This is a genomic window from Labrys miyagiensis (assembly GCF_030160835.1).
Classification (GTDB): Bacteria; Pseudomonadota; Alphaproteobacteria; order Rhizobiales; family Labraceae; genus Labrys; species Labrys miyagiensis.
Genome location: NZ_BSPC01000014.1, coordinates 113,627 through 161,168, shown reverse-complemented (window position 1 = coordinate 161,168; position 47,542 = coordinate 113,627). Strand labels below are relative to the sequence as shown.

Here is a 47,542-nt window from a genome sequence, read left to right as displayed (position 1 = left end):
CCCTCACGCTCATGCCAACCTCAGATCACCAGGGAGGTTGACACAGGGTGTCTCTTGGAAACACCGCGGGCAAAAAATAAGGGCGCATATCGCTGGATTTGCGCCCCATTTTGCTTGCGAATGCGTTTCAAGAGCGGACGAGGACGTCCGCGCTCCCAGCTACCAGTTCACCCACACCCCGCCCTTCTTCGACGACTTCACCGCCGCCTCGATGAAGGCCATGCCGGCGATGCCGTCGTCGATGCCGGGGAAGGTCACGGCCGGGTCGAGCTTCGCGCCGGTGCGGGCCGCCTTAATTGCCCGCGCGATCTCGGTGTAGATGTTGGCGAAGCCCTCCAGATAGCCTTCGGGATGGCCCGGCGGCACGCGCGTCACGCGGGCAGCCGCCTCGCCCACCGCGCCAGAACCGCGGGTGAGGATGCGGGTCGGCTCGCCATGCGGCGTGAAATAGAGGTAGTTCGGGTTGTCCTGGCGCCAGTGGAAGCCGGCCTTGGAGCCATAGACGCGCAGCATCAGGCCGTTCTCGTTGCCCGGCGCCACCTGGCTCGCCCACAAGGCGCCTCGCGCGCCGTTGGCATAGCGCAGCAGCACCTGGACATTGTCGTCCAGGGCGCGGCCGGGCACGAAGGTGGTGAGCTCAGCCAGGAGCTGGGACACTTCCAGCCCACCGACGAACTGCGCCAGGTTGAAGGCATGCGTGCCGATATCGCCGATCGAGCCGCCGGCGCCGGAACGCTTGGGGTCGGTGCGCCAGTCGGCCTGTTTCTGGCCTGTCTGCTCGATATTGGTGGTGAGCCAGTCCTGTGGATATTCCACCTGGATCAGGCGGATTTCGCCGAGATTCCCCGCCTTCACCATCTCACGGGCCGCGCGGATCAGGGGATAGCCGGTGTAGTTGTGCGTCACCGCGAAGATGACACCCTTCTCCTCGGCGAGCTTCTTCAGCTTCAGCGCATCCTTCAGCGTCGTCGTTACCGGCTTGTCGCAGATGACATGGATGCCGGCCTTGATGAAGGCCTCGGCCGCAGGCGCGTGCATGTGGTTGGGGGTGACGATGGCGACCGCCTCGATGCCGTCCTTCCGGCGCTTTTCCTTCTGCGCCATGGTGGCGAAATCGGGATAGATGCGGGCAGGGTCGAGCCCGAGAGCCTCGCCCGAGCGCTGCGCCTTCTCAGGGGTCGAGGACAGGGCGCCGGCCACGAAGACGTAATCGTCATCCATGCGGGCGGCGAGCCGGTGCACGGCGCCGATGAACGCGCCCTCCCCGCCGCCGACCATGCCATAGCGCACACGCCCGCCTGCCTTGCTATCCGAACGGCCTTCGATCGCCATCTGAACGTTTCCTCTTTTCGTTTGCACCGGCCTCGACTGGCCGAATGAAAATCAACCCTTTTTTTGAAGGTTGGCGCAGCCCCTCACCTCTATCCTCTCCCCGTAAACGGGGCGAGGGGGCTTCGAAGGCGAGCTTCGTCTTCAGAACAGTTCATCTCGCTCGACGGTTGGGTGAGATGAGTCGCCAGAGAATAAATCACGGCAATTGTGCCCCCTCGCCCCGTTTACGGGGAGAGGATAGAGGTGAGGGGCGGCACGACCTCTGCAAAAATCGCTCACTGGCAGCCCAACGTCTTCCAATTACCTCAGCCCCAACAATTTGCGCACCGCCTTGCGGTCCGTACTGCCGCCGGCGAAATCGTCGAAGGCCTTTTCCGTCACCCGGATGATGTGGCTCTGGATGAAGGGCGCACCCTCGGCGGCGCCGTCCTCGGGATGCTTGAGGCAGCATTCCCATTCGAGCACCGCCCAGGAATCATAATCATACTGGGCGAGCTTGGAGAAGATGCCGGAGAAGTCGACCTGCCCGTCGCCGAGCGAACGGAAGCGGCCCGCCCTCTCCGTCCAGGAGGCATAGCCCGAATAGACGCCCTGGCGGCCGGTGGGATTGAACTCGGCATCCTTCACATGGAAGGCCTTGATGCGCTCGTGATAGATGTCGATGAAGGCGAGATAATCGAGCTGCTGCAGCACGAAATGCGAGGGATCGTAATTGATGTTGGCCCGCTTGTGGCCCTTCAGGCGATCGACGAACAGTTCGAATGTGGCGCCATCGAACAGGTCCTCGCCGGGGTGGATCTCGTAGCAGACATCGACGCCGACAGCGTCATAGGTGTCGAGAATCGGCTTCCAGCGCTTGGCGAGCTCCCCGAAGGCCTCCTCGACCAAGCCGGCCGGGCGCTGCGGCCAGGGATAGGTGAAGGGCCAGGCGAGCGCACCGGAGAAGGTGACATGGGCATCGAGGCCGAGATGGCGCGAGGCAGTGGCGGCGTCTTTGAGCTGCTGCACCGCCCAGGCCTGCCTCTCCTTCGGCTTGCCGTGGACTTCCACAGGCGCGAAAGCATCGAAGGCTGAGTCGTAGGCTGGATGCACGGCGACGAGCTGGCCCTGCAGATGGGTCGACAATTCGGTGATGGCGAGGCCGTGCTTCCTGGCGATGCCGGCGACCTCGTCGCAATAGGTCTTGGATTCGGCGGCCTTCCTCAGGTTGAACAGGCGCCCGTCCCAGGTCGGGATCTGCACGCCCTTGTAGCCGAGCGAGGCGGCCCAGGCGCAGATGGAATCGAATGAATTGAAGGGGGCCGCGTCGCCCGCAAACTGGGCGAGAAAAATCGCCGGTCCCTTGATCGTGGCCGCCATTGCCGCGTCTCCTGCCATGAAAATATGCGGGCCCGTTTTTCGGCCCGTTGCTTGGATCATCCCACCATGGCAAATCGCGCGAGGCTTCGCAACGCGCCTGACGTACGTACACCAAGCAAAAGTCTTCCCGGGATGCAGGCATCTCAGCCATACCCATCTTGATGGTCGTGGCGGCAGCCTGCTCTTCCTTTCCAGCAAACGAACCGTTTCCAAGAACAGGCAGGGATGCCTGCGATTGTGCCTGACGAAAAAAGGCCGGGCATTGGCGCCCGGCCCCCTTCCCAACATAAAAACGCAATACGCTTTGAAATTCCGTGTTCAGGCCGTCGCCTGGCCCGGGCCGAGGACGACCACACGGCCACCCAGCGGCACCCGCTGGTAGAGGTCGATCACGTCCTGGACGATCATGCGGATGCAGCCCGAGGAAGCATTGTGCCCGATGCTGTAGGGCTCGTTCGTGCCATGGATACGGAAGAGCGTATCCTTGTTGCCCTGCCACAGATACATGGCGCGACCGGTGATCGGATTGCGTGGGCCACCCCGCATGCCGATGCCGCTCTGTAGCTTGCTGAGGGTCGGACGCAGGTCCGGACGGCGGGCGATCATTTCCGCCGGCGGATACCAATCCGGCCAGACGCGCTTGAAATGTACTTCGGCGGTGCCCGACCAGCCGAAGCCCTGCTTGCCGACACCGACGCCGTAACGCATGGCCCGGCCACCACCCATGACGTAATAGAGATAATGCTCCTTGGCATCGACGATGACGGTGCCTGCCGGCTGCTCGGTCGAATACTCGACCTCGGCGCGCAGGAAGGCCGCGCCGACGCGCTTGGTATCGACGGCCGGCACCACGAACTCGCCGTCAGTCGTCTGTCCGTAGATCGCCTTGTAGTCGTATGTGCCATCCGGATTGAGCGGCTGGTCCGGCTGCGAGATCGCATCGGTCGGCCGGCCATCCGAAGGCATCGCCGGCAGTGTTGCCGGGTCGCTCGAAGCGACCACGACGGGCTTGATCGAGGCGGAATCGGTTATGCAGCTTGCAAGGCTCAAACCAAGGCCGGTCATGGATGCGCCCATCAGAAAGGCGCGGCGGGAAAGAGGCGACATTACATATCCTACAGGGATCGGGAGAACCGAGACATACAATAAGCAAGACCAGCCTGTTCGGCTGTTGTTTTGCTGCAACGTTTCACATTTCTTTGCATCGCGGTTTCGTGAAAGCATAGCCGTTAACCTTACTTTCATATGCCGCTTGGCGTGACACGAGCGATAAAGGAATGAAGCCCGGACCGACCCTGTCCGAAAGATGAAGGTGCAAAGCTGACATATGGCTCTCCTGCCTCAGCGGCAGCAGCCAGCTTTTGCCCATCGGGCGCAAAGGGCCGCGCCGCAAAAGGCTTGACCGCCTCCGCGCCCGCCGTCACAAGGCGCGCATGGCTCCTCCTCTGCTTTTCCTGCGCGACATCCACCTCACCTTCGGCGGCACGCCCACGCTCGAAGGCGCTGATATCTCGATCGCGCCCGGCGAGCGGCTCTGCCTGGTGGGCCGCAACGGCTCGGGCAAATCGACGCTCCTCAAGATCGCCGCAGGCCTGATCGAGGCCGACAAGGGCGAACGCTTCGTCCATCCCGGTGCCACCGTGCGTTATCTGCCGCAAGAGCCCGATCTCACCGGTTTTGCAACCACGCTCGCCTATGTCGAAGCAGGCCTCGGCCCCGGCGACGAGCCCTATCGCGCCGCCTATCTCCTCAACGAGCTCGGCCTGACGGGCGACGAGCATCCGGCCAATCTTTCGGGCGGCGAAGCCCGCCGCGCCGCGCTTGCCCGGGTGCTGGCGCCGGAGCCCGACATCCTGCTGCTGGACGAGCCGACCAACCATCTCGACCTGCCGGCCATCGAATGGCTGGAAAAGGAGATCGGTTCGCTGCGCTCCGCCCTGGTGCTGATCAGCCATGACAGGCGCTTCCTCGAAAACCTCTCGCGCGCAACAGTCTGGCTCGATCGCGGCATGACGCGCCGCATGGATCGCGGCTTTGCCTTCTTCGAGGAATGGCGCGACCAGATGCTGGAGGAGGAAGAACGCGACCGCCAGAAGCTCGACCGCAAGATCGTCGCCGAGGAGCACTGGGTGCGCTATGGCGTGACAGCGCGGCGCAAGCGCAATGTCCGCCGCATGGCCAATCTCGCCGCCCTGCGCCAGGAGCGACGCGACGCCCGCCGCGTCACCGGCACGGTCAGGATGACGCTCACCGACGGCGAGGAGAGCGGCAAGCTCGTCATCGAGGCCGTCGGCGTCAACAAGGACTGGGGCGGCCCACCGATCGTCAAGGATTTCTCGATCCGCGTCGCCCGCGGCGACCGGATCGGCATCGTTGGACCGAACGGCGCCGGCAAGACCACGCTGCTCAACCTGCTCACCGGCGTCATCCCGCCCGACAGCGGCAGGGTGAAGCTCGGCGCCAGCCTCGAGATGGTGACGCTCGACCAGCGCCGCGAAAGCCTCGATCCCGAGACCACGCTCTCCGACACGCTGACGGGCGGCGGTTCGGACTATGTCGAGGTCGGTGGCGAGCGCAAGCACGTGGTCGGCTATATGCGCGACTTCCTGTTCTCGCCCGAACAGGCCCGCACGCCCGTCTCGGTGCTTTCGGGCGGCGAACGCGGCCGCCTGATGCTGGCGCGCGCCCTCGCCAAGCCCTCCAACCTGCTGGTGCTGGACGAACCCACTAACGATCTCGACCTCGAAACCCTCGACCTCCTGCAGGAGATGATCGGCGATTACCAGGGCACGGCGATCGTCATCAGCCATGATCGCGACTTCCTCGACCGTGTCGCCACCTCCATCCTGATGAGCGAGGGCGACGGGCGCTGGACCGAATATGCCGGCGGCTATTCCGACATGGTGGCCCAGCGCGGCGCCGGCGTCGCCCGCAAGATGGCGGAGAAGGCCGAAGCGCCGAAGGAGAGCACGCCCCTCCCCGCCGCCGTGCCGGAGCGTTCAGTCAGGCGCAAGCTCTCCTTCAAGGAAAAGCATGCGCTGGAAACCCTGCCGCGCAAGATCGACGACCTTGCCGCCAAGGCCGCCGCCTTGCATGAGCGCCTGGCCGATCCCTCCCTGTTCGCCAAGGATTCCAAGAAGTTCGGCCAACTCAGTCACGATCTGGCGAAGGTCGAGTCCGACAAGACCAAGGCGGAGGAGGAATGGCTGGCCCTGGAGATGCTGAGGGAAGAACTCGAGGGGTGATATTGGTCAAGGCAACGACACGCGTCATCAATGTGATGCTCGTCCTTGCTAAATATACGAAATTACGTATAATTGATCATGCCTGTTAAGCCTCTGACGTTCCTCGGTGATAGCCGCAAGACTATTCAGGGTTTTCCAACTCCCATGAAGCGGCAGGCGGGCGTTCAACTGTTCGAGCTACAACGAGGCCGGGAGCCCGCTGACTGGAAGCCGATGGCAACGGTGGGCAGTGGCGTCAACGAGATCCGTCTCAGGGACGAAAACGGCATCGCCCGGATCTTCTATGTCGCCAAATTCGAAGAGGCGATCTATGTCCTGCACGCTTTCGAGAAGAAGACCCAAAAGACCGATAGCCGGGACATCGACATAGCAAAACGACGCTACAAGGTCCTGATCGAGGAGAGAGGGCGATGAAGAGCGAGACGTTCAGCAATGTATGGGAAGCCCTCGGCGAAACCGAGGAGGCCGCGAACCTGCACGCCCGTGCCGAATTGATGCTCGCGCTCAAGGAGCAGTTCGAGAAGAATGGCTGGACCCAGAAGGAGGCTGCTGCGAAGCTCGGCGTCTCTCAGCCGCGCATTTCCGAACTCTCGCATGGCAAGATTGATCTCTTCAGCCTCGATCAGCTCGTGAATTATCTTTCCAAGCTTGGTCTACGCGTCGACATGCATATCGAGAAGGCTGCATAAGCAGTCGTCACGCAGCCTCGACCTGTCATTCTTCACTGACGTGCCGGTGCTAAAAGCTGCCGGTACTGTATGGTGCAGTGTCTTTGTTGTCGCCCCAAGACGGGTCCCATGCCAATTTGCATTCCCCTTTCCTGAGCCCTCCATGATCATTACCCATCGTCTCTGCCCCGACAACAAGGACAGGCTCCTGCCCCATCTCCTGCAGCCGGGCGAGACGCTGGCGGGTGGTGTCCTGTGGATCGACCTCTACGAGCCGACCAAGGAGGAGGATCAGCAGGTCGAGAAACTGCTCGGCATCTCCATTCCCACCCATGAGGACATGGACGATATCGAGCCCTCCGAGCTCCTGTGGACGGAGAACGGCACGCGCTACATGACCATGCGGCTGCTGATCAAGAACGACATCAGCGACCCGGAGATTTCGGCGGTGACCTTCATCCTGGCCGGCCAGGTCCTGGTGACGGTGCGCTACTGCGATCCCCGGGCCTTCTCGAAATTCGTCGGCCATGCCACCAAGCCCGGCGGCTGCGGCGGCACGGCCGAGGCCATCATGGCCGGCCTGATCGATGCCATCATCGAGCGCTGCGCCGAGCTCCTGCAGAATACGGGCGACCGCCTCGATGCGCTCTCGCGCGATGTCTTCAAGGAGACTGTGAAGCAGGGGGATCGCAACACCGCGCTGCAGCGCACCCTGCGCGGCCTCGGCCGCCATGGTGACGTCATCTCCAAATTGCGCGAGAGCCTGGTGTCGATCGAGCGCGTGCTGCTCTCCTTCTCGGCGGGGCTGAAGGCCGCCCATATCCCCAGCGAATTGCGCGAGGAGGTGAAGGCGACCCTGCGCGACCTGCAGTCGCTCGAGGAACATGCCAGCTTCCAGTCCAACAAGATCCAGTTCCTGCTCGACGCCACGCTCGGCCTGGTCAATCTGGAACAGAACAACATCATCAAGCTGTTTTCGGTGATGGCGGTGATCTTCATGCCGCCGACCCTGGTTGCCTCGGTCTACGGCATGAATTTCGAGCGCATGCCCGAACTCAAATGGGAGTATGGCTACCCGATGGCGCTCGCCTTGATGGTGATCGTTGCCGTTGCGCCCTATTTTATCTTCCGCTGGAAGAACTGGCTGTGAGGGCTGGGAGGTAGTTGGGTCGTGGGATCACAGGCTTCTCGCCCATAGGCGCTGACTTATAACGGGGGAAGGCGCAGGACTCGCTCGCGACTTCGGGGAGTGTTCCCAACCTGTCCGAATGGGGCGCCTTGGTGTGCCGGTCTTCAGACCGGCATCTTCCTTGCCGCCAAGGTCGAGGACATGCCGGTCTGAAGACCGGCACACCGATTTCGGCCTGCGTCCTGGACGGCGGAGACAGACTCGAAGCCCATCGATGTTTCGGTCGCCTCTCCCTGTTCGGCCAGCGTATCGTTTCCAAGAGAGCAGACGCCTGCACTCCAGGGGATGGCCCACTCTTTCATCTCCCCTTGAGTTTGCCGGCATACCGTTCGAAGATGCGCGACATAGTCGGCGGTATGATTGGAAGCATTTGCGCATGTCGGAAACGTCCAGCTCGGGAGGCATTCGATCGGCATGAGCCAAGCCTCGACGAGCGCCACCGATGCCCCCTCCGACGACCAGCCTTTCGTTGCGCACAGCCTGGGCTACCGCCTGTTTCGCTCCTGCGCGACCTTCGTCTCTTCGGTGGTGCTGAGCCTGCTCGGCCTCAGCCTCGTTACCTTCTGCATCGGCCGCTTCATCCCCACCGATCCCGTGCTCGCCGTGGTCGGCGACCATGCCCCGCGCGATATCTATGACCGGACGCGCCTCGCCATGGGTCTCGACAAGCCCATCCCCGAGCAGTTTCTCATCTATCTCAACAAGGTGCTGCATGGCGATCTCGGCACCTCGGTGATCACCTCGAACCCGGTGCTGTCGGACCTCCTGCATTTCTTCCCGGCCACCATCGAGCTTTCGACCGTCGCCACACTGATCGGCGTGACGCTCGGCGTGCCGGCGGGCGTGATCGCCGGCGCCACGCGCGGGCGCTGGCCCGATCACATCGTGCGCATCGTCGGCCTGTTCGGCTACTCCATGCCGGTGTTCTGGCTCGGCCTGGTGGGGCTCGCGCTGTTCTACGGCAAGCTCGGCTGGGTCGCCGGCCCTGGGCGCATCGATGTCGCCTTCGAGGGGATCGTCGAACCCCTCACCGGCTTCGTGCTCATCGACAGCGCGCTGGCCGGCGAATGGGATACCTTCTGGAGCGCAGCCCAGCATCTCGTCCTGCCCGGCGCCATCCTCGGCTATCTCTCGCTCGCCTATATCGCACGCATGACACGCAGCTTCATGATCTCCCAGATCAGCCAGGAATATGTCACGGTGGCGCAGGTGAAGGGCCGTTCCTATTGGGGCGCGGTCTGGCGACACGCCTTTCCCAACATCCTCGTACCGCTGATCACCGTAATCGGCCTCAGCTATGCCACGCTGCTGGAGGGCGCGGTGCTCACCGAAACGGTGTTCGCCTGGCCGGGCCTCGGCCTCTACATCACGCAATCGCTGTTCAATGCCGACATGAATGCGGTGCTTGGCGGCACGCTCGTGGTCGGCACCATGTTCATCGCCGTCAACCTGACCTGCGACTTCCTCTACAAGCTGGTCGATCCGCGCTTGAGGGGAACATGAGCAACCTCACCGCGAACGATACTCGGCTGGGCTGGCATGCCTGGCTCACTGCCGAATCGCCGTCCTCGCCGCTGCAGGCGCGGCTGGGGGGTACCTGGCGCGTGATCGCGGCGCTTCTGCGCAATCCGCTCGCCTGCACCGGCCTCATCGTCGTCGTACTGCTGATCCTGATGGCGCTGTTCGCCCCGCTGATCGCCTGGGGTATCTCGCCGATCAAGCAAGACCTGGCCGGACGTCTCGCTCCGCCCGGCGCCGCGCATTGGTTCGGCACGGATGAACTGGGCCGCGATATCTTCGCACGCACCGTCTATGGCGCGCGGGTGACGTTGACCATCGTGGCGCTGGTTGCCGTCATCGTCGTGCCCCTCGGCCTGCTGGTCGGCACCGTCTCGGGCTTCCTCGGCGGCATCACCGATATCGTCCTCATGCGCATCACCGACATCTTCCTCGCCTTTCCAAGCCTGGTGCTGGCGCTCGCCTTCGCGGCGGCGCTCGGGCCGGGCATCGTGAATGCGGTGATCGCCATCTCGCTGACGGCCTGGCCGCCCTATGCGCGTCTCGCGCGGGCGGAGACCGCATCGATCGCCCGCTCCGACTTCATCGCCGCCATCAAGCTGCAGGGTGGCTCGACCGCCCGCATCCTGCTGCGCCATGTCGTGCCGCTCTGCCTCTCCTCGGTGATCGTCCGCCTCACCCTCGACATGGCCGGTATCATCATCATCGCCGCCGGGCTTGGCTTCCTCGGTCTCGGCGCGCAGCCGCCCATCGCCGAATGGGGCGCCATGGTTGCCTCCGGCCGCAGCCTGGTGCTCGACCAATGGTGGGTGGCGACCATTCCGGGCCTCGCCATCTTCGTCGTCAGCCTCGGCTTCAACCTGCTGGGTGACGGGCTGCGCGACGTCTTCGATCCCAGGAGTGGCGGATGACCGGCACGGCGGACGAGCCCCTTCTCGAGGTCCGGAACCTGTCGGTGAGCTTTCCCGCGCGTGGCCGCATCATCCAGGCCGTGCGGAGCGTCGACTTCACGCTCGGGCGGGAACGGCTCGGCATCGTCGGCGAATCCGGTTCGGGCAAATCGACCACCGGCCGTGCCCTCCTCGGCCTGCTCGGTCCGCCCGCCAGCGTCACCGCTGACCGCATCGCCCTGCAGGGCAAGGATCTGCGCACCCTCTCGCGCCGCGAATGGCGCGACATCCGCGGCAGCCGCATGGCGATGATTATGCAGGACCCGAAATATTCGCTCAACCCGATCATGCGGGTCGGCCACCAGATCGCCGAGGCCTATCGCCTGCACCGCCGCGCCTCGGCCGCCGAAGCGCGACGCCGCGCGCTCGCCATGCTGGAGGCGGTGCAGATCCGCGATCCCGAACGTGTGCTCGACTTCTATCCCCACCAGCTTTCGGGCGGCATGGGCCAGCGCGTGATGATCGCCATGATGCTGGTGGCCGAGCCCGAAATCCTCATTGCGGATGAAGCGACCTCCGCCCTCGACGTCAGCGTGCAGAACAGCGTCCTCGCCATCCTCGACCGCCTGGTGGCCGAACGCGGCATGGGCCTCATCTTCATCAGCCACAACCTCGCCGTCGTCTCCAGCTTCTGCGACCGGGTGCTGGTGATGTATGGCGGCAAGGTGATGGAGACGCTCGACGCCCGGAACCTTGGCGCCGCCAAACATCCCTATACGCAAGCCCTGCTCGCCTCGGTGCCGGATCTTGCCCATCCCCGGCCGCAGTTGAGCGTGGTCCGGCGCGACCCGGCGTGGCTGGCATGACCGTGAGAGCGCCCATGATCGACATAAGAGGCCTGTCGGTGACCTTCCGCGTCGCCGGCGGCCTGACGACGGCGGTCCGCGACGTCTCCTTCTCGGTGGCGGCCGGCGAGAGCTTCGGCATCGTCGGTGAATCCGGCTCGGGCAAATCGACGGTGCTGCGCGCCATAGCCGGCCTGGTCGAAGCCTCGGCCGGCAGCATTGCCATCGAGGGAAGGATGCTCACCGCGAGGCGCAGCCCGGGCGACCGGCGCATGCAGCAGCTCGTCTTCCAGGACCCCTATGCCTCGCTGCATCCGCGCCAGACCGTGGACCGGCAGCTGCGCGAGCCGCTGGAGATCCAGGGCTTGGACCGGCCGGAGCAGCGCGTCACCGAGGCACTCGCGGCCGTCGATCTTTCGCCGCAATACCGCTATCGCTTTCCGCACCAGCTCTCCGGCGGCCAGCGCCAGCGCGTGGCCATCGCCCGCGCCCTCATCCTGGCACCGGCCATCCTGCTGCTGGACGAGCCGACTTCCGCCCTCGACGTCTCCGTGCAGGCCGAGATCCTCAACCTGCTGGCGCGGCTGCGCGCCGAGCGGGGCCTCACCTCCATCTTGGTAAGCCACGACCTCGCCGTCGTCGCGCATCTCTGCGCCCGGGTCGGCGTCATGCGCGGGGGTCGGCTCCTCGAAATCCTCGATGTCGAGAGCCTGCGCAAGGGCGAGGCCAGGGAGGCCTATACGCTCGACCTGATCGCCATGAGCCAGGGGTATCGGAGAACCAGCGCGGCCTGACACGGAGGTGCGCCGAACGCGGAGGGGCGATCACCGATCGCCCTCTTCCTTGTCGACCAGGGCAGCGTCTCCAAAGAATGTCGATCAGTGATCGACACTCCCATCCTACTCCTTGCATTCCGCTCCGAAACGCACTGTGATGCTGGAGTTTGTCTGACAAGAACACCCTCCGCAGGAGAACCGAGCATGCTGCACTTCAGACCGAGACTTGCCATCGCTGTCATGACCACGATGCTGCTGGCATCGACGTCGGCCTTCGCGGCTACGCCGGCCAACACGCTGGTGATGGCCAAGAATATCGACGACATGATCAGCCTCGATCCGGCCGAGGCCTATGAGTTGTCGGGCATCGAGGTCGACGCCAACATCTATGATCGCATCGTGCGCATCGACGCCAAGGACCCGACCAAGATCGATCCCGGTGTCGCCGAAAGCTGGACGGTGAGCGAGGACGGCAAGACCTTCACCTTCAAGATCCGCGCGGGCATGAAATTCGCCTCGGGCGATCCGATCACGGCCGATGACGCCGCCTTCTCGCTCCAGCGCGTCATCAAGCTCGACAAGACCCCGGCCTTCCTGATCTCGCAGCTCGGCTGGACCAAGGACAATGTTGATCAGATGGTGAAGGTGGTCGATCCCTCCACGCTGCAGATCACCATCGCGCCGCCCTTCTCGCCCTCGCTGGTCCTTTCCCTGCTCTCCTCCATCGTCGGCTCGGTGGTCGAGAAGCAGACCGTGATGCAGCACGACCAGGGCGGGGATCTCGGCAATGCCTGGCTGAAGGCCCATTCGGCCGGCTCAGGCTCCTTCTCCCTGCGCTCCTGGCAGGCCAACGAAAGCGTCGTGCTCGATGCCAATCCGAACTATCGCGAGGGCGAGCCGAAGCTGAAACGCGTCGTCATCCGCCATGTGCCGGAGCCCGCTTCCCAGCGCCTGATGATCGAGAAGGGCGATGCCGATATCGCGCGCGACCTCTCGCCCGACCAGATCGCCGGTCTTGCCGGCAACAAGGATGTCGCCGTCTCGGTATCGCCCCAGGCAACGCTGCATTATGTCGGCCTGAACGTCGCCCACAAGCCGCTGGACGACGTGCGCGTACGCCAGGCGCTGCATTACCTCGTCGACTATGACGGCATGGTCAACTCGTTCCTGAAGGGCCAGGACCAGGTGCACCAGACTTTCTGGCCCTCGGGTTTCTGGGCCGCGCTCGACGAGAAGGAATACAAGTTCGACCCCGCCAAGGCGAAGGAACTGCTGACGGCCGCCGGCTATCCCAACGGCCTCGAACTCACGCTCGATGCCGCCAATTCCTCGCCCTATATCAACATCGCCCAGTCGATCCAGGCGAGCATGGCGCAAGGCGGCGTCAAGGTGACGATCATCCCGGCCGAGCAGAAGACCCTGCTCACCAAATATCGCGCCCGCCAGCACCAGATGCTGCTGGTCTATTGGGGCCCGGACTATATGGACCCCCACACCAATGCCGACAGCTTCGCCCGCAACACCGACAATTCCGACAATCCCGCCACCAAGCCGCTGGCCTGGCGCAATTCCTGGCTGATTCCCGATATCAGCAAGATGACGGAAGCGGCAGTAGAAGAACGCGACCTTGCCAAGCGCGAGCAGGACTACAAGGACCTGCAGAAGAAGGTGATGGACGAGGGTCCGTTCGTCATCATGTTCCAGGAGATCAAGCAGACCGCCGAGCGCGGCAATGTGAAGGGCTTCCTGCTCGGCCCCGCGTCGGACGTGGTTCTGTATGGGGAAACGACGAAGTGATGGTGGGCTGAGGGCCGCGCCCGATGACAGCGTCGGGCGCGGCCGGCCTGCACCTGCCTGGGCTCGCAGACCTCCCTGCCTGCTCGTTCGCCCAGGTCGCCGGCCGAATTCGGTGTGCCGGTCTTCAGACCGGCATGCCCTGGACCTCGGTGGCAAGATGCCGGTCTGAAGACCGGCACACCAAGTGACGCCTCTCTGCGTAAACGATGCGTTTCCAAGAGCAGGCAAGGATGCCTGCTATCCCGGGCAAGTCCTGCGATCCCAGGACCGCCCTATCCCTTGGCCAGCGCGACCCGGCCCCTTGCCGTCAGGCAGTAGCCGATAGCGCGGTAGCCGGCCTTGACGATGGCGATGGAATCCATCTGGGCCGGCAGGTCCGAGCGCCGGAGCTCGCTGCCATCCGGCAGGCGGTAGACGGCCTCGCACCAGCCGAACTTGCGGCACATATGTCCGGCCTGGCCGCTGATCGACGGGCGCAGCTCGCCCGCCTCCAGCGCGCTCAGATAGGCCTTTTCGCGTGGCGTGGGATCGCGCTCCGGCCGGGGCATGAAGTTCATGTCTGTCCTCACTCCGCCGCGGCGGCGGTCCCCCTGCCGGTGTGTCCCTGATAAACCTCGTGCACCGGCTTCCCTTCCGTCGGTTCGTCCTTCGGCCCGACCAGCGGACCGAAGATGAAGGAGACCCCGCGGGTGATGTCGTCCATCACCGAGTAGAAGGACGGCACAAAGACCAGCGACAGCAGCGTCGAGACGATCAGGCCGCCGATCACCGCGATGGCCATGGGGGCGCGGAACTCTCCGCCGTCGCCATGGCCGAGAGCGGTCGGGAACATGCCCGCCACCATGGCAATGGTGGTCATCACGATGGGCCGGGCGCGCTTTCGCCCGGCATCGATGATCGCGTCATGTCTGTGCATGCCGTGCTTGACGCTCTCGACGGCAAAGTCCACCAGCATGATGGCATTCTTCGTCACGATACCCATCAGCATCAGGATGCCGATGACCACCGGCATCGAGATCGAATGATGGGTCGCCAAGAGCGCCAGCACCACGCCGAGCAGCGAGAGCGGCAGCGACATCAGGATGGTGATCGGGTGGAAAACGCTGCCGAGCAGCAGCACCAGCACGCCCGCCACCATCAGGAGGCCCGCACCCATCGCCATGGCGAAGCCGGAGAAGACCTCTTCCATGATCTCGGCATCGCCCGTCGAGGCGAATTTCACCGAGGCCGGCAGGTTCCTGGCTTCCGGCAGCGCCTTGGCCTTCTCCAGCGCCTCGCCGATTTCGAGGCCGGGCCGGAGGTCGGCGCCGATCTTCACCTGGCGCGCACGGTCGTAGCGATCGATCGAGGACGGGCCCTGGCCGAATTTGACGTCGGCCACCGCCGAGAGCGGCACGGTGCCGCCAGTGCTGGTCGTGAGGTTCAAGGCCTCGATCAAGCTAAGGCTGGCGCGCGAGGCCTCGGTCAGCTGCACGCGGATCGGGATCAGGCGATCGCCCGCATTGAATTTGGCAAGGTTGGCGTCGATATCGCCGATCGTCGCCACGCGTACGGCCTCCGAGATCTGCTCGGTGGTGATGCCGTAGCGCGCGGCATCGTCGGTGCGCGGGATGATGCGCACCTCCGGCCGGTCGAGACCGGTGGAGGCCGCCACATTGTTGAAGCCTTCGACATGGCGCATGGCGCCTTCGAGCTTGGCGACGGACTCCTCCAGCTCCACCGGATTGGTGCCCTGCAAGGCGAGATTGACGTCACGGTCGCCGCGGTCGTTCACGCGCCAGGCGCGAACATCCGCAATGCCGGCGATCAGGGTGGTGATGTCGTTCTGGATCTCGGACTGATGGCGGACCCGGTCGGCCTTGTTGGAGAGCTCGACATAGAGCGCGGCCTTGCGCAGCTCGAGCTGGCCCGTCGGCGAGGAGCCGCCGATGACGAAGACGCGCTGCACCTCGGGGATCTTGCGTATCGCCGTGGCGAGCTCGTCGGTCTTGGCCTGCGTATCCTCGAGCTTGGCCCCCGGCGGGACCTCGGCGGCATAGACGATGCGGCCCGTATCATCCGGCGGGATGAAGCCCTGGGGCAGGTAGCCCATCAGGTGCAGCGAGAAGAAGAACAGGCCAAAACCGGCGGCGATCGTCAGATAGGGCGACCACCAGCGCGCCAGCGTGAACCCCAGGAAGCGCGTATAGGCGCGCATGATGAAGCCGTCGCGCGGCTCGACATGGTGATGGGGCCGGAGGAAATAGGCCGTCATCATCGGCGTTATCAACCGCGCCACCAGGAGCGAGAAGAACACCGCCGCAGCCACCACCAGCCCGAACTGCTTGAAATACTGGCCAGCGATACCGCCCATGAAGCTCACCGGCGTGAAGATGGCGATGATCGTCAGGGTGATCGCCATCACGGCGAGGCCGATTTCATCAGCCGCCTCGATCGAGGCGCGGTAGGGCGATTTGCCCATCTTCATATGCCGGACGATGTTCTCGATCTCGACGATGGCGTCGTCGACCAGGATGCCCGTCACCAGCGTGATGGCCAGCAGGCTGACCAGGTTGAGCGAGAAGCCCATGGCGCTCATCGCCCAGAAGGTCGGGATGGCCGAGAGCGGCAGCGCCACGGCGGCGATGAGGGTAGCGCGCCAGTCGCGCAGGAAGATCAGCACCACGATGACGGCGAGGATGGCGCCCTCGATCAGGGTCTGCATCGCCGATTTGAAATTGCCGTAGGTGTTCTTCACGCCGTCGTCGACCAGCGTGTAGGCGACGTCGGGATGAGCCGCATGCAGTTGGACGAGCTTTTTGGCCACGGCATCGGCGACGACGGTGTCGCTGGCGCCCTTGGCGCGGAACACCGAGAAGGCCACGATCGGCACATGCCCGTCGACACGCGCGAAGGATTTCTGGTCCGCATAGGCATCGGTGACGTCGGCGATCTCGTTGAGGCGCATTTGCCGCCCACCGGGCAGCATGATCTTGGTGTCCTTGAGTTCATCGATGGTGTGGGCACCGGCGAGCGTGCGGATCGACTGCTCCTGGTTGCCGACATCGCCCTTGCCGCCGGACAGGTCGACCGTGGTGGCCTTGAGCTGTCGGTTGACATCGGCTGCCGTCACGCCGAGCGAGAGCAGGCGGTCGGGATCGAGGGCAACGCGCACTTCGCGCGTGACACCGCCGAGACGGTCGATACGGCCGACGCCGCGCAGGCCCTGCAGCTCACGCGTGACGACGTCGTCGACATGCCAGGACAATTGTTCCAGCGTCATGCCCGGCGAGGAGGCCGAATAGGTCAGGATAGACTGCCCCTCGACATCGACACGGCTGATCACCGGTTCATCGATATCGCGCGGCAGGACGGTGCGGATCTTGGTGATCGCATCCTTCACGTCGTTGAGGGCTCGGTCTGTGTCGGTACCCAGCCAGAACTCGATCGCCGCGACCGAGCTGGAATCGGTGACCGTCGACTGGATGTGCTTGACGCCCGCGACGGCCGAGACGGCATCCTCGACCTTGCGGGTGACCTGCGTTTCCAGTTCCGAGGGCGCGGCGCCTTGCTGGGTGACCGTCACCGAGATGACGGGCACGTCGATATTGGGGAATTTGGTGATCGGCAGGCTCTCGAAAGACACCCAGCCGAGCAGCAGCAGCACCACGAACAGCACGATGGAGGGAACGGGATAGCGGATGGACAGAGCGGAGATATTAAAGGACATCACCGCCTCACTTCGCCTGAGCGGTGGTCGTCGCCGCGTCGACCGGTGTCACCTTGTCGCCGTCGCGCACGAAGGTGCCGGCGGTGGCGACGATGGCATCGCCCGCCTCCACGCCCTTGACGATCTCGGCCCGGCTTTCAGTACGCAAGCCGAGCGTGACGGTCTTGGTGGACACCATATCGTCCTTGACGACCTGCACGGTCGCGCCTTCTTCGGAATAAAGCACGGCCGATTGCGGCACGAGGACGCCGTCATGACTGGCGATCTCAACGCTCGCCCGGCCAAAGGCGCCGATGGTCAGGCCCGGGGCCTGGTCGATGGCGAGGCGCACCCGGCCGAGGCGGGTGGTCGGGCTGACCTCGGGCGAGACGAGGCGCACATGCGCCGTGAAAGGCTCCTTGCGCGAGGCCGTGATCACCTGCGCCTTCATGTCCGGCAGCATGCGAGCCAGCGTCGTCTCAGGCACGTCGGCCTCAAGCTCGACATCGCCATCGCGGATGATGCGGAACAGGGGATCGCCGGCCGCCGAGGCAACGGCACCGATGCGGGCCGTGCGGCGGCTGACGATGCCCGACGCCGGAGCCCGGATCTGGGTATGATCGAGGCGCACCATCAACTCGGAGCGCTGGGCGTCGGCGAGCTTCTTATCGGCCTGCGCCACGGTGAGGGCGTGTTGGGCAGCTTCCAGACGGGCATCCGCCATCTTGGCATTGGCCTCGCGCTGGTCGAGGGTCTCGGCTGTGGTGTTGCCGCTCTTCACCAGGGCCTGCGAGCGCGCGAAGGCACTCACCGCCTGATCCTTGTTGGCGCTGGCCTCGGCTATGGACGACTGGGCCTGCGCGATCGCGGCATCGGCGCGGGCCGATTGCGCCTCGTTCTGGGCGAGCGAGGTATCGATGGTGGTGCGCGACAATTCCGCCAGCACCTGGCCTTCCGTCACCCGGTCGCCCTCTTCCACATTGATCTTATCGACGGCATAGCCATCGATCTGCGGCGACACCAGGATCTCCTCGCGAGCGATGAGATTGCCGGTGACGACGACGCTTTCGGTGATGGAGCCCGTCGTGGCCTTGGTCACGGTGATGGAGGGCGGCTTCGTCACCACCACCGCCTGCGCGGGCGGGTTCACCAGCGCCACGATCGACTCGCGTTGGGCATAGAGCACGCCGGCGGTGATGACGATGATCACCAGCCAGACCGCCAAGGTGGTGTACCAGGGCGCGCGCCGATGCTCGATCGGCGCGCCATAGGCATGGTTGCCTGCGCCATGCCCGGCCTGATGGATTGTCGGCATGCCGGAATCTCCCTCGAAGCCGGGGCCCTGGCGACGCTCAACGGTGTCGCGGTCCGACCGGTTCTGCTTTTCAAGAGCGGACATCGGGTTTTCCTTCAGAAGCGGGCGCGGGGCCCAGAGAATTCGAGGTGCTGGATAAAGGACGATTGAGCTCGACCTTTCCCGACAAGAGAGCGTCCATAACGTTCACCAGAAGGCGAAAACCTTCCCAGGCGTCGAAGTCCGGCTCCAGCGCGCGGCGGGTGAAAAAGCCGTCGCCCATGGCCGAGAGCACGGTGATGGTGGCGGCGCTGTCGACGGAGGCGGGGATCTGCCCCGAGGCCTTGGCCGCTTCCAGAATGGCGATCATGTAGTCGTTGATCTCGCGGTCGACGGCGTTGCACATCTCGGCCACGACCGGATTGCGGCTCGCCTCGGCCCAGATCTCCATGAACTGGACGCAGCGGGCTCGCGGGGTTTCGGTGAAATGCTTGCGGCCGAGGGCGATGAAGGAGCCCATCACGTCCTCGGATTGCGCGACCTCGCGGAAATCGGCGCCGAACCGCTCCCGATCGCGGCCGATCATGCCGGAGACCAGGGCCTCCTTGGAGGGAAAGTAGCGATAGAGATTGCCGGCGCTCATGCCGGCCTCGCGGGCCACGTCCTGCATGGTGGTGCGATGGAAGCCGGCGCGCTGGATGCAATTCTCGAAGGCATCGAGAATGCGCGTACGGCGCACGTCCAGCCCCTTCGGTTCTGCCTGAGGATCGGCGGCTTCCCCGCTCGCCGACGTGCCAACAATACCCACTACGAACCCCAACATGAGAATGAACGTTCATTCTCATTATCAGAAGTTGCAGGCTTCGCCAAGAGGGAGTTGCGGGGGGCGGACAGAAGACGTCAGTGGCGCGAGGCCGCGCTTCCTACGCCATCGATGCGGCGAGAAAATGGAGAAGGTGTAGCGCCCGAGCGGTGACAAGCCACTCCGTCAGGGCTCTTCCCCGTCCTGCCGCAGGATGCGCTCGATGAAATAAAGCGGGCGCCTCTTGGTTTCGTTGAAGATGCGGCCGAGATATTCTCCGATGATGCCGAGGAACACCAATTGGGCGCCGCCCATGAAGAGAATGACCACCATCAGGCTGGGATAGCCGGGGAAGTCGCTGCCGAAGACCATGGTCTTGCCGATGATCCAGAGGCCATAGAGGCCGGCCAAGGTGGAGATGATCAGGCCGATATAGGTGGCCAGCTTGAGCGGCGTGGTGGTGAAGCTGGTGATGCCTTCCAGCGCAAGGCTCCAGAGCTTCCAGTAGCTCCAGCTGGTCTTGCCGGCAAAGCGCGGCGCGCGATCATAGAGCACGGCCTTGCTGGGATAGCCGACCCAGGCGAAGAGGCCCTTCATGAAGCGGTGATGCTCCGGCAATTCCTGCAGCGCGGCGACCACCCGGCGGCTCATCAGGCGGAAATCGCCGGTGTTGGGCGGCAGCGTTACTCCGGTGAAGGTCTGCATCACCCGGTAGAACATTCGCGCCGTGAAGACCTTGAGCCAGCTCTCGCCGCTGCGCGTGCGGCGCTGCGCATAGACGGTGTCGAAACCCTGGCGCCAGCCCTCGACCAGTTCGGGAATCAGTTCCGGCGGGTCCTGCAGGTCGGCATCGATCACGATCACCGCCTCGCCGCGCACCTGGTCGAGCCCGGCCGTGGTGGCGACTTCCTTGCCGAAATTGCGCGAGAGGTTGACCACCACGACATGCGCGTCTTCATGATGCAGGGCGATCTGCTGGGCGAGCGTGTCGTCGGTGCTGCCATCATTGACATAGATGACTTCCCAGCGATCGAGCCCCGCCATGATGGCCGAAAGACGCTGGTGGAACTCACCCAGGACTTCCGCTTCGTTGAAGCAGGGTACAACGACTGAGAATACGGGGTTGTCCTGCACGAGATCCCATTCGCCGGTTGAACAGTCACGGGGTTGCTACGCTATTTCGCCGGCCCTCTCAAGCTTGGGCAGGAGAAGGGCAAGGCTTCGAGTTCCGGTTAAGAAAGGCAGGCCGCCGTCATTCCGGGCGACCGGAGGGAGACCCGGAAACCATGAACACTATCCTTTGAGAGTGGTGTTCATGGTTTCCGGCGTTTCGCTTCGCTTCAGCCGGAATGACGGGTTCCCGCCTTTCTTAACCGGAGCTCGAAGCCCCACCCCCTTAGGCGGGATCATCGCCCGGCCTCACGGGTTGCACAGGCTGGAGGAGGCCTTGTAGCGGCTGATATCAGGCGCGTCCTCGGGACGCTCGAAGGGAAGCCAGCCCTGATAGTGCGGATCGAGCAGGATGCGCTGCGATTCCACCGGCCGGTAGAGCACGCTGATCACCGGCCAGTTCCAGTACCAGCCATAGCGGATGACGCGATTCTGGCCGAAGAAGGCAGCGATTTGAGACGCATCCGCGCTCGGCGATTGCAGCTCCCGGCAGATGTCGCGGGTGAAGCCGCGCCAGGCCACGAGGTCGCTGCCATAGACCAGGAAGACGGTCGCCAGGGGGACTAGCAGCGGCCAGGCCCGCCCCCCTGCCTTGAACGCAAGCCAGTCCGGCCGGATTCTCGCGACCACCAGCCCGGCTGCGGCCACGAGAAGGATCGGAAAGACCTGCGCGCGCTGCCCGCTCTGGTCTCCCAGATTGAGCTCGGTGGTGCTTATCGGCGCGTGGAGGCGCTCGACAAAGAGCCAGAGGCCCGCCGCAACGGCGGCAAGCGCCAGGATTCGCGCCGGCCGGGAATAGGCCGCGATCGCGCTCAGAAAAGTGATGCCGCACAGGCCGAAGAGTATCCGGTTTTCCGAAAGCTCGAAAAGAGCCCGGCCGAAGCTCGAAGCATTGGCCGGGTCCCTGGGAAAGACGATGCCGGCCAGCCCGTAGAGACTGCCGGCGAGGAAGACGATGATGGCGATCTTCCAGGCATGCCGCGTCCCCTCCTGCGTCTCCGCCGCCCGGCGACAGGCGCAGATGGCGGCGAGGATAAGGCCGGTGATGACGGTCAGTTCATAGCTCGCCACCATGAAGAGGCCGAGGCCGGTGATCAGGCGGAAATAGGCCTTGTCCCGCCTCTCGACGAACAGCAGCAGCGCAAGCGTCAGCCAGAACAGGGCGTATAGCGCATTGAACTCGCCCACCGCATAGAAGCTCACCGGAATATAGCAGCTGGCGATCGCCACCGTGTTGGCGACGAGGGCGAGCGGATTCGCCCGTAGGATCCAGGTGGAGGCCGCAAAGCATAGTGTCGGCACCAGAACCAGATTGGCTGAATGCAGCATGGCGAGAATATTGATGGAGGTCGCGCCGAGATGCAGCGCCGCGAGAAAGAAGGTCTGCGTGAGAACAATCGCTCCCAGACGGTACCAGGACGACACGAAATAGAAGCGCTCGGACAGGAGGCCGAGAAAGTAGTAGGCCCCGTCCGAGTAAAGACCGACCTGGTAGAGGCTGTTGAGGATGAAGCCTGCAAGCAGCAGCCCGATCGTGCCGACGACATAGGCACTGGATGCGGCGCTGTTTTTCATTGCGGGCGCCAACTTTGCCGGGAGAAGCGCGGCATTGGAGTGTCGATCACCGATCGACATCTTCCTTCCTGGCAAGCGAATCGTTTCCAAGAATGGCGATCGGTGATCGACACTCCAATGCTGCGTCCTTTCCTTCCAGGCATCAGACCTCGTAATCCAGCACGAGAAGCCCGCCGACGCCACCCTCCGTGGCGCCAACCAATTGCGTGCCGACCTTCACGTGATGGGGATGCGGCAGATAGGCGTCCCTGGCCGCCGCATCGACGAAGTCGACCGTGAAACCGTGGCTGTGGCCGCGGTCGAGGCCCTCGGGACTGTTGTTGGCGCCCACGGTGACCGCCACGATGCCGGGAATGTGCTCCTTCATGCCGGCAAGCGCAGCGAACAAGCTCTCCTTCTCCGCCGGTGAAAGATCGCCGCGCAGATTGGCGAGCACGATGTGGCGGATCATGAGGCAAGGCTCCTGTAATCGGCCAGCACGAGATGGCGGGCCGGGACATCTTCGACGATCGCTGAAGGCGGGGGCAACGGCTGAAGGAAATAATTGTCGGTGGCGTCGTCATTGACGAGCGAAATCTCGCCGCACAGCACTTCGTTCACGCCGATGAAGGCATGAGCCACGCCAGGCACCAGTACGATGCTTTCGCCGGGCTCCAGATTCAGCGTGGTGTTGGCCGGCACGCCGACCTCGATGCCGTTGCGCTCCAGCGTGATCGCCTCGGCGAGAGGCTGGCCTTCGGCATCGACCTTCACGAGGTTGACGCCGAGAATGCCGCCGCCACGATTGATCAGGTCCTCGGTCTTCACGCGATGATAGTGATGCGGCACGCGCTGGCCCTCGAACAGCACGAAGGCCTTCTCGGCGTAGAGCCGGCCACGGCCTTTGGGCAGGTCGCGATAGTCGCCCATGCGCAGGGTGAAGACGGCGATGCCGCTCTTGAAGAAGGCATCCTTCTCGAACTCGACGATGTTCCAGCCGAGCCCGGCAACGCGCAGAGCTTGCGTCGCCTCCGCCTTCTCCCGCCATTGCGCCGGTGTCCAGCCGGCAAAGGATGGCAGGTGAAAGCCCCGCTTGACCATCGTCGCCAGGGACTTCTCGATGATTGCCTCGATCTGCGAGCGCCTCACTGCGTCAGCTCCGGAACCGGCTGCAGATTGACCGCCGGAAGAGGTTCTTTGCCGGCTATTATATCGGCGCCCTTCTCGCCGATCATGATCGTCGGCGCGTTGGTGTTGGAGGAATTGACGATCGGCATGATCGAGGCGTCGCAGACGCGCAGGCCCTCGAGCCCCCGCACCTTGAGCTCCGGCGTCACCACGGCCATGTCGTCGACGCCCATCTTGCAGGTGCCGGCGGGATGGTGATCGGTCTTGCAGGTCTTGTAGACATAGTCGGCGAGCTCTTCCTCGCTCTCGATCTCCGGCCCCGGCATGCGCTCGGCGAGGATGAAAGGCTGCAATGCTTTCTGCCGGAAAATTTCGCGCGCCATGCGCAGGCCTTCCACCGACATCGCCCGGTCATAGGGATCGGACCAGTAATTGGGGTCGATCAGCGGATGGTTGTTCGGATCGGCCGATTTCAGCCGCACCGTGCCGCGCGAGCGCGGATGCAGGAAGGCGGAGTTCAAGGTCACGCCGGCATTCTTGAGCCTGGCGACGCCGGCTTCGATGCCTGAACCCGAGCCGAGATGGAACTGGATGTCGGGCGAACGCGCGGACTTGTCGGCATAGGCAAAGCCGCCGGTCTCGAACAGGGTCGAGGCCACCGGCCCCTTCTTGAACAGCAGATATTGCAGGCCCGCCCAGGCGGTGCGGTGCGGCTTGACGATATTGTCATAGGTATAGTCGCCGGTGCATTCGGCGATGACATAGACGTCGAGATGGTCCTGCAGGTTCTCGCCGACACCCGGCAGATCATGCACCACCTTGACGCCGACCTCGCTTAGATGCGCCGCCGGGCCGATGCCGGAGAGCAGGAGGAGGCGCGGCGAGCCGATGGCACCGGAGGAGACGATCACCTCGCGCTCGCAGCGGATCTCGCTCTTCTCGCCATTCTCGACGACCTCGACGCCCACGGCCCGGCCGTTCTCGACCAGGATGCGGGTCACCAGCGTGCCAGTACGGACGGTGAGATTCGGCCGCTTGCCGCGCAAGGGTTTCAGATAGGCCGAGGCGGCCGACGATCTCTTGGCGTCACGCACCGTGACCTGGTAGTGGCCGACACCCTCCTGCCGGGCGCCGTTGAAATCAGGGTTGTAGGGCAGGCCATATTCCTGGCCGGCGCGGATGAAGGCCTCGTTGATCGGCAGCGGATTGATCGGGATGGAAACGCCAAGCGGCCCGCCCGAGGCATGATAGGTGTCGGCGAAGCGCTGGTTGTCCTCGGCGCGCTTGAAATAGGGCAGCACCTGCGCATAGCTCCAACCGGCGCAGCGATGCACATAGGCCCAGATGTCGTAGTCGCGCGGATTGCCGCGGGTGTAGATCTGCGCATTGATCGAGGAGCCCCCGCCGAGCACCTTGGCCTGGGTGTACCAGAGCACGCGGTCGTTGAGATGCTTCTGCGGCACCGTCGACCAGCCCCAGCTGGCAATGCCCTTGGTCATCTTGGCGAAACCCGCGGGCATGTGGAAATAGGGATGGCTGTCGCGCCCGCCCGCCTCGATAAGCAGGACCTTCACGCTGGGATCTTCGCTGAGGCGCGCCGCAAGGGCGCAGCCGGCCGGCCCGGCGCCGGTGATGATGTAGTCTGTCATGGGGTTCTCTCCCCGGGTGCACGTGTCTTCCCGGGTGCGCGGACGTCTCGTCCGCCTCTTGGAACCGTCGCATTTGACGGGGAGGATGATGCGGACGAGACGTCCGCGCACCCGGGATTTTTCATCACAGCCTCGAAATCGAAAGGGCGCCGTCGCAGGCGATGGCGCTGCCGGTGGCGAAACCGAAGGAACTGCCCGCAAGCGCCAGGGCCATCTGGGCCACGTCAGCCCCCTCCCCCCAGCGCCGGGCCGGCACCAGCCCGTCATCGATGCGGGCCTGATATGTCGAGGCCACCGCCGCCGTCATCTCGGTGCGGATCACGCCCGGGCGTATCTCGAAGACCGGGATGCTGTCAGGCGCCAGTCGCACGGCGAGGTTCTTCACCCACATCGAGAGTGCGGCCTTGGAGACGCAGTAGTCCGCCCGCTCGGGCGAAGCCATCTCGGCGCTCACCGAGGTGATGAACAGGATGGAACGGTTGCGCGTTGGTTTCTGCGGCGGCGGCAGCGTCAGCATGGTGCGTGCCACCACCTGGCTCAGGAACATGGCGCCGCGTGTGTTCACAGTCAGGACCCGGTCGAAATTACCAGGCTCGAGTTCCAGCAGGTCGCCGCGCACGGGCGAGGAAATGCCGGCATTGGAGACGAAGCAGTCGAGCCGGCCATAGCTCTTCAGGACATCGTCGACCAGCGCCTGGTGGCTGGAGAGATCGGCGACGTCGTTCTGGAAGAACATCGCCGCGCCGCCGGCCTCGCCGATGGCAAGCTCGGCATCGTCGACCGCATCGTCATCGACGATATCGGTGAAGGCGATGTCATAGCCCCCTTCTGCGAAGGCCACCGCAATGGCGAGGCCGATGCCGCGGCGGGCGCCGGTGACGAGAAGAACGGGACGGGTCATGCATGGAGCTCCGTTTCGCGAATATGCCGGGCGGTCCTGAGAGACAAGGCCGCCACCGTCAGCGAAGGATTGACAGCGGCAGAGGTGACCAGTGTGGAAGCATCGGCCACAAAGAGATTGGGGTGGTCATAGGCGCGGCCGAAAGGATCGAGCGGCGCCGTCGCCGGATTGGCGCCGAGACGGATGGTACCGCATTGATGCGACGGCGTCTTGCGGTCGAACAGATGCGTGAGCACGATGGGAAAGCCCGCCTGCTTCAGCTTTTCGCGCATTGCCGTCTTTAGCCCCTCATGCGCCGTCATGTTGGAGCGGCGCCATTCCAGCACGATCTTCTCACCGTCGAGCCGCACGCGGCTGGCGGGATCCGGCAGGTCTTCCGTCATGATCAGGAAGTCGATGGTTTTCCGCGCCACGGCGTTGAGGATGAACTCGGGCACCTGCTTGAGGTCCGATTTCAGGATCGGGCCGGAGATGCGGCCGAGCAACTGGACATTGCCGAGCGGCGGCCCACCCTTGCCGTCGCTCAGATAGAAATCGTTGATGGCGAAGGTCTTCTGGTAGACCGAGTCGTTGTTGAAGCGCGGATCGATGCCGATCATCGCCGAGAGGTTGTGGTTCATGAAGTGCCGGCCGACCATGCCCGAGCGGTTGGCGAGGCCTTCGGGCGAGGAGGCAAGCAGGATCACCGCCGAGCGCACGGCGCCGGCCGAGAGCACCACGAGCTTCGGCGTCACCCGGCGGGTCTCGCCGTCCTGCAGATATTCCACCGCCTCGATATGCCTGCCGTCCTCGCCGAGGATCAGGCGCTTTACCTCGGCATTGTTCTGAAGCCGCACATTGGCATGGATGAGCGCGGGCAGCAGCGCGCAGGTCTCGGCGTCCATCTTGCCAGTGCGCGCATCGGGAAAGGCGTCCCAGGGCGTCTTGCCATGCGAGAGCCAGGTGTCGATGTCGATACCAAGCGGCAGGGAAAACGGCTTCAGCCCGACCTTGCGCAGCCGCTCGCGCACGTCGGCGATGGCGCGCTCGTCCGGCACGGGCGGGAAGGCGAAGTCGCCACTGCGGGGCGGCTCGGTCGGGTCCTCGCCCGCCTTGCCACGCACCTGGTAGAGCGTCTCGGCTTCGTCGTAGAAGGGCGCGAGTTCGCCGTAGTGGAACGGCCAGGCCGGGGCATGGCCGTCAGTGTGGCTGACGCCGTCGAAATCCTCGGCCCGATAGCGCAGCAGGACCGCGCCGTAGAACTTCGAATTGCCGCCATTACAGTAGTAGTTGCCCGGATTGAACGGGTTGCCCTTGCTGTCGTACCAGGACTCCTTCGGGCGGAAGAACCCCTGCTGGAAGATGGCGCGGGCGTCGCGGTTCTCCGGCCGATCGGGCAGCTGCGCGCCCTTGTCGAGGATGAGGATATCGGCCCCGCTTGGGGCGAGCGCATTCGCGATGGTTGCTCCGCCCATGCCGGCGCCGATGATGACGATATCGGGAGAGGACATGGGAACTCCTGCTACGTTCGCGGCGCGAAAGCCTTCCCCGCAGGGCGGGGAAGGCTGTCTGGCCCCCTACAGCCTCTTGCCCGTGCCCGGGTCGAACACCACGGCCTTGTCGAGGTTGAAGGCGAACGGCAGTTCCTGGCCAGGTTGCACCACGGCGTCCGAGCGCATGCGGGCAGTGACCTCCTTGCCGCCGAGATGGGTGACGACAAAAGTGTCGGCGCCAGCCGGCTCCACAACATCCACCACGGCGTTCACCATCTCGATGGCGCGCGAATTTCGATCGGCCCCGTCCTGGTCGGTGATCGCCTCCGGGCGGATGCCGAAGATCACTTCACGGCCCTCGGCAAGCGGTTCGGTGGAGATGCTGGCCGGCATGGGCAAGGTGATGCCGCCACCGCTCTTGGCGAGGATCTTCAGGACCGTACGGCCATTCTCCTGGGCAGCCTTGGCCTGGATGAGATTCATGGCGGGCGACCCCATGAAATCGGCGACGAACAGGTTGTTCGGCTTGTTATAGATTTCGGCAGGCGTGCCGACCTGCTGCAGTTCGCCATCCTTGAGCACGGCGATCTTGGTGGCGAGCGTCATCGCCTCGATCTGGTCGTGGGTGACATAGACGATGGTCTTGCCCGTGGTGGCGTGCAGGCGCTTGATCTCGACGCGCATGTCGACACGTAGCTTGGCGTCGAGGTTCGACAAGGGTTCGTCGAACAGGAAGAGCTTGGGATCGCGTACCAAGGCACGGCCCATGGCGACGCGTTGGCGCTGGCCGCCGGAAAGCTGCGAGGGCTTCCGATTGAGGAGGTGGCCGATCTGCAAGGTCTTCGACACTTGGTCGATCGCCTTGTCGCGCTCGGCCTTGGGCACGCCCCGCATTTCCATGCCGAAGGCGATGTTGCCGCCCACCGTCATGTTCGGATAGAGCGCATAGCTCTGGAACACCATGGCGATGTCGCGCTTGGAAGGATGCAAGCCGTTGATCGGGTTGTTTTCGACCCGGATCTCCCCCTCCGAAATGTCCTCCAGGCCTGCGATGGTGTTGAGCAAGGTCGACTTGCCGCAGCCCGAAGGGCCGACGAGTACGAGGAAGCCGCCCTTCTCCAGATCCAGGTTGATCCCCTTGAGGATCTCGACGGCGCCATAGCGCTTCTTGAGGTTGTTGATTTCGAGGAACGCCATTGGGATCAGCCTTTCACAGCGCCCGCCATCAGGCCACGCACGAAGTAGCGGCCAGCGACGATGTAGACGAAAAGAGTGGGAATAGCGGCGATCATGGCGGCCGCCATGTTGACGTTGTATTCGATGACACCGGTGGTGGTATTCACCACATTGTTGAGAGCGAGCGTCATCGGGCTGTTATCACCTCCGCCGGAAAAGGCCGAGGCGAACAGAAAGTCATTCCAGATATTGGTGAACTGATAGATCACCGTCACCACAAAGATCGGCAGCGAGTTCGGCAGCAGGATGCGCCGGAAGATCTGGAAGAAGCTCGCGCCATCCACCATCGCCGCCCGCACGAGTTCGTTGGGGAACGCCTCGTAGTAGTTGCGGAAGAACAAGGTGGTGAAGCCCAGGCCATAGACCACATGCACGAAGACGAGGTGCACCGTCGGGCTGGGCAGGCCGAAATTCCAGCCCAGATTGGCCTCCAGCCATTGGCCGCCGAAATTGACGTAGCGCAGCAGCGTCGACATCGGCAGCAGGACCGACTGGAACGGAATGAAGCAGGCGAACAGCATCATGCCGAACACCAGCTTGTGGCCGGGAAAACGCCATTTGGTCAGCACGTAGCCGTTGAGGGCGCCGAGTAGCGTCGAGATCAGCACCGCCGGCACCACCATCTTGATGGAGTTCCAGAAATAGCCGGCGATACCGCCATTGCAGACGCCGTCGGTGCAGGCTCCGCCCCACGCCTTCAGCCAGGGCGCGACGGTGGGATTGGTGGGCAGCGCCAGCATATTGCCGCCCTGGATCTCGTCCATGGTCTTGAAAGAGGTGACCAGCATGACGAAGAGCGGCATCAGATAAACCACCGCGAAGATCGCCAGAAGCCCATAGATGACGATGCGGTTCAGGGTCGTGTAGGCACCCTGGCTCGAGGAAGAAGCTGCGTTGCTCATCACTTCTTCTCCCGCAGTTCGGAATAGAGATAGGGCACGATGATCGCGCTGATGCCCATCAGCATGATCACGGCGCTCGCCGAGCCCACGGCCATCTGGGCGCGCTGGAAGGTGTATTCGTACATGAAATTCGAAGGCAGCCAGGAGGAAGTGCCAGGGCCGCCGCCCGTCAGAGCCACCACGAGGTCGTAGGACTTGATCGCCATATGGGCGAGCACGATGAAGGCGGAGAGGAAGATCGGCCGCAATTGCGGGATGATGATGCGGCGATATTGCTGGAAGGCGTTGGCGCCGTCGATCTGGGCGGCCTTCAGCATTTCACTATCAATACCACGCAGGCCCGCCAGGAACATCGCCATTACGAAGCCGGACGCCTGCCAGACACCGGCGATCACCACCGTGTAGATCGAGCGGTCCTTGTTCTTGATCCAGTCGAAATGGAAGCTGGTCCAGCCCCAATGATGCAAGGTCTGCTCGAGGCCGAGGCCGGGATCGAGGAACCATTTCCAGGCAACGCCGGTGACGATGAAGGACAGTGCCATCGGGTAGAGATAGATCGGGCGCAGAACGCCCTCGCCGCGGATCTTCTGGTCGAGCAGGATGGCAAGGAACAGGCCGAGCGCCATGCAGACAGCGATGTAGAGGACGGCGAAAATGCCGATGTTGACGATCGCCGTATGCCAGTTCTGCACCGGATCGAAGGTCCAGCGCCAGAGCTTCTCATAGGCGCGAGTGCCCGCGAAAGTGTTGGAGATCGCGCTGGTGGCGTCCGAGAAGGACAGGTAGATCGTCCACAGGATGAAGCCGTAGACGAAGAGCAGAATAAGAACGAAACTCGGCGCCAGCACGATCTTCGGCAAGGCGTCCTGCAGCTTCTCGCGAAACCCCGGGCGCCGAGGCACGCCGGTCGCGGCCAAGCCCGTGTTTGTGGTGACGTAGGCCATGGGAATTTCCCGCTCTGCTTGATCTTGCCCGCATTCCGCCTGCGGAACCGGGAGCTCTGCCAATGGGAGAGGCCGGGCGCTGAGAAACTGCGCCCGGCCACGATATCTTACTTGGCGTCGTCGATCGCCTTGACGAGTTCCTGCACGGCTTCGTCGGAGGTCTTGATCTGGCCATGGACGAATTTAGTCACGACGTCCTTATAAGCGTCGGCGATAGCCGGCGGGGCACCGTAGCCCTGAGCGAGCGAGCCGAACAGCGTGCCGCCCGCGCTCGCCTTCTGCAAGTCCGCGATGCCCTTCTTGCCGCATTCGTCGAAATTGGTGTCTGGCACGTCGGTGCGCGAGGGAACCGAGCCCTTGTTAATATTGAAACCCGCCTGCACCTCCTTGGACAGCACCGTCTTGGCGAGAGCAACCTCGGCGGCTTGGCGATCGGCAGGCACGGCGAACATCGCGAACATGTCGGTGTTGTAGACCACCGAACCGTCGGTGCCCGGGAAGCGGACGCACAGATAGTCGGTGCCGGGCGTCTTTCCGGCAGCCTTGAACTCGCCCTTGGCCCAGTCGCCCATTACCTGCACCAGCGCATCGCCCTTGATCACCATGGCGGTGGCAAGGTTCCAGTCGCGGCCGGCAAAGTTCGGATCGACATAGGTGATGAGCTTGGCGAGGTTGTCGAAAGACTTCTTCATCGTGTCGGACTTCAGCGCATCGTCGTCGAGGTCGTTGAAGGCCTTCTTGTAGAAATCGGGGCCACCGGTCGAAAGCACGACAGAGTCAAACATGGTCGCTTCCTGCCAGTTCTGACCACCCAGGGCGAGCGGAACGACGCCCGCGGCCTTGGCCTTGCCGAGCAGCACGATCAGGTCGTCGAAGGTCTTCGGCTCGGTGCCGCCGATCTTGTCAAGCACGGCCTTGTTGATCCACAGCCAATTGACGGAGTGGAGATTGACGGGAACAGCCACCCACTTTCCGTCATAGACGGCGAACTTCTGCAGCGGTGCGGGAACAACCTTGTCCCAACCTTCCGCCTTGGCAGTCTCGGTGAGGTCACCCATCACGCCCTGCTTGGCGAAGTCGAGCACGGTGTAGCCGAGCATCTGTGAAGCTGTCGGATTGTTTCCGGCGGCAACCATCGCCTTCAAGGCCGTCATGGCAGCATCGCCGCCGCCGCCGGCAACCGGCACTTCCTTCCAGGAGTAACCCTGAGCAACCATCGCGTCCTTGATGACCTTGAGGGCAGCAGCTTCACCGCCGGAGGTCCACCAGTGCAATATTTGCACTTCCTTGGTCTGCGCCTGTGCGGCGCCGACGAAGCCCAGGCTGGCAGCGGCAAGGGCCACGCCGGCGATCAGTTTCATACGAACGGTCATATAATCCTCCCATGACCATAATGCCGGATACGTTCCGGCGACGTCTTTTGTCGGAGGCGAAGGCGCTGGTACGCCCATCCTCCGAACACCTGTGAATTTTCGATGCCAAACCAGAGATTTGGCGAAGATTCACAGAAGGGGATCAGGAGCCATCGACGATGCCTCCTGAGTTCATTTGCCTACCGCGGCAGCCACCAGGCCGTCCGCGGTCCGCAATGAAGGTGCAAAGTCTTTTCTTCCGTGTAGTCGGCCACCGCATTGCGGCCGAGTTCACGCCCGATGCCGGATTGGCGGAAGCCGCCGAAAGGCAGTTCGGCCGCGCCGTCCATGAAAGTATTGGTCCATACCGTGCCGGCGCGCAAACGCTTGGAAACGCCGACGGCCGTATCGAAGTCGCGGCTCCAGACGCTGGCTGACAGACCGTATTCGGCACCGTTGGCGATGGAGACCGCTTCATCGGCGCTCGAAAAGCGCATCAGAGTCGCCACCGGCCCGAAGACCTCATCGCGCGCAATCGCCATGGAAGGCTTGGCACCCGCAACCACGGTCGCCGCCATGAATTGCCCCCCCTCGCTCTCGAGCCGGCTCCCGCCAAGCGCGACATTGGCTCCCTCCGCCCTGGCGTTGGCGACATGGCCTTCTACCAGCGCCAGATGCTGCGGCGAGATCAGCGCACCGACAAGCGTCTTGGGATCGAGCGGATCGCCGACCACCACACGGCTCGAACGCTCGACGAACTCGGCTTCGAACGCGGCCGCGATATCCTGATGCACGAGAAGGCGGCTGCCGGCATTGCAGCATTCGCCGGCGTTGAAATAGGAGCCGAACACGGCGGCATCGAGCGCCGCATCCATGTCGGCGTCGGGGAAGATCAACTGCGGGTTCTTGCCGCCGAGCTCCATCGACATCTTCTTCAGGGTGCTCGAAGCCGCCGCCATCGCCGCCTTGCCGACGCGGGTGGAGCCGGTGAAGGAGATCATGTCGACGCGGGCATCCGTGGTCATCGGCGCACCGATCTCCGGGCCATAGCCGGAGAGGATGTTGACCACGCCCTCCGGCAGGCCGGCCTCGGCGAGAACCCTGCCGAGCAGGAGCGTGGAACCCGAGGTCATCTCGCTCGGCTTGACCACGGCAGTGCAGCCGGCGGCGAGCGCGAAGGGCAGTTTCTGGCTAACGATCAGGAAGGGGAAGTTCCAGGGCGTGATGATCGAGACGACGCCGATCGGATCGCGCACCACGACGCCGAGCTTGTTGGCGCCGATAGTGGTGTAGCTCTCGCCATGCAGGTCGCGCGCCAAGCCCGCGGCATAGCGCCAGATGTCGACGGCGCCGGCCATTTCGCCGCGCGCCTGGCTGATCGGCTTGCCGGATTCGAGGCTGTCGAGCGTGGCGAAGATTTCGAGCTTCGCTTCGACGAGATCGGCGACCTTGTGCAGGAGGCGCGAGCGCTCGGCTCCCGTCATGGCGGGCCAGGGGCCGTGGTCGAAGGCCTTGCGGGCGGCATCGAGGGCGCGGTCGAGATCGGCGGCGCCGGCCTCCGCATAGGTGGCGACCCTGACGCCGTGACCGGGGCTGAGACGCTCGATGGTCTTGCCGCTGGCGGCGGGAGCAAAACGTCCGCCGATGAAGAGCTCATGCGTCTGCGGCACGCTGGCGAGCGCGGCGGAAAGACGGGTCTGGTCGAGGCGTACGGCAATGGTCACGGTCAAAATCCCTTGAAGACGGGCGGGCGCTTCTCGACGAAGCTGGCGACGCCCTCCTTGAGGTCGCTGGTGTAGGAGACCAGCGATCCGGCGAGTATTTCCATGGCCGCGGCGGCATCCTCGCCCTCGGCGGCGTTGATCATCTGCTTGGCGACGATATTGGCGACGGGCCCACGCGCGGCGATCTTCTCGCAGAGCGCCCGGGCCTCACGCAGCCCCTCGCCCTTGGGCGCGATCTCGTCGATGAGGCCGAGTTGCAGGGCGCGCTCGGCCGTGACGATCTCGCCGGTGAGGGCCAGGCGGCGCACGGCGGCAGCACCGAAACGGGTGACGAGGCGCTGCGTGCCCGACCAGCCCGGCACCATGCCGATGCCGGTCTCCGGCAGGCCGAACTTGGCCTGTTCCTCGGCGATGCGGATGTCGGCGGTGGCGGCAAGCTCCAGCCCTCCGCCGAGCGTATGGCCATTGAGCGCGGCCACCAGCGGCACGCGCAGGCGCGTCAGCCGGTCGAAGACGCGGTGGCCGTTGCGCACCCAATGCTGGCCCATCTCCAGCGGCGACAGCTTGCCCCAGGCCGCGATGTCGCCGCCGGCACAGAAGCCCTTGCCCTCGCCGGTGAGGATGGCTGCGCGGACGCCGGCATTGGCATCGATGGCGTCGACGGCCGCGGAAAGCCCGACAATCATTGCCTCATCGAGTGCGTTGAGCTTTTCTGGCCGGGCCAAAGTGATAACGGCGACGAGGCCTTCGATTTCGAGGCGGACAGGATCAGACATGGGCGCCCCCGCCCTTGATAGCATGAACCTGGAGAGAGTGGCGTCTGTCGGCTTCACGCATCACCTTAAAGGGCGCGGGAAATCCTTCCCCGACTGCGGGGAAGGTGGCCGAACGCAGTGAGGTCGGAAGGGGGAGAGTGGCGTGACTTGGCCATCTTGTTGGATAGGTGAGCGCCGCTCTCCCCCTTCCGTCATTGCTTCGCAATGCAGCGCACACAACTTGTGTGCGCGACTTCCCCGCAGTCGGGGAAGGATGTCGCGCGCCTCTTCTTGCCGCGGCAGCCAGTGTGAATTCGACAGCCGCGCCCGTCATGCCCGGCCTCCGCCGATATCCAGCCCGATCCGGCCCGGCTGGAACAACACCGCGTCCATCACCTTGAGATCATCAGCCACCACAAGCGGGAACTCGGCCTGCGCCAGCACGTCGCGCTCCAGGTTCACGCCCGGCGCGATTTCGGTGACGAGGACGCCCTCCGCCGTCAGCTTCATCACGCAGCGCTCGGAGATGTAGGTGATGTCCTGGCCCTGGGCGACGGCGCGGCTGCCGGAGAAGGAGACATGCTCGGCATCGTTGACGAGCTTGCGCACCTTGCCTTCCTTGGTGATGGCCAGCGCACCATGCTCGATGGCAAGACCCGCCGCGGCGGTGAAGAAGCCCGAGAAGATGATGCGCTTGGCCCGCGCGGTGATGTCGATGAAGCCCCCTGCCCCGGCGGTGACATGCGGGCGCACGCCGAGCTTGGAGACGTTGACATTGCCGTGCCGGTCGATCTGCAGGAAGGACAGCAGCGAAGCGTCGAAACCCGCGCCTTGGAAATAGGTGAACTGGTAGGGCGACTGCATGATCGCCTCGGCGTTGGAAGCGCAGCCGAACTGGAAGTCAAGCAGCGGCACGCCGCCGACGGCGCCCTGCTCGATCACCCAGGTCACATCGCCATGCCGCCCCTCCTCGATGAGGATGCGCGGCACATTGGCGGAGATGCCGAAGCCGATATTGACGGCATCGCCATAGCGCAGCTCCTGTGCCACCCGGCGGGCGATCACCTTGGAGACGCCGAATTCCGGCACCTCGAAGCTCGACAGCGGGCGGAAGATCTCGCCGGAGATCGCCGGCTCGTAAACGGTATGGGTGGTCTGCATCTGATCTGATGCCACCACGATGGCATCGACGAGGATGCCCGGCACCAGCACCTGCTGGGGCTTGAGGGTGCCGCTCTTGGCCAGGCGCTTCACCTGCGCGATGACGATGCCGCCATTGTTGCGCACCGACAGGGCCTGGTCGAGCGGCCCGAGATAGCCGCCCTCATGCTCATAGGAAAGGTTGCCGCGCTCATCGGCCGTGGTGGCGCGGATGATCGCGACCTCGGGTACGATCGCCTTGAAGTAGAGCCAATCGTCGCCGTCGAATTCGACCTTGCGCACCACCGGCTCCTCGGCGGCCTTGGCATTCATGGCGCAGCCCTGGCGCGCGGGATCGGCGAAGGTGTCCATGCCGATCTTGGTGAGTACGCCGGGACGCTTGGCGGCCGCCTCGCGATGCATGTCGAACAGGATGCCCGAGGGGATATTGTAGGCGGGGATCTCGTTGAAGGTGATCATCTTCCAGATCGCCGGCGGCTCGGCCGAAGAGGGGCCGGAGGGATAGGAGCCGCCGAGGATGCGGGCGAGCAGGCCGGGCTTGGCGATATGATCGACGCCCTTGATACCCCACATGTCGCCGGCTGCGATCGGATGCAGTGTTGTGAGGTTACGAGGATGCCCGGTCTCGTCGAAGCGCTTGCCGATGGCGGCGAGCATCGCATCGGGACAGCCCAGACCCGAGGATGAGGAAACCGTAACGACAGCTCCATCCGGGATCAGCGCCGCAGCCTGGTCGGCCGTGAGAACTTTCGGAAATGCCATCACTCAGAGCCCCGGCTCGACAAGGGCCTCGCGGCCGGTTCGGGCGGATTTGAGCGCGGCGAGCGCCAGCGCCATCGAGCGGATGCCGTCCTCGCCGGTAGCGGCGGGCTGGCCCTTCCCCCGTACGGCATTCTGGAAGGCAGTCACGCTGCTAACATAGAGATTCTCGGGCTTGATCTCGAGCTTGCGCTCGCCAGTGGCATCGCGCAGCACCACGTCGCCGACGGGCCTCTGCTTCATGCAATTGGTACCGATCACCGAGCCCTCGCTGCCATGCACTTCGAAACCGGTGGCCGCATATTCGGTGGTGAAGGCATCGTGGAACTGTGCGAGCAAACCGCTCTTGAAACGCACCACGCCCATCACGCCATCCTCGATGCCGCTGCCGCCCATGCCGCCCTGCTGGGTATAGGCGGTGACCGAGACCGGCTCCTCGCCGAGCACGAAACGCAGCGTGTCGGCATCGTGCACGGTGATGTCCATGACGACGCCGGAGCCCGCCTTGGCGTCCTTGATGCGCCAGCCCTGCAGATGCGGCGGCAGATGGACGGCATGGAAGACGCGCGCGAACAAGGGCTTGCCGATCTTCCCGCCGGCCACGGCATCGCGAATGGCACGGATGGTCGCGGCATTGCGCAAATGATGATTGGTGCCCATCACCACGCCGGCCGTCTTGCAGGCGGCCACCATCTGGTGCGCGTCGGAAAGCTTCAGGGCCAGCGGCTTTTCGCACAGCACATGGATGCCGGCCTTGGCGGCGGCGAGCGTCTGTGCCTTGTGCTTGTCGTTGGTAGTGGCGATGTAGACGGCATCGATGTCCTTGCCGAGCAGCGTCGACAGGCTCTTGGTCGAATGCGGGATGCCATTCTCCCTGGCATAGGCCTTGCCGCGCTCGGCATTGGAGGACATCACCGACACGACCTCGCCGCCGGATTCGCGTATCGCGCCGATCATCCACTCCCTGGCGATGGTCGTCGCCCCGACGATCCCCCAGCGCAAGCCCCTGGCCATCATGCCGTCTCCTTGAAAGTTTCGCGCCGATGGCCGCCGCAGGATTCTCGCACCACCAGGCGCGTAGTGCCCGTGTAGGACATCGATTCGGGATCGGCCCCGTCGATCAGGCCGAGCAGGCTACGCGCGGCGCGGGTGCCCATGATGCGGGTGTCGGCGTTCACCGTGGTCAGCGGCGGCGCATTGTGCTCGGCCTCGACGATGTCGTCGAAGCCGATCACGGCGAAATCGATGCCGACACGGATGCCCCGGAGGCCGAGCGCGCGGGTGGCGCCCATCGCAACGATGTCGTTGTAGCAGAAGGCCGCTGTCGGCTTCAGGGGGCTGGCCAGCGCGGCGGCAAGCGATTCCGCCCCGCCCGCGCGGGTCGGCATGCTCTCGAAGATCAGTTCGTCACGCAGCGGCAGGCCGGCGGCGATCAAGGCATCGCGATAGCCGGAAATGCGCTCGCGCTGCGTCGTCATGGTGCCGTAGCCGCCGAAGAAGGCGATGGAGCGATGGCCGAGATTGATGAGATGGGTCACCGCTTCACGCGAGCCGGTGCGGTTATCCGGACCGATATAGGGCAGCGTCGAGCCGTCGACCCGGCGCATGGTCAGCACCATAGGCAGGGAACGGGGCAGCGTCTCGGCCAGGGACCAGACATCCGTGCCGCGCGCCGGGCTCATGATGATGCCGGCCACGCCATGCTCGCGCAGCGACTGCAGCACCTTGGTCTGCCGACCCACGTCCTCATTGGTATTGGCGAGGATGGGCACGAAACCCATATTGTGCAGCCCATCCTCGATGCCGACGGCAAGCTCGGTGAAGAAGGGATTCATCAGGTCGGAGATGACCATGCCGACGAAGCTGGAGCGCGCTGTACGCAGGCTCGCCGCCGAACGGTTATAGACATAGCCAAGCTGATCGATGGCGCGCATGATGCGTTCACGCGTGGCCGGCTTGACGAGGGGAGACTCCTTGAGAACGAGCGACACGGTCGATTTCGACACGCCTGCCGCCCTAGCGATGTCAACGATTGTCGTCGCCCGGCCCGCGCCGCGCTTCGCCCCGTCCATTCGCGCTCTCTCCAGTTCGGCCTTCTCGTTCGGGGCCGACGGCGCTATTTTTGGAACGTTCTGATTTCAATGTCAACTATCTCAAAGCATTATCTTCATGCCTTTGTTTTATCTCGCTAAAATCAAAAAAAATCGAATACGGCTTGACTTTGGAACGTTCTAATTGTCTTCTTCGGGCACCTCGCGCGCCGTCTGAAGGAACAATTCGATTTCGCAAAATCGAATTGTTCCTTCAGATTTAGTTCAGGCGCATTTTTACGGCGAACCGGAAACCACTTCGCCTGAAAATGCTCTGGTGGCCAAGAAGCGAGGATGGGAGACGATCAAGGAGAGTGCGATGAGCGCGCTGGTTCTGCCTACGCTGGACGGTGGCCTGGAGCCCTATGAACCAGGCCCGGCCTCGCCCTATTCCACACTGCATTCCGGCGATTTCCCCCGTATTCTCTACGCAGCCGCCCATGTCGTGGCGGATGCCCGCGCGCTGACCGATCCCTGGCGCAAGCCGGCGATCGACTGGGACGCCACGCTGAAATTCCGCCATCATCTCTGGGACCTCGGCTTCAAGATCGCCGAGGCGATGGACACCTCCCAGCGCGGCCTCGGCCTCGACTGGCCCGGCGCGGCGGAGCTGATCGAGCGCTCCCTTACCGAGGCCCGCAGCGTCGAAGGGGCGGATCTTGCCTGTGGCGCCGGCACCGACCAGCTCGAGCCGGAAGCGGCCCGGTCACTCGATGACGTCATCAAGGCCTATGAGGAGCAGATCGCCCATGTCGAGAAACATGGCGGGCGCATCATCCTGATGGCAAGCCGTGCGCTCTGCCACGTGGCCGGCGGGGCGGAGGACTATCTCTCGGTCTATGGCCGGCTGATCGAGCAGACGAAGGACAAGGTGATCCTGCACTGGCTGGGCGAGGCCTTCGACCCCGCACTGGAGGGCTATTGGGGTTCGCGCCAGTTCGAGCCGGCCATGCAGACGGTGCTGGAGCTCATCCGCAGCCACGCCTCCAAGATCGACGGCATCAAGATCTCGCTGCTCGACACCAGCAAGGAGATCACCATGCGCCGGCTGCTGCCAGAGGGGGTGGCGATGTACACCGGCGACGATTTCAACTACGCCGAGCTGATGCAGGGTGACCTCCAGGGCTTCTCGCATGGGCTGCTCGGTATCTTCGACCCGATCGCGCCCGCTGCCGCCGCCGCGATGGACCGCCTGCGCGCCGGCAACGCCGAGGGCTTCCGCGCCATCCTCGATCCCACGGTGGCGCTCTCGCGCCGCCTGTTCGAAGCGCCCACCCAGTTCTACAAGAGCGGCGTGGTGTTCATGGCCTGGCTCAACGGTTTCCAGGATCATTTTCGCATGGTGGGCGGGGCTGAATCGGCCCGCGGCATCGCCCACTATGCCGATGTCTTCCGCCTCGCCGACAAGGCGCAACTGCTCACCGATCCCGAACGCGCCGCTCACCGCATGCGCCTCCTCTGCCAGCTCAACGGCATTGGATAACCACCGATCGGTGGCGGTTTGCCATACAACCGTAGGTGCCCTGTGGTATTTTGGGTGGGTTGAACCTAGCGGGAGGCTGGCATGGACGTGGTTGCACGAGCGCGAAACCTCCTGCTCGCTCCGAGCGAGGAATGGCGCATCATCGGCGGGGAAGCCACCAGCGTCGAGGCGATCTACCGCCATTACGTCGTCTATCTTGCGGCGATCGGCCCCATCGCGACCTTCATCGGTACATCGCTGATCGGCTTCGGCGGCATGCGGATCGGCTTCTTCAGCGGCCTGATCTTCGCGATTCTCAGCTACGCAGCCTCGCTCGCGGTCGTCTATGTCGTGGCGCTGCTTGTCGACAAGCTGGCACCCAGTTTCGATGGCACGTCGGATTTCCTCAACGCCTTCAAGCTCGTGGCCTATTCCATGACGGCCGCTTGGCTCGCGGGCATCTTCGCCGTCATCCCGCTCCTCGGCATTCTCGGCCTCATCGGCCTCTACAGCATCTATCTGCTCTTTACCGGCGTGCCTGTCATGATGCGCACGCCGCAGGACAAGTCGCTGATCTACACCATCGCCATCATCCTGATCGGCATCGTCATCAACTTCGTGATCAGCGCCATCCTGTCGCGCCTGTTCAGCGTGCCCTATCTGCCGGCGGCCTGACGATAATCCACACTGAGGAGCGCAACCCGTCGGTGACGAATTGAAATAGCGAAACGGGTTGGGTTTGGGGCGGTCCCTGCTCTTCCAGGCCACCTTCGGCAATTTGCTCTGAAGGAGCCGTACGCTTCGCTATTTTTACGTATTGCCCTAGAGCAAAGCGCGTTTAGGCGTAAACGCTGCTTTGCTCTAACTCTTTGTTTCGACGCGTCTTTGCGATTCTTGCCGATTCCGTCAAATCGCAAAACGCTTTAGCCCGCTTGCAATTCCTCGGTAACCGCGTGGACAACTTTCCAGGGTGTCGACTGCGGAGAGATAATCTGAAGCAGCTTAGTGTTGCTATCAGTCGGATTTTTGGTCAGCAATTGGATCAAGTCAGCGGCATGGCTGTTGTCCTGCTCGAGAATAAACACCTTGTATGCGTAGCTCTAATCGGTATCTGCAAAGTAATGGATGCGGCAATGATTGGCAAAACCCCTCGTACGGCTGCAAATGCATGCCCACAGGGGACGTGTAGGGGACCCGGTGGCGCCTGAAACGGTGTTCACTACTCCGTCGGGTAGCGCAGACCAATCTGCCGTCGAATGGTGTCGAGCGTCTCCATTATACCGACGGTTTCGTCCGGCGGCAGGATGTCTCCGGCGAGCCTGCCCTCCCTTACCAGCCGCTCGATTTCGTCGGCCTGGTACTGCATGCCGCGCCCGGGGACGTCAAACGAACAGGTCTCCAGCACCTTTTCGTGGCGGTCGATGACCCGGAACGAGGTCGGCATATACCAGGTAGCTGCAAATTCGATGCGCGCCTCAGTGCCGAGAACCACGGCGACATTTAGTCCGCCATTGTCGCTGGTCGAGATCGTCGTCGACATGGCGCCGCCGGCGTGACGGAAGATGGTGGCGACCTCGGCGTCGGCGCCCGTCTGCTTAAAACGGGCCATCGATACAATTTCCTCAGGCTTGCCAAGCACGTCCCAGGCGAAGGAAATCGGATAGATGCCGAGATCGAGCAAGGCGCCGCCACCAAGCTCCAGGGCATTCAGACGATGGGCGGGATCATCAGGCAGGTCGCGGGTGTGGTCGGCGATTACGGAGTAAACCTTGCCAAGTACGCCGGAAGTGAGAATCTCGCGCACGCGAACCATGTGTGGCAGGAAGCGGGTCCACATCGCTTCCAGCACGACGAGTTTGCGGGCCTTCGCGAGATCGACGATTCGGCGGGCCTCGCCGGCATTGATAGTGAAGGGCTTTTCAACCAGTACGTGCTTGCCGGCCTCCAGCGCCATGATCGCGTTTTCGGCATGCATGGGATGCGGGGTGGCAACATAGATCAGGTCGACCTCCGGGTCGTCGCAGAGAGTCCTGTAGCTGCCATGGGCGTTGGGAATACCGAAGGTTTTGGCGAAGCGATCGGCCCCCACCTGGCCGCGCGAGCCGACGGCGGCGACCTTGTGACCAGTGAGTTGCAGATCCTTGACAAAGAGATCTGCAATCCAGCCGGTGCCGAGGATCCCCCAGTTCAATCGCGTCGCCATCGTTCTCCCCTTCCCATCTTTTCGCCACCGTTCCAGCTTGGCGTGGAATGACAAATGCCGAAAACGATCGCTCTACCTTCAGATAGGGCAATCGAAAAGTCATCCATCAATTTGAACACTACACGCTGACCGTCGCCTCCCATCGGCCAGTACAGGCGCAGCAGAGATCACGTGTCGTCGGCCAGTTGTAGCGTCTTGTCCTCCTCTGTTGAGCTCAACGCTTGCGACACTCTCCCCCCAGGCTCGTTATCTTCATCTCGGCATTCTGCTGTAGCGTTTTGCGATTTGACGGAATCGGAAAGAATCGCAAAGACGCGCGAAAACAAGGAGTTAGAGCAATAGGCGTTTGCGTGTAAACGCCCTTTGCTCTAGACGACCCTGTACCGCCGCCGTCTTGCAGAAGAGCCTCGCCGTGATCCCCTGGAATCGCCTTGCTACATCGACGATCCCGGGTGGCGACGGGGAACTGCGCTTGATGCAGCGTGGGGCCGAGTTTTCGATCATGCTGGGTCGGATCGAGTTGATGAACAGCCGTCTCAGCGGCTCCGAGGAGGCGCTGGCGACCATTACGCGCGAGCGGCTTGGCGAGCGCAAGCGCTCGCGCATCCTGATCGGTGGGCTCGGCATGGGTTTTACGCTGCGAGCGGCGCTCGCCTGTTTTCCCGATGATGCCGAGATCACGGTGGCGGAACTTGTGCCGGCTGTGGTGGCCTGGGCAAGGGGCCCGATGGCGTCGATTTTTGGCACCAGTCTCGATGATCCACGCGTGAGCATCGAGATAGCGGATGTCGGCAAGGTGATCCGGTCGGGACGCCGTTTCGATGCCATCCTGCTCGACGTCGATAATGGCCCCGAGGGTCTGACGCGCCAGTCGAACGACCGCCTCTACGAGATCGAGGGCCTGGTGGCGGCGTTGAAGGCATTGGCGCCCAAGGGGGTCCTGGCGGTGTGGTCGCAGGGCGCCGATCCGAAATTCGCCCAACGTCTGCTGAAGTCAGGCTTTGCCGTCGATGAAGTGCGCGTGCGCGCCAACAAAGGTCGCAGTGGCGCGCGGCATACGATCTGGTTAGCGAGCAGCCCTGGGAACTGAGGCTATTTGGGCTTTTCCTCACCGCCTTTTTTGCGGGATCGAATTGCAAAGTTCATTAGCTTTGGGGGCAGGGCATTTTGGGCTCACCAAAGAGAGACATACCCCTCAAGAACGGAGCTTGATGCTTCACGTTAGAATAAGGCTCGACTCCCCGGTCGAAGCGGGGTAACTAAGGCTCAATTTAGAATTATTCCAATTAAAATCTGTGTACGACCATGAAACGCTTCGCTGACTTGAACGAGGCCGAGATTCTCGCGCTCGCCATCTCCAATGAGGAGGAGGATGCGCGCATCTACCTCCAGTTCGCCAACCGCCTGCGGGCGGATTATCCCTCTTCCGCCAAGATCTTCGAGGCGATGGCGGACGAAGAGCACGGCCATCGCCACCGCCTCGCCGAGCTCTACACCTCGAAGTTCGGCGACACCCTGCCCTATGTCACCCGCCAGGACGTGGCGGGTTTCCTGAAACGCAATCCGATCTGGCTGCTCGACAATCTGCGCATCGACGCCGTGCGCGAGCAGGCCGAGACCATGGAGCTGGAAGCGGCGAAATATTACGAGCGGGCGGCCGGGCAGGCCCGCGATGTCGATATCCGCGCCCTCCTGGCTGATCTAGCCGAGGAGGAAAAGCGTCACGAGAATCTTGCGGCCACGCTCGAAGCGGGTGTGCCGCAGGAGGAGAGGCAGAGCGAGGAGGAGACGGCCCGCAAGCTCTTCGTGCTGCAGATCGTGCAGCCGGCCTTGGCCGGGCTGATCGATGGCTCGATCTCCACCCTCGCCCCGATTTTCGCCGCCGCCTTCGCCACCCAGCATTCCTGGGACGCCTTCCTGGTGGGCCTCGCCGCCTCGATCGGCGCCGGCATCAGCATGGGCCTGACGGAAGCGCTCTCCGACGACGGCGAGATCACCGGTCGCGGCCTGCCCTGGGTACGCGGCGCCGCCTGCGGCGTCATGACGGCCGTCGGCGGGCTCGGGCATACGCTGCCCTATCTCATCCCGGACTTCTGGGTGGCGACAGGCGTCGCGGGCTGCGTCGTGGTGGTGGAACTCATCGCCATCTCCTGGATCCGCACGCGCTTCATGGCGACTCCCTTCACCTCGGCCATCGTCCAGGTGGTGCTAGGCGGCCTGCTCGTGCTGTTCACCGGCATCCTGATCGGCAGCCAGTGAAGGCCGTCATCCCGCTCGCGTTGCGGCATGCAATGCCGCGGTGCAGATGCGGGACCGTCCGTTGATTTTCCTGTCCACGATCCCGCATCTGCGCGGCAATGCTGCGCATTGCGGCGCGTGGGGGATGACCACCTTGTCCTTTGTACGCCACGCCGATACGCTCGGCCCTTCCCCCGAACCGGACCGTCCGAGATGCCCGATATCACCGTCTACCGCCGCGAGCTTGCGGCCGCCTTCCGCCTTGCCGCCAAGTTCGATTACAACGAGGGCATCTGCAACCATTTCTCGGTGCAGGTACCCGGCGAGGAGGAGCGCTATCTTTTCAACCCCTACGGCATCCACTGGTCGGAGCTGCGCCCGGGCGACCTGCTGCTCGTGGACGGCAAGGGCGAGATTCTCGAAGGCGAGGGCGAGCTCGAGGCGACGGCGCGCAACATCCATATCGCCGGCCACCGCGCCAATCCCCGACATCTCTGCCTGCTGCACACCCATATGCCCTGGGCCACCAGCCTGACCATGGTGGAAGGCGGCCGGCTCGAGATGGCCCATCAGACCGCCGCACGCTTCTACGGCCGCACCGCCTACAACGATGAATTCGGCGGCTTCGCCTCCGGCTCCGAGGAGGGCGAGCGCATCGCTTCCACCGCCAAGTCGGACCAAAAGGCCGACATCGTCTTCCTCGCCCATCACGGCGTGATCGTCGGCGGCCCCTCGGTCGCCACCGCCTTCGACGACCTCTATTTCCTCGACCGCGCCTGCCGCCAGCAGGTGCTGGCGATGTCGACCGGCAAGCCGCTGAAGCTGATCCCCCAGCAGGTGGTGGAAAGCACCGCCCGTGAATGGATGAATGTACTCGACCACCAGGCCAAGCTCCACTTCGACGCCTTGATGCGGATTAACAACCTGTGACGCTGCGCTGGGTCAGGATTCGCGAGGACGAGACGGCGGAACTGTGGAAGCTCGACAAGCCGAACGCGGATGGAAGGGGGGTGACGACCTTCTACCGCGGACGCCGCTTCGAGAAGAAGGGCGGCGAGCGGGTAAAGCTCGACGAGGAGGCGAAGTTCACGCAGCTTGGCGAGGCTCTGGCGTGGTTCGAGCGGAGCAGAGGCGCCTGAGCCGCCGCCTCACGCGGCCTGACAGTTCGGTCTATCGGCGCCGGCCGGGGCGGGTCTTCACGGGCGCATGCTCGCCTGGATCGCGACTGCCGTCTTGACCGACGCGGCGATGAAGCATTTGGCATGCGCTTCCTCATGCAGGGCCTGCTGGTCCGTCGCACTCGGCGCCTTGCCCTTGGCAAATTGCACGCGGGGCCGCAGGGTAACCTTCGTCATGGCGATGCGACCTTCCTCGTTCCGACTCATCACTCCCTCCGCCGTGTCGTCGTAGCTGTCGACGCAATAGCCTTTCGAGGCCGCCACGGAGAGGAACCACAGCATGTGGCAGCTCGACAGCGAAGCGACGAAGGCCTCTTCGGGATCGACGGCGTCGCTGGCCGACATCGGCTCTGGCACGACCGCGGGCGAGGATGACGCTCGGACCAGGACGCCGCCATCGAAACTCCACAGATGCGCGCGGCTATAGCGATTCCCAGCGAAGTCCTGCCCGTTGCGACTCCAGCTGATAGTGGCCGTGTAGTTCGACATTGCAGCCTCCTCTGTTTCATCCGGCAATCAGAATGACGGAATTTGCCGCGGAATGCTTCGGCGCGCACCGAAGCATCAGGTGATGCGCCGCGGTAGAATTGCGTCGCAATCAGGAGGAGAGGTCGATGTTCGATATTCACGTAAGGCTGAACGACAAACCAGGTGAACTCGGCCGCTTCGGCGAGGCGATGGGTGCCGCAGGCATCAGTATCGAAGGTGGCGGCGTCTTCACGACGGGGCGCGATGGGCAAGCCCATTTCCTTGTCGAGAACGGCGAGGAGGCAAGGCGCGCCGCCCAGGCGGCTGGTCTCGACGTGGTCGCCATTCGTGAAGTCCTGGTCCGGAGGCTGAAGCAGGACGAACCGGGCCAGTTGGGCGCGATCGGCAAGCAACTGGGCGAGGCTGGCATCAATATTGTCACCATGTATAGCGATCACGCCAACCGCCTCATCCTCGTCACCGACGACCCGAACCACGCCAGGGCGGTTACGGAAGAATGGGCGACCGGATTGCGATAGGAGTATCCCGATCCGTTTGATTGAAGCTCCGCGGGATCAGGTCGGTGTCGGACGCCGGCGTTATTCCAGCTGTGCAGGGTGGAGCCCAACGCTTGCGCCGGCCCGATGGAAGCTGATAGGCCGGGCCATGTTCGCCTCCTCGCAGCGCATCGCGGTCCTCATCGCCACCGTCCTCGCATCCTCGCTCGGCTTCATCGACGGCTCGGTGCTGCCGGTGGCGATCCCGGCCATTCGTTCCAGCCTCGGGGCGGGCTTCGGCGAGGCGCAGTGGATTGTCAATGCCTATATGCTGCTGCTGTCGTCGCTGATCCTGGTGGGCGGCGCGGCCGGAGACAGATTCGGGCAACGCGAGACTTTTGCGGGCGGGATCGCGGCCTTCTGCCTGGCTTCGATCGGCTGCGCGCTCGCCGCTTCGCCGAGCCAATTGATCGCTTTGCGGGCGATCCAGGGGGCTGGGGCGGCCTTCATGATACCGGGCAGCCTGGCCCTCATCGCCCGCACATATGAGTCGAAGGAGCGTGGGCGGGCGATCGGCATCTGGTCGATGGCCTCGGGCATCGCTTCGGCCTTCGGGCCGATCATTGGCGGCTTTCTCATCGAGACCGGTGGGCCGGAGGCATGGCGCTGGATCTTCTGGCTCAACCTGCCGATCGGGCTCATCGCGCTCGCCCTGCTGTTCGCGCATACGCCGCGCCTCGCCGCCAAGCAGGACGGTGGCCTCGATCTCGTCGGCGCGCTGCTGGTCACTATCGGCCTCGGCGCCCTGGCGCTGGGGCTGACCTATGCCAGCGACGCGCAGCCGGGGGTCCTGCGCATCGCCCTCGCCTTCCTTGCCGGCGCCGCGGCGCTGATGCTGTTCTGGATCTGGGAAGGGCAGACGAAGGCGCCGATGCTGCCGCGCTTCCTGTTCACACTGCCGGTGTTCAACGGCGCGAACCTCCTCACCTTCTTCCTCTATTTCTCGCTCGCCGGCGCGCTGTTCTTCCTGCCGACCACGCTGATCGAGGCACTCAGGCTGCCGGAAGCCTTTGCCGGGTCGGTGTTCCTGCCCTTCACCGTCACCATGTCGGTCATGGGCGCCTATGCCGGCAGGCTCACCGACCGGATCGGCCCGCGCCTTCCCCTGACGCTGGGCGCCGGCATCACCGGCCTCTCCTTCCTCGGCCTGGGCCTCGCTGCCATCCTGCAGGCCTTCTGGCTCGGCATCCTGCCGGCCATGGCGGTGATGGGTATCGGCATGGGGCTGGTGGTCTC

Annotated in this window: 42 protein-coding genes (1 of these 42 only partly in view); 17 read left to right on the top strand and 25 right to left on the bottom strand. The window is 63.9% G+C overall.

What is annotated here, in order from left to right:
* Window positions 1-159: 159 nt before the first annotated feature.
* The 3 genes from QQL24_RS08405 to QQL24_RS08395 all read right to left on the bottom strand — a co-directional run bounded on the left by QQL24_RS08405 (window position 160) and on the right by QQL24_RS08395 (window position 3,798).
* Window positions 160-1,332 (bottom strand): Gfo/Idh/MocA family protein, encoded by a 1,173-nt coding sequence (locus QQL24_RS08405; protein WP_284311520.1) that lies wholly within the window; start codon window positions 1,330-1,332, stop codon window positions 160-162.
* A gap of 300 nt (window positions 1,333-1,632) precedes the next feature.
* The gene (locus tag QQL24_RS08400) at window positions 1,633-2,691 is read right to left on the bottom strand and encodes a sugar phosphate isomerase/epimerase family protein (RefSeq protein WP_284311519.1); all 1,059 of its coding nucleotides are present in this window, start codon (window positions 2,689-2,691) and stop codon (window positions 1,633-1,635) included.
* 318 nt (window positions 2,692-3,009) lie between these two features.
* Window positions 3,010-3,798: a L,D-transpeptidase gene (locus QQL24_RS08395; RefSeq protein WP_284311518.1), complete on the bottom strand. Its 789-nt coding sequence runs from the start codon at window positions 3,796-3,798 to the stop codon at window positions 3,010-3,012.
* A 326-nt stretch (window positions 3,799-4,124) separates the two neighbouring features.
* Here QQL24_RS08395 and QQL24_RS08390 point away from each other — a divergent pair, with 326 nt between their 5' ends.
* The 9 genes from QQL24_RS08390 (at window position 4,125) to QQL24_RS08350 (ending at window position 13,619) form a co-directional block, all read left to right on the top strand.
* A complete protein-coding gene (locus QQL24_RS08390) occupies window positions 4,125-5,936 on the top strand; it encodes an ABC-F family ATP-binding cassette domain-containing protein (RefSeq protein WP_284311517.1) in 1,812 nt (603 codons plus the stop codon).
* A gap of 78 nt (window positions 5,937-6,014) precedes the next feature.
* Window positions 6,015-6,350, top strand: a complete 336-nt coding sequence (locus QQL24_RS08385; protein WP_284311516.1) for a type II toxin-antitoxin system RelE/ParE family toxin — start codon at window positions 6,015-6,017, stop codon at window positions 6,348-6,350.
* Window positions 6,347-6,625 (top strand): helix-turn-helix domain-containing protein, encoded by a 279-nt coding sequence (locus tag QQL24_RS08380; protein WP_284311515.1) that lies wholly within the window; start codon window positions 6,347-6,349, stop codon window positions 6,623-6,625. Before QQL24_RS08385 ends, QQL24_RS08380 begins: the two co-directional genes overlap by 4 nt.
* 142 nt (window positions 6,626-6,767) lie before the next feature.
* Window positions 6,768-7,754, top strand: coding sequence for a magnesium/cobalt transporter CorA (gene corA / locus QQL24_RS08375; RefSeq protein ID WP_284311514.1), 987 nt, complete (start codon window positions 6,768-6,770; stop codon window positions 7,752-7,754).
* Window positions 7,755-8,207: 453 nt separating this feature from the next.
* Entirely contained in the window at window positions 8,208-9,296 is a 1,089-nt protein-coding gene (locus QQL24_RS08370) for an ABC transporter permease (RefSeq protein ID WP_284311513.1), read from the top strand.
* Window positions 9,293-10,222 (top strand): ABC transporter permease, encoded by a 930-nt coding sequence (locus QQL24_RS08365; protein WP_284311512.1) that lies wholly within the window; start codon window positions 9,293-9,295, stop codon window positions 10,220-10,222. Before QQL24_RS08370 ends, QQL24_RS08365 begins: the two co-directional genes overlap by 4 nt.
* Entirely contained in the window at window positions 10,219-11,067 is an 849-nt protein-coding gene (locus tag QQL24_RS08360) for an ABC transporter ATP-binding protein (RefSeq protein WP_284311511.1), read from the top strand. The genes QQL24_RS08365 and QQL24_RS08360 overlap by 4 nt, the downstream gene beginning before the upstream one ends.
* A gap of 14 nt (window positions 11,068-11,081) precedes the next feature.
* Entirely contained in the window at window positions 11,082-11,840 is a 759-nt protein-coding gene (locus QQL24_RS08355; protein ID WP_284311510.1) for an ABC transporter ATP-binding protein, read from the top strand.
* A 186-nt stretch (window positions 11,841-12,026) separates the two neighbouring features.
* Window positions 12,027-13,619, top strand: coding sequence for an ABC transporter substrate-binding protein (locus QQL24_RS08350; protein WP_284311509.1), 1,593 nt, complete (start codon window positions 12,027-12,029; stop codon window positions 13,617-13,619).
* Window positions 13,620-13,891: 272 nt separating this feature from the next.
* Here QQL24_RS08350 and QQL24_RS08345 read toward each other — a convergent pair whose 3' ends face one another.
* The 20 genes from QQL24_RS08345 to QQL24_RS08250 form a co-directional block, all read right to left on the bottom strand.
* The gene (locus tag QQL24_RS08345) at window positions 13,892-14,176 is read right to left on the bottom strand and encodes a hypothetical protein (protein WP_284311508.1); all 285 of its coding nucleotides are present in this window, start codon (window positions 14,174-14,176) and stop codon (window positions 13,892-13,894) included.
* A gap of 8 nt (window positions 14,177-14,184) precedes the next feature.
* Window positions 14,185-17,328: an efflux RND transporter permease subunit gene (locus QQL24_RS08340; RefSeq protein WP_284311507.1), complete on the bottom strand. Its 3,144-nt coding sequence runs from the start codon at window positions 17,326-17,328 to the stop codon at window positions 14,185-14,187.
* A 7-nt stretch (window positions 17,329-17,335) separates the two neighbouring features.
* Window positions 17,336-18,706, bottom strand: a complete 1,371-nt coding sequence (locus QQL24_RS08335; RefSeq protein ID WP_284311506.1) for an efflux RND transporter periplasmic adaptor subunit — start codon at window positions 18,704-18,706, stop codon at window positions 17,336-17,338.
* Window positions 18,693-19,424, bottom strand: coding sequence for a TetR/AcrR family transcriptional regulator (locus tag QQL24_RS08330; protein WP_284311505.1), 732 nt, complete (start codon window positions 19,422-19,424; stop codon window positions 18,693-18,695). The genes QQL24_RS08335 and QQL24_RS08330 overlap by 14 nt, the downstream gene beginning before the upstream one ends.
* 165 nt (window positions 19,425-19,589) lie before the next feature.
* Window positions 19,590-20,537, bottom strand: a complete 948-nt coding sequence (locus QQL24_RS08325; RefSeq protein WP_284311504.1) for a glycosyltransferase family 2 protein — start codon at window positions 20,535-20,537, stop codon at window positions 19,590-19,592.
* Window positions 20,538-20,822: 285 nt separating this feature from the next.
* Window positions 20,823-22,148: a hypothetical protein gene (locus QQL24_RS08320; RefSeq protein ID WP_284311503.1), complete on the bottom strand. Its 1,326-nt coding sequence runs from the start codon at window positions 22,146-22,148 to the stop codon at window positions 20,823-20,825.
* A gap of 142 nt (window positions 22,149-22,290) precedes the next feature.
* Entirely contained in the window at window positions 22,291-22,599 is a 309-nt protein-coding gene (locus tag QQL24_RS08315; RefSeq protein WP_284311502.1) for a Dabb family protein, read from the bottom strand.
* A complete protein-coding gene (locus tag QQL24_RS08310; RefSeq protein ID WP_284311501.1) occupies window positions 22,596-23,276 on the bottom strand; it encodes a D-lyxose/D-mannose family sugar isomerase in 681 nt (226 codons plus the stop codon). Before QQL24_RS08310 ends, QQL24_RS08315 begins: the two co-directional genes overlap by 4 nt.
* Window positions 23,273-24,904, bottom strand: a complete 1,632-nt coding sequence (locus tag QQL24_RS08305) for a GMC family oxidoreductase (protein ID WP_284311500.1) — start codon at window positions 24,902-24,904, stop codon at window positions 23,273-23,275. Before QQL24_RS08305 ends, QQL24_RS08310 begins: the two co-directional genes overlap by 4 nt.
* A gap of 124 nt (window positions 24,905-25,028) precedes the next feature.
* On the bottom strand, window positions 25,029-25,805 hold the full coding sequence (locus tag QQL24_RS08300; protein WP_284311499.1) for a 3-ketoacyl-ACP reductase: 777 nt from the start codon (window positions 25,803-25,805) through the stop codon (window positions 25,029-25,031).
* Entirely contained in the window at window positions 25,802-27,295 is a 1,494-nt protein-coding gene (locus tag QQL24_RS08295) for an FAD-dependent oxidoreductase (RefSeq protein WP_284311498.1), read from the bottom strand. Before QQL24_RS08295 ends, QQL24_RS08300 begins: the two co-directional genes overlap by 4 nt.
* Window positions 27,296-27,361: 66 nt before the next feature.
* Complete coding sequence (locus QQL24_RS08290) at window positions 27,362-28,474, bottom strand: ABC transporter ATP-binding protein (protein WP_284311497.1); 1,113 nt, start codon at window positions 28,472-28,474, stop codon at window positions 27,362-27,364.
* A 5-nt stretch (window positions 28,475-28,479) separates the two neighbouring features.
* Window positions 28,480-29,415, bottom strand: a complete 936-nt coding sequence (locus QQL24_RS08285; RefSeq protein ID WP_284311496.1) for a carbohydrate ABC transporter permease — start codon at window positions 29,413-29,415, stop codon at window positions 28,480-28,482.
* Complete coding sequence (locus QQL24_RS08280) at window positions 29,415-30,359, bottom strand: carbohydrate ABC transporter permease (protein ID WP_284311495.1); 945 nt, start codon at window positions 30,357-30,359, stop codon at window positions 29,415-29,417. The genes QQL24_RS08285 and QQL24_RS08280 overlap by 1 nt, the downstream gene beginning before the upstream one ends.
* 107 nt (window positions 30,360-30,466) lie before the next feature.
* Entirely contained in the window at window positions 30,467-31,720 is a 1,254-nt protein-coding gene (locus tag QQL24_RS08275; protein WP_431310658.1) for an ABC transporter substrate-binding protein, read from the bottom strand.
* Between the two features lie 191 nt (window positions 31,721-31,911).
* Window positions 31,912-33,381, bottom strand: a complete 1,470-nt coding sequence (locus QQL24_RS08270; RefSeq protein WP_284311528.1) for an aldehyde dehydrogenase family protein — start codon at window positions 33,379-33,381, stop codon at window positions 31,912-31,914.
* A gap of 56 nt (window positions 33,382-33,437) precedes the next feature.
* Entirely contained in the window at window positions 33,438-34,211 is a 774-nt protein-coding gene (locus QQL24_RS08265; RefSeq protein ID WP_284311493.1) for an enoyl-CoA hydratase/isomerase family protein, read from the bottom strand.
* A 309-nt stretch (window positions 34,212-34,520) separates the two neighbouring features.
* On the bottom strand, window positions 34,521-36,113 hold the full coding sequence (locus QQL24_RS08260) for an acyl CoA:acetate/3-ketoacid CoA transferase (RefSeq protein ID WP_284311492.1): 1,593 nt from the start codon (window positions 36,111-36,113) through the stop codon (window positions 34,521-34,523).
* Between the two features lie 3 nt (window positions 36,114-36,116).
* Window positions 36,117-37,124, bottom strand: coding sequence for a Gfo/Idh/MocA family protein (locus QQL24_RS08255; RefSeq protein WP_284311527.1), 1,008 nt, complete (start codon window positions 37,122-37,124; stop codon window positions 36,117-36,119).
* On the bottom strand, window positions 37,124-38,182 hold the full coding sequence (locus tag QQL24_RS08250; RefSeq protein ID WP_284311491.1) for a LacI family DNA-binding transcriptional regulator: 1,059 nt from the start codon (window positions 38,180-38,182) through the stop codon (window positions 37,124-37,126). Before QQL24_RS08250 ends, QQL24_RS08255 begins: the two co-directional genes overlap by 1 nt.
* Window positions 38,183-38,519: 337 nt before the next feature.
* Between QQL24_RS08250 and QQL24_RS08245 the strand changes: the two genes are divergently transcribed.
* Window positions 38,520-39,683 (top strand): dihydrodipicolinate synthase family protein, encoded by a 1,164-nt coding sequence (locus tag QQL24_RS08245; protein WP_284311490.1) that lies wholly within the window; start codon window positions 38,520-38,522, stop codon window positions 39,681-39,683.
* 81 nt (window positions 39,684-39,764) lie between these two features.
* Window positions 39,765-40,337 carry a Yip1 family protein gene (locus QQL24_RS08240; RefSeq protein ID WP_284311489.1) on the top strand — a complete coding sequence of 191 codons (573 nt, stop codon included), beginning with the start codon at window positions 39,765-39,767 and terminating at the stop codon, window positions 40,335-40,337.
* 544 nt (window positions 40,338-40,881) lie between these two features.
* Here the strand turns inward: QQL24_RS08240 and QQL24_RS08235 are convergent.
* Window positions 40,882-41,919, bottom strand: a complete 1,038-nt coding sequence (locus QQL24_RS08235) for a Gfo/Idh/MocA family protein (protein WP_284311488.1) — start codon at window positions 41,917-41,919, stop codon at window positions 40,882-40,884.
* A gap of 358 nt (window positions 41,920-42,277) precedes the next feature.
* Here QQL24_RS08235 and QQL24_RS08230 point away from each other — a divergent pair, with 358 nt between their 5' ends.
* From QQL24_RS08230 to QQL24_RS08215, 4 genes are all read left to right on the top strand, one after another.
* A complete protein-coding gene (locus QQL24_RS08230) occupies window positions 42,278-42,955 on the top strand; it encodes a spermidine synthase (protein ID WP_284311487.1) in 678 nt (225 codons plus the stop codon).
* Window positions 42,956-43,170: 215 nt separating this feature from the next.
* Window positions 43,171-44,124, top strand: coding sequence for an iron exporter MbfA (gene mbfA, locus QQL24_RS08225; RefSeq protein WP_284311486.1), 954 nt, complete (start codon window positions 43,171-43,173; stop codon window positions 44,122-44,124).
* A 192-nt stretch (window positions 44,125-44,316) separates the two neighbouring features.
* Window positions 44,317-45,033, top strand: a complete 717-nt coding sequence (locus QQL24_RS08220; RefSeq protein ID WP_284311485.1) for an aldolase — start codon at window positions 44,317-44,319, stop codon at window positions 45,031-45,033.
* Complete coding sequence (locus tag QQL24_RS08215; protein ID WP_284311484.1) at window positions 45,030-45,242, top strand: hypothetical protein; 213 nt, start codon at window positions 45,030-45,032, stop codon at window positions 45,240-45,242. The genes QQL24_RS08220 and QQL24_RS08215 overlap by 4 nt, the downstream gene beginning before the upstream one ends.
* Before the next feature lie 57 nt (window positions 45,243-45,299).
* On the opposite strand, the gene QQL24_RS08210 is transcribed toward QQL24_RS08215, so the two are convergent.
* Window positions 45,300-45,770: an OsmC family protein gene (locus QQL24_RS08210; protein WP_284311483.1), complete on the bottom strand. Its 471-nt coding sequence runs from the start codon at window positions 45,768-45,770 to the stop codon at window positions 45,300-45,302.
* A gap of 125 nt (window positions 45,771-45,895) precedes the next feature.
* Between QQL24_RS08210 and QQL24_RS08205 the strand changes: the two genes are divergently transcribed.
* Both QQL24_RS08205 and QQL24_RS08200 read left to right on the top strand, forming a co-directional pair.
* Entirely contained in the window at window positions 45,896-46,288 is a 393-nt protein-coding gene (locus tag QQL24_RS08205) for an amino acid-binding ACT domain-containing protein (RefSeq protein WP_284311482.1), read from the top strand.
* Between the two features lie 127 nt (window positions 46,289-46,415).
* A protein-coding gene (locus QQL24_RS08200) for an MFS transporter (RefSeq protein WP_284311481.1) crosses the window boundary here: on the top strand, window positions 46,416-47,542 show its 5' portion. Its footprint extends 334 nt past the window's final position; 1,127 of the gene's 1,461 nt are visible here — the first part of the coding sequence; the start codon lies at window positions 46,416-46,418; its stop codon lies off the right edge, out of view.

Bases quoted from the DNA above. Each gene is read 5' to 3' on its own strand.
- QQL24_RS08405 (WP_284311520.1), bottom strand. From the start codon at position 1,332: ATGGCGATCGAAGGCCGTTCGGATAGCAAGGCAGGCGGGCGTGTGCGC.
- QQL24_RS08400 (WP_284311519.1), bottom strand. From the start codon at position 2,691: ATGGCGGCCACGATCAAGGGACCGGCGATTTTTCTCGCCCAGTTTGCG.
- QQL24_RS08395 (WP_284311518.1), bottom strand. From the start codon at position 3,798: ATGTCGCCTCTTTCCCGCCGCGCCTTTCTGATGGGCGCATCCATGACC.
- QQL24_RS08390 (WP_284311517.1), top strand. From the start codon at position 4,125: ATGGCTCCTCCTCTGCTTTTCCTGCGCGACATCCACCTCACCTTCGGC.
- QQL24_RS08385 (WP_284311516.1), top strand. From the start codon at position 6,015: ATGCCTGTTAAGCCTCTGACGTTCCTCGGTGATAGCCGCAAGACTATT.
- QQL24_RS08380 (WP_284311515.1), top strand. From the start codon at position 6,347: ATGAAGAGCGAGACGTTCAGCAATGTATGGGAAGCCCTCGGCGAAACC.
- corA (WP_284311514.1), top strand. From the start codon at position 6,768: ATGATCATTACCCATCGTCTCTGCCCCGACAACAAGGACAGGCTCCTG.
- QQL24_RS08370 (WP_284311513.1), top strand. From the start codon at position 8,208: ATGAGCCAAGCCTCGACGAGCGCCACCGATGCCCCCTCCGACGACCAG.
- QQL24_RS08365 (WP_284311512.1), top strand. From the start codon at position 9,293: ATGAGCAACCTCACCGCGAACGATACTCGGCTGGGCTGGCATGCCTGG.
- QQL24_RS08360 (WP_284311511.1), top strand. From the start codon at position 10,219: ATGACCGGCACGGCGGACGAGCCCCTTCTCGAGGTCCGGAACCTGTCG.
- QQL24_RS08355 (WP_284311510.1), top strand. From the start codon at position 11,082: ATGATCGACATAAGAGGCCTGTCGGTGACCTTCCGCGTCGCCGGCGGC.
- QQL24_RS08350 (WP_284311509.1), top strand. From the start codon at position 12,027: ATGCTGCACTTCAGACCGAGACTTGCCATCGCTGTCATGACCACGATG.
- QQL24_RS08345 (WP_284311508.1), bottom strand. From the start codon at position 14,176: ATGAACTTCATGCCCCGGCCGGAGCGCGATCCCACGCCACGCGAAAAG.
- QQL24_RS08340 (WP_284311507.1), bottom strand. From the start codon at position 17,328: ATGTCCTTTAATATCTCCGCTCTGTCCATCCGCTATCCCGTTCCCTCC.
- QQL24_RS08335 (WP_284311506.1), bottom strand. From the start codon at position 18,706: ATGTCCGCTCTTGAAAAGCAGAACCGGTCGGACCGCGACACCGTTGAG.
- QQL24_RS08330 (WP_284311505.1), bottom strand. From the start codon at position 19,424: ATGTTGGGGTTCGTAGTGGGTATTGTTGGCACGTCGGCGAGCGGGGAA.
- QQL24_RS08320 (WP_284311503.1), bottom strand. From the start codon at position 22,148: ATGAAAAACAGCGCCGCATCCAGTGCCTATGTCGTCGGCACGATCGGG.
- QQL24_RS08315 (WP_284311502.1), bottom strand. From the start codon at position 22,599: ATGATCCGCCACATCGTGCTCGCCAATCTGCGCGGCGATCTTTCACCG.
- QQL24_RS08305 (WP_284311500.1), bottom strand. From the start codon at position 24,904: ATGACAGACTACATCATCACCGGCGCCGGGCCGGCCGGCTGCGCCCTT.
- QQL24_RS08300 (WP_284311499.1), bottom strand. From the start codon at position 25,805: ATGACCCGTCCCGTTCTTCTCGTCACCGGCGCCCGCCGCGGCATCGGC.
- QQL24_RS08295 (WP_284311498.1), bottom strand. From the start codon at position 27,295: ATGTCCTCTCCCGATATCGTCATCATCGGCGCCGGCATGGGCGGAGCA.
- QQL24_RS08290 (WP_284311497.1), bottom strand. From the start codon at position 28,474: ATGGCGTTCCTCGAAATCAACAACCTCAAGAAGCGCTATGGCGCCGTC.
- QQL24_RS08285 (WP_284311496.1), bottom strand. From the start codon at position 29,415: ATGAGCAACGCAGCTTCTTCCTCGAGCCAGGGTGCCTACACGACCCTG.
- QQL24_RS08280 (WP_284311495.1), bottom strand. From the start codon at position 30,359: ATGGCCTACGTCACCACAAACACGGGCTTGGCCGCGACCGGCGTGCCT.
- QQL24_RS08275 (WP_431310658.1), bottom strand. From the start codon at position 31,720: ATGAAACTGATCGCCGGCGTGGCCCTTGCCGCTGCCAGCCTGGGCTTC.
- QQL24_RS08265 (WP_284311493.1), bottom strand. From the start codon at position 34,211: ATGTCTGATCCTGTCCGCCTCGAAATCGAAGGCCTCGTCGCCGTTATC.
- QQL24_RS08260 (WP_284311492.1), bottom strand. From the start codon at position 36,113: ATGGCATTTCCGAAAGTTCTCACGGCCGACCAGGCTGCGGCGCTGATC.
- QQL24_RS08255 (WP_284311527.1), bottom strand. From the start codon at position 37,124: ATGGCCAGGGGCTTGCGCTGGGGGATCGTCGGGGCGACGACCATCGCC.
- QQL24_RS08250 (WP_284311491.1), bottom strand. From the start codon at position 38,182: ATGGACGGGGCGAAGCGCGGCGCGGGCCGGGCGACGACAATCGTTGAC.
- QQL24_RS08245 (WP_284311490.1), top strand. From the start codon at position 38,520: ATGAGCGCGCTGGTTCTGCCTACGCTGGACGGTGGCCTGGAGCCCTAT.
- QQL24_RS08240 (WP_284311489.1), top strand. From the start codon at position 39,765: ATGGACGTGGTTGCACGAGCGCGAAACCTCCTGCTCGCTCCGAGCGAG.
- mbfA (WP_284311486.1), top strand. From the start codon at position 43,171: ATGAAACGCTTCGCTGACTTGAACGAGGCCGAGATTCTCGCGCTCGCC.
- QQL24_RS08220 (WP_284311485.1), top strand. From the start codon at position 44,317: ATGCCCGATATCACCGTCTACCGCCGCGAGCTTGCGGCCGCCTTCCGC.
- QQL24_RS08210 (WP_284311483.1), bottom strand. From the start codon at position 45,770: ATGTCGAACTACACGGCCACTATCAGCTGGAGTCGCAACGGGCAGGAC.
- QQL24_RS08205 (WP_284311482.1), top strand. From the start codon at position 45,896: ATGTTCGATATTCACGTAAGGCTGAACGACAAACCAGGTGAACTCGGC.